The following is a 57,671-nucleotide window of genomic DNA, read 5'->3' on the forward strand; positions in this document are numbered from 1 at the left end:
TTTATTTTACCAAGCGATGATTTATTAAACAAAAAACATAAAATAACTACATTTTGTTGAAATTACGACCTACAAACTATCAAATTCAGTTGCGAATTCGGCTACCTTTTCCCAATTAGTATATTCAACTTCTGTTTTTGGGTCGGTTGGGCCATCTGTCATTTTCATAATTAGGCGGATCATCATTCTATCAAACCATGTATAACGAGGGTAAAACAGTGCTCCGGCAAAAACAGATTTCAATGTTGGCTTCCAAGGGCACGCTTCTAAAAACTTCCGCGTATATGCGTTAGTTTCTACTGTATTCTTACCTTCTTTTCTTGCCGTCAAATTTACAGCAAAAAAACCTGTTTTCATTGAGTTCAATTGATTTTGATGGGAGGTCACAAAACGTTGTAGTTTTTTATTGAAATGCCCATAACGAATGGATGCTCCTACCAATACTTTATCGTAACCTGATAAATTAAGCTGTTGGTCAGTATTTAAATCACGAATATCGCATTCACGACCTGAATTCCTCAGTTGTTCTGCTATTTTTAAAATAATTTTTTTAGTTTGCCCATCCGTACTGGAATGTAAAAGTAAATAGCTCATTATTGTTCCTAGATTATTATCATTTCTATATAGGTAATATTATTTATTAGTTGCGCTCGACTATTCACGCCAAAAAGTGGGAGTCAGTAACACTAATAAAGTGAAAACCTCTAAGCGCCCAAATAACATAGTCACCACTAGAATCCATTTCCCAGCTGGATTCATTGATGTGAAGTTATCTGCGACAGTCCCAAGACCTGGTCCCAAGTTATTGAGTGTGGTCGCTATTGCTGAGAACGCAGAAAACTCATCAACACCTGTTGCGATCAGCAATAATAAGCTAACAACAAAAACAAGTGCATAGGCAGAAAAGAACCCCCAAACGGCTTCAATTATTCTTTCTGGTAATGCTCTTTGCCCCAGTTTGATTGTGTAGACTGCATTAGGATGAACTAAGCGTTTTAACTCACGCGAACCTTGTAAGAAAAGTAACAAGATACGAATAACTTTTAACCCACCACCTGTCGAGCCTGCACACCCCCCAACAAATGCGGCACATAATAGAAGCATTGGTAAGAAAAGAGGCCATCCCGAAAAGCTATCCGTTGTAAAACCAGCCGTCGTTGCCATTGAAACAACTTGGAAGAAGGCTTGGTCAAGCGTTTGACCAAAACTACTATAAACAGAATGAAACATAAGCACTAAAGTACAAATGACCACTAAGACAAATTGGAAACTTATGAACATTCTAAATTCGGGATCGCGCCAATAAATTCCCAAACTACGTCCGGTTAATACAGCAAAGTGCAAACCGAAGTTACAACCAGAGATAATCAGGAAAATACCAATAATAGTGTTAATCGCAGGGCTGTTGAAATAACCAATACTGGCATCATGAGTTGAAAACCCACCGATAGCAATGGTTGAAAAGCTGTGAGAAATGGCATCAAAAACATCCATTCCGGCTATCCATAAAGCCACCGCACAAGCAATTGTGAGTAGTACATAGATAAGCCATAATGTTTTTGCCGTCTCTGCAATACGAGGGCGCATTTTATTGTCTTTCAAAGGACCCGGCATTTCTGCGCGGTATAGCTGCATTCCCCCAACGCCCAAAAGCGGTAAGATTGCAACAGCGAGTACAATTATCCCCATCCCCCCAAGCCATTGAAGCATTTGCCGATAAAACAAAATAGCTTTGGGCAAGGAATCAAGCCCTGTTAGCGTTGTCGCACCAGTTGTAGTCAAGCCTGAAAAAGATTCAAAAAAAGCATCAGTTACCGAAAGATTGGGCCTTTCCGAAAAAATAAACGGCAATGCCCCAACGCTTCCCAGCACAGTCCAAAATAAAACAACAATAAGAAAACCTTCTTTTGCTTTAAGTTCGTGCCGGCTATTACGGGTTGGTAGCCACAAAAAAAGGCCAATTAGCAAAGCCGTGACAAAAGTCTGGCTAAAAGCTCGCCCTGCACCATCACGATAAATTAGCGCAACAATACCAGGAATAACCATGGTAAAAGAAAAGATGATGACAAGCAGCCCGACTATACGGGTTATTGCACGAAAATGCATTCGGCAGGTTCCTTGATAAAACTGTTTACTATTCCGATTCTGGCGTGAGCGTTAAGGCTCCACGACTTACATCGCGTAATTTATCATTGACCTCCTGCTCAAGAGTAGCAGGAATTGCAATTTGTAAAGAGACAGTTTCATTATAATCACTGTGCAAAACCGTGCCATTCACTTGAACAAGCAGTTGTTCAATTGCATTAATCAATGAATAGTCACACTCTAAGTTAAAGATTTTTTGTGGTACTTTTGTCTTTGTGGGTAATATTTTTAATGCTTGCTGGGCACCATTTCCATAGGCTTTAACGAGCCCCCCCGTCCCTAGCTTTATTCCACCAAAATAACGCACGACGACACAGGTAACCTCCCCTAGGTTGCTACCTAATAGTTGCGCCATAATGGGCTTTCCTGCTGTTCCTGTCGGTTCCCCGTCATCAGAGAACCCTAACTTTTGTGAATCATCAGGCCGGCCAGCAACAAATGCCCAGCAATGGTGCCGGGCATCTGGGTATTGAGTTTTAATTGATTGAATATAATCTTTTGCCGCTTCAATACCATCTGTATGAGCTAAATACGTAATAAATTGGCTTTTTTTGATCTCTTCTGTAAAAGAAATAGTTTCAGCCGGTATTAAATAAGGTTTCATTAACGTAAATGTAAGTCTCGAGTCATATTTTCAATACGATTTGCGTGGATCACAATATTATCTTCAATACGAATACCACCGTAAGGTTTGAAGAACTCGATTTTATCCCAATTAAAGTGCTGGCTAAACTCCCCATTTCTCCATTCAGATAATAGAGATTCAATGAAGTAGAGCCCAGGCTCGATAGTTAACACCATTTTAGGTTCTAAAACACGAGTACAACGCAAGAATGGATACATTTTAGGAGCCGCGAGATGTGTACCACTGTCATCTTGCATAAAACCAGCAGCATCATGGACTTGTAAACCAAGCGGATGCCCTAAACCGTGAGGCAAAAATGGCGTTGTTAAACCACTTTCCACCATTGACTCTTCACTAATACCTTTAATAATATCATGTTTAGTCAGTATCTTAGCAATTCTATGATGCATATCTACATGATAGTCTGTGTAGCGTACACCCGCCTTGATTGTATCAATTAAAGCGAGCTGTTCCGTATTGACATCCGCAACTAATTCAGCAAATTCATCTTTCCCTTTTGCAGCATAAGTTCTCGTAATATCAGCAGCATAACCGTTATATTCAGCACCTGCATCAATAAGAAAGCTGCGTAATTCGTTCGGTACCGTTTGCTGTAGTTTAGTGTAATGCAATACAGCTGCATTTTCATTCAGTGCAACAATGTTACCATAAGGGACATTGGTATCTCGATGCCCGGTTGATTGTAAATAACTGATATTAATATCAAACTCACTCATTCCTGCGCGAAATGCTTCAAGAGCAGCGAGGTGCCCATTTACAGCCATTTTTTGCGCTTCACGCATGCAGTAAAGTTCATAATCTGTTTTATAAGAACGATGATAATGATAGTAATCTAAAACAGGTTTGGGATTGATATTATGTAGCGAAATCCCTAATGACTCAGCCCTTGCAGTTGCAGAACCAATATAAGCCACATTTTCTTTCGGTAGACTTGCTAGGAAGGTTTTAATGTCATCTGCATTTTTTAAATGGATTAACTCAATATCTTTGGTCCAAAAACTGTTCGGCAGTGGTTCAACACTATGCCAATAATCAACAGGTGAATAAAACCATAGCTTAGGCTTATTTACGCCATCAACTAATAACCATGAATGTGGAACATCAGTAACAGGCACCCACGCTTTGAAATGAGGATTAACTTTAAAAGGATAGTCGCTATCGTCAAGAAAGATGCGTAGGGGTTCACCCGAATGAATCAATATGGCATCTAATTTGCTGCGCTGTAAAACTTGCTGAGTTCTGTTTTGTAACGTTTTAATGTGTTCAGCGTAGAGTGCAGTCAGTTTTTCCATTTCTTTCAACCTTTCAGCATTAATTAGAAAAATCAAGCTTACCACGTTCTGTTATTAACGGATATGCACTCTGTTGCAAACCATCATTAATCAATTGATATATAATACCTTTATCATTTAAATCATTAATTATTTCGCTTAATTGCTGTGACCAACCTTCCATTTTTGTTATTAAAAGTTTGCAATTAATTAACATTCTAGTCACACTCACCTTATCTGGTCGTACCAGATAACACTACCACGTAGAGGAGAGCAGAATGCTTTATCAAAGTGACACTATCTATATTCAATGGTTGAAACAAGGGATTGCAGAACTGGTTTTTAACTCACCAGGGCCAATTAATAAATTGGATACCCACACCGTTGCTTCACTTGATGAAGCCGTGTCTGTTCTTGAGCAACAAACCGAGCTGCAAGGTGTAATTTTCCGTTCTGATAAACCCGCTTTTATTGTTGGCGCTGATATCAAAGAATTTCTTTCACTCTTTGAAGCGTCAAAAGAAACACTAAGCGATTGGTTGCACTACGCTAATAGTATTTTTAATCGCATTGAAGACCTACCTGTTCCAACGATTTGTGCCATTAATGGCTATGCATTAGGTGGTGGCTGTGAATGCATTTTATCCACTGATTTTCGCATCGCTTCACCTGATGCTCGAATTGGGCTTCCTGAAACAAAACTTGGGATCATGCCTGGCTTTGGTGGGTCCGTTCGGCTTCCTCGATTAATTGGTTTGGATAGCGCATTAGAAATTATTACTGCGGGTAAAGATGTCGATGCCTCGCAAGCTTTAAAACTAGGCCTTGTTGACGCGGTTGTTAATACAGAAGCTCTCGCACAGTCAGCGCTGCAAGTCATTGAATCTGCAATTGCTGGGGCCTTCAATTGGCATAAAAAACGTCAACCTAAGCTTAGCCCTCTACAATTGAAACCTATTGAGCAAACGATGAGTTTCAATGTCGCTAAGGGGATGGTGTACAAGGTTGCAGGCAAACACTATCCAGCGCCTATGACTGCTGTAAATACGATTGAAAAGGCAGCAAATTGCACTCGTGATGAAGCCTTGAAGCATGAAACAGCTGCATTTGTTCCTCTAGCGCATAGTGATGTTGCACGTGCGTTAGTGAATATTTTTCTAAATGACCAACAAGTTAAGTCAAACAGTAAAAAAATCGCACAACATGTTGATATTCCAACGCATGCTACCGTATTAGGTGCAGGGATTATGGGCGGAGGCATTGCATATCAATCTGCCAGTAAAGGCGTACCTGTCTTAATGAAGGATATTAATGTTAAGTCATTAGACTTAGGGATTGAAGAAGCACAAAAGCTATTAAATAATCAATTTGAGCGTGGGAAAATCACCGCAGCGAAAATGGCGGCAACCTTATCATCTATTCATCCCTCATTATCTTACAACGGGGTGGAAAATAGCCAAATCGTCGTTGAAGCCGTTGTTGAGAACCCGAAAGTCAAAGCCGCTGTATTATCTGAAGTTGAGTCCTTAGTAACAAGTGAAACTATACTGGCTTCAAATACATCAACTATTCCAATTTCAACCCTCGCAAAATCACTAAAACGCCCAGAAAATTTCTGCGGTATGCACTTTTTTAACCCAGTGCATCGGATGCCATTAGTTGAAATTATCCGAGGAGAACAAACTTCTGATAACACTGTTGCCAAGGTTGTTGCCTACGCCAATAAAATGGGGAAAACCCCTATTGTTGTCAATGACTGCCCTGGCTTCTTTGTTAACCGGGTACTTTTTCCTTATTTTGCGGGCTTTAACTTACTGCTACAAGATGGAGCTGACTTTAGAGAAATAGACAAAGTCATGGAAAAAGAGTTTGGCTGGCCAATGGGGCCTGCTTATCTTCTTGATGTTGTTGGTATTGATACTGCTTTTCATGCAGAGCAAGTTATGGCTCAAGGTTTTCCTGAACGAATGGGGAAAAAAGGCAAAAATGCCATCGATGTGATGTATGAACAACAACGATTTGGTCAAAAGAATGGCCAAGGGTTTTATCAATATGAAAAAGATAAAAAGGGGAAACCGAAAAAAATTAATGACCCTAGGGCTGATGAATTACTTGCTACTATTTGCCCAACAAAGCGCACTTTCACCAAAGAAGAAATTATTGCTCGAATGATGGCTCCTATGATTAACGAAGTTGTTCGTTGCTTAGAGGAAGGTATTATTCAAAGCCCTTCAGATGCAGATATTGCTTTAGTTTATGGTTTAGGCTTTCCACCATTCAGAGGAGGGGTGTTCTGCTATTTAGATACCTTAGGCAGCCAGTCTTACTTAAAAACGACGGAATCTTTACAGCATTTAAGTCCTCTATATCATGCGCCTAATGGCTTAAAAGAAAAAGCGGCTACCAATGCAAGATATTACCCACAGCCACCTGTAGTGGCGATTGATGTCAAAAAAGTTGCGAGAGGTTAATTTTATGGAAAATGTCGTCATTATTGATGGAATACGTACACCAATGGGCCGTTCAAAAGGTGGGGTATTTCGCCATATTAGAGCTGAAGACCTTTCTGCACACCTCATGAATGCGATTTTTGAACGTAATCCAAACGCAAGTAACAAAGAATTGGATGACATCATCTGGGGTTGTGTTCAGCAAACACTGGAGCAAGGGTTTAATATTGCTAAAAACGCAGCATTACTCACGGATATACCTCATACGGTTCCTGCCGTTACAGTAAATCGCCTTTGTGGTTCATCAATGCAAGCAATACATGATGCGAGCCGGTTAATTATGACGGGTGATGCAAAATCAGTACTCATTGGTGGAGTGGAGCATATGGGTCACGTACCAATGACTCATGGTATAGATTTCAACCCTAAACTGACTTTACGAGTTGCTAAAGCCGCAGGCGCTATGGGACTGACCGCTGAAATGCTGGCCAAAATGTATAAAATTAGCAGGGAAGAGCAAGATGCATTTGCATTAAGGTCTCACCAGCTTGCAGCCCTAGCAACGGAAAAAGGGAAGTTCAATAACGAGATCGTTCCAATTAATGGCCATGATGCCACAGGTAACCTCATTTCAGTAAATTATGATGAAGTGATTCGCTTTGATGCAAGCTTGCAAGGTTTAGCGGCTCTTCGCCCTGCCTTCGACCCTGTTAGTGGGACGGTGACCGCAGGTAATTCATCTGCTCTATCTGACGGTGCGTCCGCGATGCTACTGACCAGCGAAAGTTATGCCACTCAGCAAGGAATTAAACCTCGAGCTAAAATACGCGCAATGGCCGTTGTTGGCTGTGACCCATCAATCATGGGATTTGGGCCTGTGCCAGCAAGTGAGCTCGCTTTAAAGCGAGCAGGACTAACTTTAAATGATATTGATATTATTGAATTAAATGAAGCTTTTGCGGCACAATCTATTGCATGTCTAAAAGGCTTGAAGCTATCAGAAAACCAATTAGATGATAAAGTAAATCTCAGCGGAGGGGCTATTGCACTTGGCCACCCTTTGGGATGCTCAGGAGCAAGAATTTCAACAGCTTTGCTTAATCATTTAGAACAAAACGATAAACAGTTTGGTTTAGCCACCATGTGTATCGGGTTCGGCCAAGGTATAGCCACAATTATCGAACGAGTTTAACAATTTATTTTTAGTTTTCGCAAACATTGTATTTTGTCGATGTTCCCGCCTAGTCAGGGGCGGGTTTTTTTTGCCTCTTTCTAGCCGAATATCCACAACAAGTTTAACCCTCATAGTTCGGGTTGTAGGTAGGTGGCAAATGAATGAGACCCTACGAGCATACAAAAGTATGTGACTAGGGCGAATGAATGAAGCCAACCCCCCGACAATTTGAACTGGCCTGTTTTCACGCAAAAGCCATAACAAGTTTAACCCTCATAGTTCGAATTGTAGGTAGGCGGCAAATGAATGAGACCCTACGAGCATACAAAAGTATGTGACTAGGGCGAATGAATGAAGCCAACCCCCCGACAATTTGAACTGGCCTGTTTTCACGCAAAAGCCATAACAAGTTTAACCCTCATAGTTCGAATTGTAGGTAGGCGGCAAGTGAATGAGCCCCTAGGAGCATACAAAAGTATGTGACTAGGGCGAATGAATGAAGCCAACACCCCTACAATTCAAACTAGGACGGGTTAAATGAATTCATAAGCATCACCGAATAACTGCTCCGGTTTACCTCCGCGCTCATTACAAAACCGTTCTCTAGCTATTTTCGCCATTTCAAAACGGCCTGCAATATAGATATCATGGCCTGATAAGTCACCGAAATCTTCTAGCACTGCACTCAGAACCGTTCCTGTTCTGCCTCGCCATAGTTCATCTGGTTGCTCTACAACTGGTGTGATCTTTAAATTAGGATAGTTTTCACTAAGGGCCTGTAATTCGCCAAGATCGTATAAGTGTTCCAATTGACGCCCCCCCCAATAGAAAGTGATATCACGATTCGGGTTTTCAGCTAAAGCCGCAAGCAATACTGAGTGGGTATAGGAAAAACCTGTCCCACCAGCAATTAAGATCATGGCATTACTGCTATTTTCTCGAAACCAAGCTTTACCATGTGGGATGTCGATATCAATACGTTTTTGATCCAAAATTCTATCCATTACTGCCATTGCATATAGATTGATTTCAGAAGCACCGATATGTAACTCAATAGTTTCTTTATTGTGAGGAGTTGAAGCCATTGAAAATGGTCGTTTGTCACGCTCATCCATCACGACCATTAAATATTGGCCTGCTTTAAAATGAAAAGGACCATCTGGCAACAAAATCACCCGATAAACCGTATCCGTGATAGATTCAACAGATGTTACTTTACAGCTTAAAGTTGCCATGGTTTCCCTCTTATTTTTTGTCAAAAATATTTAATTGTTCCCAAATATCATCAATGCGAGATTTAACGCTCTCTGTCATTACGATAGGACGCCCCCACTCACGATCTGTCTCACCCGGCCATTTATTGGTGGCATCAAGCCCCATTTTTGAACCCAGCCCAGACACAGGGGAAGCGAAGTCGAGATAATCTATTGGTGTGTTTTCCATCATCACGGTGTCACGGGCAGGATCCATCCGAGTTGTAATTGCCCAGATAACATCTTTCCAGTCCCGTGCATTAATATCGTCATCACAAACAATAACAAACTTAGTGTACATGAATTGGCGCAGGTATGACCAGACTCCCATCATGACTCTTTTAGCATGTCCTGCATATTGTTTTTTCATTGTTACGACGGCAAGACGATACGAGCACCCTTCAGGAGGAAGATAAAAATCAACAATTTCAGGAAATTGTTTTTGAAGAATGGGAACAAGGACTTCGTTTAACGCTTCCCCTAATACTGCGGGCTCATCTGGTGGCCTTCCCGTATAAGTTGAATGATAAATTGCATCACGACGCTGAGTCACATGAGTCACAGTAAATACCGGGAAACTGTCTATTTCATTATAATAACCGGTATGGTCACCATAAGGACCTTCGGGAGCCATTTCACCTGGCTCAATATACCCTTCTAAAATAATTTCAGCGCCAGCGGGAACTTCAAGGTCATTCGATATGCATTTAACAACCTCGGTTTTATTACCACGTAATAACCCCGCAAAAGCATATTCTGACAATGTGTCAGGGACTGGTGTTACCGCGCCTAAAATGGTTGCTGGGTCTGCACCCAGGGCGACTGCAACAGGAAATTTTTCACCGGGATGCGCTTGGCACCATTCTTGAAAATCCAGAGCGCCACCGCGATGAGACAACCAACGCATAATAACTTTGTTTTTTCCAAGAACTTGCTGACGATAAATACCTAAGTTTTGCCTTTCTTTATGTGGGCCTTTAGTCACTGTCAGCCCCCATGTAATTAAAGGAGCGGCATCTTCAGGCCAACAATGCATAACTGGGATTTTTGTAAGGTCAACGTCTTCACCGGCCCAAATTTGTTCCTGACAAGGCGCAGAGCTTAGCCGTTTTGCAGGCATATTTAGCACTTGCTTGAATTTTGGTAGTTTATCGAAAAGGTCACGAAAGCCTTTCGGAGGATCAGGCTCTTTTAGGAAAGCAAGTAATTTGCCTACATCATGTAAAGCTTTTATGTCTTCTTGCCCCATCCCCATCGCAACACGTTTAGTTGTTCCAAACAGGTTACACAAGACAGGCATGTTATAGCCTTTGGGATTTTCAAATAATAGGGCCGGCCCCCCTGCTCTTAGTGTGCGATCTGCAATTTCAGTCATTTCCAAATAGGGGTCGACTTCCATTGTAATGCGTTTTAGCTCGCCTTGCTTCTCAAGTTGCGAGATGAAATCTCTAAGGTCACGGTATTTCATTATCTTCTTTTACTGTTACAGGGGGAGTCCCATTATAAGACGTCCGGCCAAGGTTACAAGTTGCTGTCTAAAGCACTTAAAAATCAATCTTTTTCTGGTTTAGTATACCATTTTACTGGCAATCAAAAGGGACTAATTTTTCTAATAGTAATGTATTAAATTGCTCTGAGAATGTTTTATTATGCTGAAATAGTTTAAAACCTTCATCTTTTCCGCTGAAATAATGAAGTTCATTACCTTTAATTTGTAACCCACTTCCTTCCCTGAGCGCAACAACAACTTCATGAGGATTAATCACACAAAATTCTTGTAATCGTTCATCACGAGTTTCGCCCATATGACCAGAAATATGAGCATCAATATAATGAGGGTTAATTTGTAATGGAAATAGCCCCAGAGATGGCATAATTGCAGCATTACTAACAGGCATATCATTCGTAGTACGGATACTTGGAGTTGCTACATTGCATCCTGCACTCCAGCCGATATATGGCACACCACGCTCACGAACCGCACGTTGAATCGCAACTATCAACCCGTTCTCGTGTAGGCATTTATTCAACCACCAAGTGTTACCACCACTCACAAGAATACATTCTGCCTGCTCAATCGCTTCCACAGGACTAGAAAAGTGCTCAATAGACGTAACTTTTATTCCCAACGCATCTGAAAGCTGTTCTGCTCTTTCGTCATGTGAACCGCGAAGAACTGCATACGGAACCAAAACTGCTGACTTTATGTTCTTACGAACAATCATTTCTTTGATTCGAGGTAAGGCGTAGCTGAGCCATACCGGGTTGCCTGGTAGCTTACCGTTACTCAACAAAAAGATATCCATTATGTCTCCTACTGATTTGTTTTTTGCATTACAGTTATCATAAGACTATATTCGGTTAATATAGACCTAAGAATATCAATAATATGGTGCTGCTCTTCATTAGTCACATTGTTATGTCGTAATTTGTTATCATAAACATAGTTTTGTCAGATGGAATTCAAAAAAATGGAAAAATGGTATTTGCTTTATTGCAAACGCGGCCAAATTGAACGGGCTATGGAGCATTTAAACCGACAGAATGTTGTTTGTATGACGCCCATGACTGAAATGGAAAAGGTGGTTAGAGGGAAAAGGGCGACAGTGCAAGAAGCCCTGTTTCCAAACTACTTATTTGTGAAATTTGATCATAATGAAATTCATACGACAACCATCCAATCAACAAGAGGGGTTAGCCATTTTATTCGTTTTGGCCAGTTTCCGACGGAAGTCCCCGAAGAAATTATTGAGCTATTACAACAAACCCCCGTTAGTTATTCCGTCGCACCAGATATACCAAAACATGGCGACCAAGTGACAATTACCGAAGGTATTTTCGCGGGAGTACAAGCTATTTTTGATGAGCCTAATGGAGAGTATCGTTCTATTCTTTTACTGAATATTTTAAATAAAAGTGTACCTAAAGTGGTTGATAATACGCAATTTAAAAAAAATACAGATTGAACGCTTTAAGCAATCAAAAGCCCTTCTTAAAGGGCTTTTGACCTTTTTGCATTGCAAATTAAAGATAATTTAATGCAAATCAAGACTCTTCTTTTTCTTCTTCCTCTACCTCTTCTTGCCGGTTTCTACCTTTACCAACATAGAAATTGGATAGTAAAACTCCGAGCTCGAAAAGCAAATACATTGGAACAGCAAGCAAAGTTTGAGAGAGTACATCTGGCGGCGTTAAAAACATCCCAACGATAAATGCCCCAACTAAAATATAAGGACGTTTACGTTTCAGGGATTCCGGTGTAGTCACGCCTGTCCAACACAGTAAAATAATTGCAATAGGTACTTCAAATGCCGCACCAAAAGCCATGAATAATGTCATGACGAAACTAAGATATTTACTGATATCGGGAATAAAGTTAACGCTATCTGGGGTCGTTTTAACAAAGAAACCAAATGCGAGGGGAAAAACAACGAAGTAGGCAAATGCCATTCCCAAATAAAACAAGAAACTACTTGAAACAAGCAAAGGCAACATGAGTTTGCGTTCATGCTTGTATAAGGCAGGTGCAATAAAAGCCCAAATTTGATAGAGAATAACCGGTATCGATACAAAAACCGAAACCATCATTGTCAATTTAATTGGGGTAAAGAATGTTGACGCCACATCTGTCGCACTCATTTGCGAACCTACTGGTAGCTTATCAATCAAAGGGGCTGCTACCAGCCGATAGATATCATTTGAAAAATAAGCAAGCGCAGCAAAAACAATTAAAACTGTAATTAAACAGTTTAACAGCCGTTTGCGAAGTTCAATGAGGTGGCTAATAAGTGGTTGTGTATCATTTACAGCCATGTGTTATTTTTCACTTTCAGTTTGATTAGAGTTTTTTACTTTAGCATCGAGTGATTCTACTGTTTTCACCGCGACTGAATCTTCTGGCTTTTCATCCTCAACAACAGCCGCCATTTTAGCAGCATGCTCAGGGTTTGGATCAGACTCTTCAGGTGGCTGCTGAGTATTATCTTTCGCTTCCTTTACAGCACTATCGTAACTGTCAGTGATCTCTTTTGCTTTGTTTAACTCTGTTTCAATATCATTGGTTGTCGCTTGGTAATCGCTTTTAAGCGATTGTGCCGCTGTACGCAGTTCTTCCATTGACTGCTTAAGTTCAGGAGAAAGCGCTTCTAAATTAGCTTTTTCTTCCACCTTTTTCAGCGTTTCTTGCAGCTCCTGCAGCTTTAACTCTTGCGATAACTCGTTTTGTACATTTGCAGCCATAGAGCGCATCGCACGGATCCACCCAGCGACAGTTCTCACTGCCACTGGTAACCGCTCAGGGCCTAATACAACGAGACCAATAACTGCAATAAGCAACAGTTCACTAAAACCTATGTCAAACACGGTTTAACCCTGCTCTTTGTTTTTGCTCTCAACTGGGCTTTCTTTCTTTTCAGCAGCCTGTTGTTCAGTAATATTTTTAGGTGCGAAGTCAGCATCTTGCTTTTCTTGTTCTGCTTTTGCTTTTTCGTCATCGTTCATTGCTTTTTTAAAGCCTTTGAGTGACTCACCCAAATCTGAGCCTAAAGAACGCAATTTTTTGGTGCCGAAAATTAAAATAATAAGTAAGGCAATGATAATGAGCTGCCAAGGACTACCGAAAGCAGCCATTGCAATAGTTGATTCCATTGTTAATACCTCTATATAGTTTTGGGATCAATTGTTATTAGATCTATTATATACAACCAACACAAAATACGGAAATGTTCACAGCCTTATAAACTTGTCGCAAAACAAAGTTTACTTAATTTCCGCCGGTTTTACACCAACCAAACAACCAAGACAGTGCACCTGCCACCATAAATACAATTCCAAACGGTGTGAGATTAGAAATGAGGAATAGAGTCCCACAGAGAATAAATGTAGCACCGATACCTAAAAGGTACTGAGATTTACGCTGCTTATTACGCTGACTTTTCAGTTGCTGAGTTAGTTGATCGATATTTGATTGTAAGTACTTATGCTGCCGTAATGCACCATAAATTAAATCCGGTATTTCAGGCATTTTTTCTGCCCAATAAGGTGCTTTTTCTTTTAATGCCTGAGTAATTGCAGGTATCCCTACTTGGCTATGAACCCAGTCCTCTAGAAATGGTTTTGCGGTTTTCCAGAGATCAAGCTGTGGGTAAAGCTGCCGTCCTAGGCCTTCTACATACAATAATGTTTTTTGTAATAATACCAACTGTGGTTGAACTTCCATGTTGAAACGACGTGCTGTATTAAATAAATTCAATAATACTTGCCCAAACGAAATTTCAGCTAATGGTTTTTCAAAAATAGGCTCACATACGGTACGGATAGCAAACTCAAAGTCTTCCACATTTGTGTCTGAAGGAACCCAGCCGGAGTCAACGTGCAGTTCTGCTACCTTACGATAATCACGATTAAAAAAAGCAATGAAGTTTTCTGCCAAATAACGCTTATCTTCTTTGTTTAATGAGCCGACTATCCCACAGTCTATCCCTATGTATTTAGGGTCCTCTGGATGATCGTAACTAACAAAGATATTTCCTGGATGCATGTCAGCATGGAAAAAGCTGTCGCGGAAAACCTGTGTAAAGAAGACTTTAACACCACGCTCTGCCAGCAGTTTCATATTCGTTCCCTGCGCTTTAAGCGCAGTAATATCGGAAACTGGGATCCCGTAGATACGCTCCATCACCATCACGTTTTCACGGCAATAATCTGGATATACCTCTGGTATATACAGCATGGCGCTATTTTCAAAGTTACGACGAAGCTGAATGGCATTTGCCGATTCACGGAGCAAATTCAGCTCATCGATCAAGGTTTTTTCGTATTCACGCACGACTTCTTTGGGTCTTAATCGCCGCCCATCTGGCAGCAAAGGAACCCAATTTGCAATGCGATACATTAACTTAATATCAGCTTTAATAATTGGCAGAATATCAGGGCGAATAACCTTGATGACAACATCTTTACCATTTTCTTTTAACGTTGCGGTATGCACCTGAGCAATAGACGCAGAAGCTAAAGCTTGTTCATCGAAGTCATCAAACCACTGTTCTAAAGGCCCTTCGAGAGATTCCTCAATATAGCCTCGTGCCAGTTTGCCATCAAAACTTGCCACTTTGTCTTGTAATAATGACAATTGATCTGCGATTGCAGGTGGAAAAAGATCTCGGCGAGTCGATAGCATTTGGCCAAATTTGATCCAAACTGGCCCGAGTTCTTGAAGGGCGAGACGAAGCCTTTCGCCCAATGTTTTGTCTTTATGCTTATTTTTAATCCAAAAGAAACCTAAGCGACCTATTCTTAATGGTAACGTTAGTTTAGTTTTGGGGATTAACTCATCTAATCCGTAAGAGAGAAAAACCCGAATAATGAAGTAAAGTCGTTTTATTTCACCGGGTGTCATTCTTCTCCTCCAACTGGCTTAAACGTAGCTCAAGTGCACTCATTGAATTTTCTACTTGCTCAACTTCATCACTAAAATGAGCAAGTTCAAGCTGGCTAGGCGCCATCTTCCATTCTTCAATTATTGCGTCTTTGATATACATTTTTTGCCGTTTTACTAAATGAGATGCAAGACAAGCACCTTTATTCAGGAACTTGCTAAGACCTTCTGCCGCAACATCACCAATGTAAGGTGATAGATAATGAGCAGGATTCCAAATTGCTAAGTCAAGTAAAGAAGACCAGTGCTGTACAATTTGCATATCCCCTTCAATCACGATATCACCACGATTGATAAGTTGAGATAATTGCTGTTTGTCTTTCAATTTAACTAGCGTAAAGATGGATGTTTTAATGGTACAGTCCGCAGGCTCAACCCACTGGCTTAACACATCAACATGATTTTCAGCAAAAACGAGTGTTAACGTTTTATTCAGTTCTTTAAGTTCAATAGCCATAACCTTGCCGGCCAAGCGCATTCTAGCTGGCTGTAGAACTTTTTCTTTAAACAACATGTGGTTAAGAGTGGTTTCCATCAATGCTGTTATCAAAGAATACAAAACTGTATTTTGATTTTCGGTATGTGTTGATGGTGCTTCCATCTTAGAATTTAAACCCTTTATGCAATGCGACAATTCCACCTGTCATATTAGTGTACGTCACCTGTTCAAACCCTGCATTTTCCATCATACCTTTTAGTGTTTCTTGGTTTGGATGCATACGGATTGACTCGGCTAAATAGCGATAGCTATCGGGATCATTAACGATCGCCTGACCAATACGAGGGAGTATATGGAATGAATAGGCATCATAAGCTTTATTCAGTGGCTCAATAATTGGCTTAGAGAACTCTAACACCAATAAGCGCCCACCCGGCTTTAACACTCGGAACATAGAGCGTAGCGCTTTGTCTTTATCGGTGACATTACGCAAACCAAAAGAGATAGTAATGCAATCAAAATAGTTATCAGGGAATGGCAGTTCTTCTGCATTGGCTTGTACATAATTAACATTACCAACAATGCCTAGGTCACGTAATTTCTCACGCCCCATTTTTAGCATTGAATCATTAATATCTGCGAGTATGACCTCACCTTTTTCACCGACTAAACGTGAAAATTTAGCGGTTAAGTCACCCGTTCCACCTGCAAGGTCAAGTACTCGTTGATTACGACGCACCCCACTCGCTTCAATGGTAAAACGCTTCCAAATACGATGGATACCGAATGACATCAAATCATTCATTAAGTCATATTTTGATGCTACTGAGTGAAAAACATTCGCTACTAGGCCAGCTTTATCTTCTTTGCCGACAGTACGGAAACCGAAATCAATGGTTTCTTTAGTTGGTTCAGTCATTTCTCTTATGCCTGCTTATCATTCAAACTTTTGTAGGAAGTGTAACAGTCTTTGGGCCAAAACCCTATCAGAAGTCTAAGATTCCGCACAATTAGACGTATCTGATCGCTCAACCAATTGGGGTTGGATAGGTTGTTTAATTTCGACCCCAAGCTCTTTAAAACTTTCCGCCTGGCTAATTAAATTTCCACGCCCTTCGGCAAGGCGTTTCATTGCCGATAGGTAAGTATTATTTGCTTTATCAAGACTGGTGCCTAAAACCTGCATATCATCCACAAACAAGCGCAGCTTGTCATACATTTTCGCTGCTCTATTTGCTATCTCCTGGGCATTTTGCCCTTGGCGTTCATACCGCCAAATATTATTAATTGTCCTCACCGCCACTAACAATGTCGAAGGACAAACTAACATAATATTCTGTTTAATTCCTTCATCAAGTAACTCAGGAGCTTCTTTCAAAGCCAGTAAATACGCAGGTTCAATAGGGATAAACATTAAAACGTAATCTAATGAACGAATTCCCGGTAACTGATGGTAATCCTTGCGGCTTAGCATACGCATGTGATTGCGGATAGATGCCACATGGTTTTTTAACGCCTGTTGCTGTTCATGTGGCTCTTCGCTATTGAAGTACTGTTCATAGGAAACCAACGACATTTTGGCATCAACAACCACATCTTTCCCTTCAGGAAGATGGATAATCACATCCGGTTGATAACGGCTATTATAACTTGTATTGATGCTAACTTGGGTTTCAAACTCACTTCCTTCACGTAAACCTGAGACTTCGAGGATCCTGGTAAGAATAGTTTCCCCCCAGTTTCCTTGAATTTTATTATCCCCTTTCAGGGCTCGTGTCAGGTTAACCGCTTCTTTGGTCATTTGATTATTGAGCTGCTGTAATTGCCGAATTTCATAGGCTAAAGTGTGGCGTTCTTTCGCTTCTTCACCAAAACTTTGCTGAACTTGCTGACGAAAACCTTCTAATTGCTCACGAAAAGGTGACAACATCGCCAATAGGCTTTTTTGTTGTTGCTCTGATGCACGACGCTCATTTTGTTCAAAAATACGATTTGCTAAGTTTTCGAATTGTGCTGTCAGCCGTTGTTCGCTATTTTGTAAAATTCGCTGTTTTTCTTCGTTTGCTAGCTGGTTCTGTTCAAAACGGGTTATTACCTCACGAAGCTCAGCTTCTTGTTCTCGGTTAATATCCCTTTGAGTGCGCAATTCTTGATCTAGCCTGTCATACTCTTCTTTCCATTGCGCAAGGTGGATGTTTTTTTCGTCACTTGCAGCAAGTTGGCGGTTGAGTTGTTGTAGTTCCTGATCTTTTTGCGCAATTTTTTGGGCAATAGAGAACCAAGAGGCTAAACCACCAACTAAAACGCCACTCAACGCACCAATAACAGCATATAAAAGAGAGGTATCCACGGTTAAATCCTTACTTTACAAAGTCTAGTGTAAGGTAATGGGATACTGTATAAGTGTCCAGAGGTAATTTAGCCATCGAAGAAAATTTTGCGAAGCACTTCGCAAGCTTAGCCTATCCAACTTGCGAACCATTTCAGGCCGAGCGCTCCCGGCGCTAAAATACCAAATGCCCAAATCATCGCAGAAGCAATATTCGCAAGTTGGAAATGCCGTTGTGGCATGGCGCAAATCCCTGCAACCAAGGGAACAATAGCTCGTAACGGCCCGAAGAAGCGCCCAAAGAAAATTCCCCAAATACCCCATCGGTCAAAGAAACGCTGCCCTTTATCAATCACTTGTGGGTTACGAGAAATCGGCCACATATGGCGTACATTTTCTTTGTAATGATAACCAATCCAATAAGAGAGCCAGTCCCCAAAGAAAGCACCGAGAGCTGCTGCTAACCATATTGGCCAGAAAGTAATATTACTTTCACCAATCAAAGCGCCAAGCGCGAGTAAAATAACCGTTGCTGGTAACAGGAGTGACAAAAATGCCAAAGATTCCCCAAACGCCAAAAAGAAAATAATAGGAAGCGCCCATACTTCATGTTCGCGTGTAAAGTCAGTCACTATGGTGACAATTTCATTGAGTGTCACGGTCAGTTCCTTTCATTAGGGAATAATCAGAATACTGTAGCGAAAAAGTGGTAAATCAAGATTAAACAAAGCAGAAACACTTTTAGAAAAACTAAGTTGTGGATACGGAAAAATGGATTATCCACAACTCATCTTACAGTAAGTGAAACTTAGTCCAAAAACTGACTCTGCAGTGCTTCTCGTTGTTGCCTTCCTAAGCCAAAATCTTTTTCTAGCCATTGGTCAACATTGCCATAATGGCTTTCAATACTGTTTAGAGCCGTTCTTAAAAAGTCTTCACGTACCGAATAGACATACTCAAATTTTTTCACAATGCTTTCGTCCATCGTTTTTGCATGTTCTTCGAGTAAATGCTTGCGGTATGGTGCAAGTGTTTCATTAGTCAGTAAGTAATCTTCCATTACAGTGTCTAAATCTGCACCTAAAGCAAATAATACTAATGCGGACCCGACGCCTGTACGGTCTTTTCCTACCGCACAGTGTTGTACGATACCACCTTTTTCTGGCTGTTTGAGTAAATTGACCAATTGGTGATAAGCAGGATTGTTCAGTGGTAATAATTCATATAAACGGAACATAAAAGCTTGCGGGTCAAATTGTTCCAATATTTCTGGCGTAAGTTTATCTAAATTTGCTGTGACCTCTTTTGCTAACGGATTTGCTGGTGCATGCACATAATGCGCGCCTTGCCAAATGACATCAGGCTTATCTAAGATTTCAGCTTCATCACGATAATCAATGATTTGGAAAAGATTTTGTGAACGTAGAACAGCTTCGTCCTCTTGAGTTAATCGGTCTAACGCACCGGAACGAAACAGGACTCCAGGCTTGATCTTCCCACCATTAGCGAGTTTTTTACCACCAAGATCGCGGAAGTTAATACCGCCTTTTAAAGGCAAAACAGAAGGATGAAGATAAGGTGTTGTTGACATAATAATTCCTTTTCGCCCTACAGCTTTCATTCCAGTTAGCAATAAAACAAATGTAACCTGAACAATTTAAGGGCACATAATATTGATAATTGTTTTTATGACAATAACAGATCTAGCGAATAAGAGGATCAGAATATTTCCTGTAAATTGATTAACAATTGTAACATTTATAAAGGAAATAAAGAGAAATAAGAGGTATGTAAAAGGACTAAGCCCGCTTACTTTTTGTCCACAACCGAGTGAAAGTCAAGTAAACGGGCCAGTAAATCACGGACTACAGTAAGCGGCGTGCAGCTTCAACCACAATACTTAATACGTTACCTTCAGTTTTCTTCAGTAACGCTTCATTTGGAATTTCTTGTTGGGTACGATTTACGATAACACCCGCAACCATACCAGCACGTAACCCTTTACTACTAGAACACATAGTCAGCAATGTGGCTGATTCCATTTCGTAGTTCATCACGCCCATGTCTTGCCACTCTTTCATCGAACCTCTGAAATGACGCATCACACGGCCAGTATAGGTATCATAACGCTCTTGACCTGGGTAGAAGGTATCAGATGATGCAGTTACACCAACATGAACGGTTGCACCTGCATCTTTCGCTGCGGCATAAAGCGCATTGGTACAATCAAAATCGGCAACTGCTGGGTATTCTAATGGCGCGAAGTGTTGGCTAGCACCGTCTAAGCGAACTGCTCCAGTTGTCACTAAAACATCACCGACATTGATATCTTCTTGGATTGCACCTGTTGTACCAATACGTAAGAAAGTGCGAATACCAAGCTGCGCAAGTTCTTCGACTGCAATAGACGTTGATGGGCCACCGATACCGGTTGAACAAACAATGACGGCTTTTCCGTCAACCTCACCACGCCAAGAGGTGTATTCACGCAATGACGCAAGGTGTACAGGGTTATCCATCAGACGTGCAATTTTTTCAACACGGTTAGGATCCCCAGGAACAATCGCTACGGTCGCACCCTGTAAGTCACTTTTCTTTAAACCTAAGTGGAAAACGTCAGACATTTCAAACTCCTTTACACAATGGCATCATTAAATCAGTCAATACTGATTAATCGTTATTTATAATATAGCGATAAAGCCATAATTTTTTAGTGATGAATGTCACTTTTAATGAAAACAATAAAAGTTTGATTTCATTATTAAGTGATTTATGTCACATTTATTCATTGATTTTATTTCTCTTTAAAATCCATTGTCATCAGTATAGATGAAAGTTTGATATAACGACAAAAGCGCCCCTGATTGCTGGGCGCTTTGATTATTTGGCAGAACTAAAAATAGTAACGCTATATTAGAGAATTACATCAAGAACGAGGACACCAACTAGACCTATTGCCCACGCAATGGTGGTCGGAATAGACCAAACAATGATTTGCTGTTTAACGTCCTTAATTCCCATCATTCTGTTCACAACCCAATACAGGCTGTCGTTAAAGTAACCGAAGAACAGAGACCCCATGGTTGCCGCTTGCGCTGCGACCAATAAGTTAATATCAGGTATTTGGCTAATGATTGGTGCAGAAATAGATGCTGCGGTAATCATTGCTACTGTACCCGAACCTTGAATCAAACGAACCAACGTCGCGATGATAAACGGAATCAATACAGGTGTAATTGGCAGATTTGCTACATGCTCAGCAAGAATGTTTCCTGTGCCACTATCGCGCAGTACCGCGCCTAATGCACCACCAGCCCCCGTAACAAGCAGAATAATACCGGCTGCTTGTAAGCCTTCTTCCATACGGTCGATGACTTCTTCTTTCGTTGCTTTTGGCATTAATGTGTAAACAGAGATCAACACACTAATTGATAATGCAATAATGGGTGCGCCTAAAAATTCAAATGTTTGGAAATACCAATTGCTTTCCATACCTTGGAAAGATTCTGTTTTAAGAATTAATCCATTAATTGCATTTATGAAAATTAACAAAATAGGCGTAATAATCGGTAAAAGCGATAAGAACAGGCTTGGTAATGGTTTATTCGCTTTTTCTTCCATATAACGAGCGTGAACTTCTTTCAGGTCTTCACTACCCGTTTCATCTGGCATAAATTCAGGGTATTTAGTCCCTAACCATTTTGCGTAAAGAACAATACCGATAACACAAGGAATAGCGAGGCTCATTCCTGCTAGGATCATTGCGCCAACATCGACACCAAAGATCCCTGCCACGCCTAAAGGCCCAGGTGTTGGTGGAACGGTGTGGTGTGTCACCACTAACCCACCAGCGAGTGCAACGCCTAAAGTCAGTATGCTACGTTTACCATTTTTGGCTAATGCTTTTGCCAATGGGTATAAAATCACAAAAGCGGAATCAACGAAGATAGGAATACTGACAATATAACCGGTAATTGCCAACGCCCATTCTTCACGCTTTTTTCCTAACCATTTGATAAAGCTATAAGCGATCTGTTCAGCAGCACCTGAAACTTCCAGCACCCTTCCCATCATTACCCCGAGTCCGATAACAATACCGATGCTACCGAGTGTTGACCCAAAGCCTTTTGTAATGACTGTCACGGTCTCTGCCGCAGTCAAACCACCGGATATACCCGCGATTGCTGCAGCAATTAGCATTGCTAATAACGCATGAACACGCGTTCGTAATACTAAGAAGATCAGGACAAATATGGCCACTGCGAGGCCAATAACAGGAATATAGGACATAGGCTATCTCCTACTTAGACGAACCGTGGTGGGTGATAAACGAACGGATCGCATCACCAAACGAGCCATCTGCACGAAAACCGAGATCCAATGCACGGCTGATATCAAATTTGCCCGGCCAGCTCGCCACAATACGGTTAATGGCTTCATCAGGCTCAAAGCGAATAAGATCCACAGCTTCTTGGCCTGCAACATCACGCAGAGCATCGATCATACCTTGGACGGTAACGGTGATACCTGGCAGGTTCACAGTGCGTGATTTACCAAATTTTTCAGCAGGGATACTGACCGCATGAATAAAGTTGTTAATCACAGTTTCAGGGCTAGATAACCATAACGCGAGATCAGGGGAAACAGGACAAACACTTTCAACCCCATTTAATGGCTCACGAATAATGCCACTTGCGAATGAAGAGGCGGCTTTATTTGGCACCCCCGGACGAATACTAATGGTTGGTAAACGCATCACACGGCCATCAACAAAGCCTTTACGTGAATAGTCATTCACCATCAATTCACACATAGCTTTTTGAGCACCATAGGACGATTGTGGGTTAACGACACACAAGTCTGTGATGACATCAGGTAGCTCACCACCAAACACAGCGAGGGAGCTGGTGAACATAAATTTGATTGCAGGGTTCTTGGCACGAGCGACTTCCAATAATTGACGAGTGGCTTCAAAGTTAACCTTCATACCCAAGTCAAAATCACTTTCAGCGTGGCTACTTACGATAGCTGCAAGGTGGAAAACCACATCGGTTTGTGCATCAATCAGTTTATCAGCCGCCCCTGTTTGCGTTAAATCTAACGCGACGCAACTGACTCTGGCATCTTCAACCGGTGATGTAGGGCATTGAATATCGGCTAAAACAAGGTGGTCAAATTTTAAACCCTGGCTATTTTTAAGCAAAGCAGCGGCTAGCTGCTGGCCCAGAAAGCCTGCGCCACCAGTAATAATAACTTTCATTGTAATTCTCCTTGCTATAGCCTTTTAACTGGCTATGCAGTTTTAGGTAAGATTATTTATGTTTTATGTCTTGATTAAATGAAGTTTTATGTTTTGTTCTGTTATCCGCTGCACCACATCAGTTGGTAATTGGTCATCGCAAATGATGTCGTGCAATTGATTCAATGGGCAAACACGAAACATGCCATATTTGCCGAACTTACTACTGTCTGAAACCAGCACACAACGGCGAGCAACATCCAATAGCGTTTGTTTTATCTGAACCTTTTCCTCATGCGGGGTAGAAACCCCGTGCTGCAAATCCCATGAACTGGTGCTGATAAAAGCAATATCAACATTGAGGGTTTTCAGCATCATCGCAGCCGTATTTCCTACACTAGAATGGTTACGTTTATCCACCAATCCTCCGGTGTGGTATAGGTTTAGCTGCGACTTATTCATTAAGTACTGCATAATCGAAAAATCATTAGTGACAATCGTTAAGTTGAAACGCTCGCCGAGTACGCGTGCTATCTCAAAGGTAGTTGTTCCCGCATCGAGATAAACCACTTGCCCATCTTCAACTAGTGAGCTGGCAAACTGGCCAATTTCACGCTTATGGCGATGATGTAACCGCGCTTTTTCACTCCAAGGTAACTCTTGGCGCAGCACATCATTTAACTTAACGCCACCACTAATACTGAGTACCTTCCCTTCTTCTTCTAACATCCGAATATCACGTCGCACTGTCATATGAGAGACATTCATTAGCTCAACCAAGTCACTGATCGATACGGTTTGATGTTCATGCACGTAACGGTAAATAAAATCACGACGCTCAGAAGGGAGCATAGGTTCTCCTAATTATGAATTTGCTTGTTTAAGCCAGCCTAATCCATCTTCGGTGCGGCCTGCAGGATGGTATTCACATCCTAACCAGCCTTCATACCCCATTTCATCCAACTGCTTAAAAATCCATGGGTAATTGACTTCACCGCTATCCGGTTCATGACGATAAGGAACTGACGCTATCTGAATGTGACTAAATTTACCCCATAAACGTTCAATTGTTTTCAATAAATCACCTTCCATAATTTGGCAGTGATATAAATCCAACTGGATAAATACATTTTCACGAGCAATTTCAGGTAGTAATGCTTCAGCTTGTTTTTGTGTCGTCAAAAAGTATCCGGGCATATCGCGGGTATTGATGGGTTCGATAAGCACACGAATACCGTGCTCAGCCATCACATCCGCCGCATATTGAATATTTTTGATATAGCATGCAGTTTGCTGTTCAAGTGTATAGTTTTCATTCACTTTCCCCGCCATCGCATGAACTTGTTTACAGCCTAAGGCTTTTGCGTATTTCAAGGCCGTTTGTACGCCTTCGGCAAATTCTTTCTCACGACCTGGGATCGAAGCCATACCACGCTCCCCTTGTGCCCAATTTCCCGCTGGCATATTAAACAGAGCTTGTGTTAAATGGTGTTTACTCAGCTCACCCGCAATGACATCGGCATCTTCTTCATAAGGGAAGAGGTATTCGACACCTTTGAACCCCGCATTTGCAGCACGTTCAAAGCGCTGTATAAAAGGCACTTCGGTAAACATCATGCTTAAATTTGCAGCAAATTTAGCCATTTTCGCCTCACTACTTTTGTGGATAACGACTTTCGAGCTGTTCAACTTGCTCTTGCGTTAATGTTGTAAAGCCATGTGGGCGTAATGTGATATATAAGCGAGCTGTATCTTCTAACTCTTCTGCGTTGAAGAAAGCTTGTCTTAACGTTTTGCCACCCACGACCGGACCATGATTTGATAGCAATACCGCATTATGTGTCGGTGCTAATTTTGCAATTTCCTCACCAATTCGGTCATCCCCCGGTGGCAAGTATTCAATCAATGGTAATTTCCCCACTCGCATCACATAATAAGGTGTGATGGGAGGTAAACAATTTGTTGTATCTAACCCCGGTAAGCAAGACAACGCCGTTAACCAAGGTGAGTGAAGGTGAACAACTGCTTGGCAATCAGGGCGTTGCAAATACATCGCCATATGCATAGAAACTTCTTTTGTCGGCTTATCACCCCCAATCCAATTGCCTTGTGCATCGAGTTTACTCAGTTTGTTAGGGTCTAAATCACCAAAACTGGAGTTTGTCGGTGTCACAATAATCGAACCATCAGGTAACCGAGCACTAATATTTCCTGCACCACCGCTACTGTATCCGCGGTTAAACATTGATTTAGCCCAATCGACTAACTCTTGGCGCAGCGCCTTTTCATCACTCATTAAACATCTCCTGTGCAAACTGGAAGAAATTTTCTTGGCCGAAATTACCTGATTTCAGCGCCAACCAGTTACCGCTTGCTAAATCCTGTACCCATGGCACACCAGGGGCAATTGGTGAACCAATACTTAATTGTTCTGTTCCAAGGCTTTGAACCACTTTTCCTGAGGTTTCGCCACCCGCAATAATAAAGGTGTCATACCCTTTCGCTTGCAACAGTGCGACAACTTCACCAAATACCTTCTCGACCGCGAAACTTGATTCCGCTGCGCCATATTTTTCTTGTGTCTGTTTCAATAATTCAGGGGATTGAGTGGCATAAAGCATTGGCGCTAAACCGGTTAGTTGCTGTGCTTGCACCCAATCAGCTAATGTTTTGGCATACTCTGAGTTATTTAAACATTCACCCACATCCAACATTTTTGCAGGAGCAACTTGCTGATAAGCTTGCACTTGTTTGTTGGTCATTACCGAGCAACTCCCCGATAAAACAACCGTTTTTCTGTTTTTACCTGTTGGTTTTTCGCCACGTTGTGTTGTGCCGCCCCATGGGCATTGGCTATCCACATTCGCTAATGCAGCGCCGAGGCCGGAGCCCCCAGTTAACAGTGGCATGGCTTTAACCGCTTGTGCGATAGGAAGCAAATCATCCATCGTTAAGCTATCAACGACCGCGTAACTCACACCTCGTTGAGCTAACTCGGCAAGCTTTTGGCTAACAACGTCACTGCCTTTTTGAATATCTTCAAGTTTGACTAAACCTGCTTTACCTTTTGATTGTTTTTCCATCACACGCAATAAATTTGCGTCGGTCATTGGGGTTACAGGGTGATGCTGCATGCCACTTTCATTAAGTAGCTGGCCATTCACAAATAAATGACCGTGAATAACCGTTCTGCCGTTCACAGGTAACGCTGGGCAAACTAATGCTAAATCTGTTCCCAGTTGGGCCATTAATGCATCTGTAACGGGGCCAATATTGCCTTTTTCGGTTGAATCAAACGTTGAGCAATATTTAAAGAAAATTTGCTGACAATTTGCTTTCTGCTTCAGCCACTTGCACGCATTGGTCGATGCACTAACAGCTTCATCGACAGGACAAGAGCGGCTTTTCAAACTGATCACTATCGCATCAACATCTTCTGGTACTGGTGTATTTTCATCAGGTTCATTCAATAGCTGAACAACCTTCCAACCGTTTTGCACCATAAAGCCTGCAATATCTGTCGCACCGGTAAAATCATCCGCTATTACGCCTAACTTCACTGTCATGCTTTTTTCTCCGGTAAAGTAATACCTTTAAATGTTTTGATCACCGCGCTGTCATCCTGCTGACCAAAGCCTTCATTGCTCGCTGAAATAAACATTTGATGGGCTGTTGAAGCAAGTGGCAGCGGGAAATTTAATGCTTTCCCTGTTTCCATCACTAGCCCTAAATCTTTGACAAAAATATCTACTGAGGATTTTGGCGTATAATCACCGTCTAAGACATGTTGCATACGGTTTTCAAACATCCATGAATTTCCAGCTGCATGGGTAACAATGTCGTACATCACGTCAAGGTCAATACCCGCCTTGGCGGCTAAAGCCATACTTTCTGCGGCAACAGCTATATGCACCCCAGCTAATAACTGGTGAATCGTTTTGACGGTTGAACCTAAGCCGACTTCATCCCCTACGCGATATAAGCGCTCAGAAATAGCGTTAAATACGGGTGAAAGCTGCTCAAATAGAGCTGGTTCACCTGAAGCCATGATGGTCAACTTCCCTTCAGCGGCTTTAATTGAGCCACCTGAAATAGGCGCATCTACAAGCGGTAATTGATATGAGGCAAGGCGCTGAGCGATATTTTTAGTTTGTTCCGCAGCCAAGGTACTGTGCAACACAATAACCGTACCGGGGCGTAGTTGTTCAACTAAAGGCTGTTCACCCGAAAATAAAATGGCTTCAACTTGACGACCATTAACCACCACCAGCAACAAAGCATCAATTTCATGGGCAAATTCCGCTGCATTTTGCCCCACTGCAATTGCGCCTGCGTTAAGTAGGCTTTTGCATGCACCTTGGTTTAAATCAAATCCATAGGTAGGAATGTTATTTTTTATAAGAGATTGTGCGATCCCCATCCCCATAGAACCTAGGCCAATCACGCCAATTTTATTAACGAAATTTCCCATAATGACCCCTGATGTTGTTAATCTTCGTGACTGTTGTGAATTTTCACACAATAAAATTCACAAACACATGACTAATATCACATTTGAGATAATATAAAAAACAAACAATAAAAGCATAACTAATTGAATTAAAACAAAATAAATAGAAACCCACCTTAAACATGCTTTCACAGAATAATGTGATAGAAAATGTGACGCTCGTTATGTTTATTCACGTTTAATTCACAAATGAAAAATCTTTGTTTCTCTACTGGGCTATATTCAATGCATCATTTCTATTGACCTAAAACTCAAATTGCTGAAAATAGCCGACTACAATTTTTTGAATAATGCTCCATACTATGGATGAGAGCATAAATTGGCGGATTGCCTAGGAGATAACATGGGGTTATTTGAGCAAATGATGGGTATGGTTGCAGGCGATAAAATGCAACAATTTCAATCAGTAATAAACTGGGTTGAGGAGCAAGGTGGCCTTCAAGGTGTTATCGAAAAATTTAACGAGCAAGGCTTAGGCGGTGTTATTGCATCGTGGATCAGTGAAGGGAATAATTTACCTATCGATGCCAGCCAATTAATGCAAGTTTTTGGAAATGCAAATATCCAAGAATTAGCTCAACAGGTTGGCTTAGAGCCTCAAGCAACCTCAGAAATGATTGCTAAATATCTTCCTCAGTTGGTTGATAGCGCCACACCAAATGGCGAAGTCCCAGAAAACCTCGATTTGGCTTCTATCGGTATGAACTTACTGAAATCTAAATTATTTGGTTAATACTTTCTAAAAAGGCAGGGAAAACCTGCCTTTTTGACACACTAACTAATCGCCATTTTACTGATCATTTCTGAGCTGTTTCGCTGCTTCAACCATGTTAGCTAATGCTTGGCGAGTTTCTGGCCAGCCACGAGTTTTCAAGCCGCAATCAGGGTTAACCCATAAGCGCTCAACCGGAACACGCTTCGCCGCCTTTCTTAATAGCGCAACAATCCATTCCACATTCGGTACATTTGGTGAGTGAATATCATAAACACCGGGTCCAATTTCATTTGGATAATCAAAATCTTCGAATGCATCTAACAAATCCATATCTGAACGTGATGTTTCAATCGTAATCACGTCGGCATCCAATGCCGCAATGGAATCCATGATGTCATTGAATTCGCAATAGCACATATGGGTGTGAATTTGCGTGTCGTCATCCGCAATCGCAGCACTGAGCTTGAAAGCATCAACCGCCCATTTGAGGTAAGCTGCCCACTCATTTCGGCGCAATGGTAACCCTTCACGCAGTGCAGGCTCATCGATTTGAATAATACCAATACCCGCTTTTTGTAAGTCGTCGACTTCATCACGTAACGCTAGCGCAATTTGTTTAGCAATCGTTTCACGGCTAACATCTTCACGTGGGAATGACCAACACAAAATAGTGACAGGGCCAGTTAACATCCCTTTGACGGGTTTCTCCGTTAAGGACTGAGCATATTTCGCCCACTCCACGGTAATGGCTTCTGGGCGACTAATATCACCAATAATCACTGGCGGTTTAACGCAACGTGAGCCATAGCTTTGAACCCAACCATTTTGGGTAAATACATAGCCATCAAAGTGCTCACCGAAGTATTCCACCATGTCATTACGTTCAGCTTCACCATGCACAAGGACATCGATATCTAAAATTTCTTGTTCTTTAATGGCTTGCTTAATATGTTCACTAATATTGGTGCGATAGTAGGTTTTATCCACATTCCCTTTTTTGAAGTCTAAACGTAATGTTCTGATTTCACTTGTTTGAGGAAATGAGCCAATCGTGGTTGTTGGCCATAATGGTAAGTTAAAGCGTTGACGTTGGCGCGCTGCTCGCTGTGGATAGGGGCTATAACGTTCTGTATCCCCTTCGCTGATTGCCGCCAAACGCTGAGCCACTGATGCATTATTTACACGAGCTGATGTTCTACGCGCTCGAATAGGTGCGCTGTATGTATCTAATTCAGCAATATGGCTGTCTGTTGGCTGATTTAACGCTTTTGTTAACAGAGCAAGTTCTTCGCATTTTTGGATAGCGAAAGCAAACCAGCTTTTCACTTCAGCATCTAAACGTGTCTCATCATTTAAGTCAATTGGGCTGTGCAGTAATGAACATGACGTTCCTACCCATATATCACGCTGACCTAAGAGCGGCTTCACCTGTAAGAATTTTTCCCCTAAGTCAGCCTTCCATACGTTACGACCATTAATAATTCCTAGTGATAATACCCAGTCTGCTGGCAGTATTTGGTGTAGTTTTTCAATATTATCAGCACCTGCAACCACATCAACATGTAGACCTTGCACAGGGAGTTGCTTAATCAAGTCTACATGGTGACTAATACCATCGAAATAGGTGGTTAGCAGTATTTTTATTTGGCCTGATAGCGCTTGGTAAGCCTGCTGATAAGCTTGCTGCCATTGCTCTGGTAAATCTAACACTAATGCGGGCTCATCGATTTGCACCCACTCAAGACCTTTTTCTGCTAAGCGCGACAAGATCTCCTGATAAACAGGTAATAATTCATTCAATAATGATAAGCGGTCAAATGGTTCCCCTTTCACTTTACCTAACCAAAGGTAGGTTATAGGGCCAATGATAACCGGTTTCACATTATGGCCTAATGCTAATGCCTCATCGACTTCATCAAGCAGCTGTGTCCAAGACAGGGAAAATTGTTGCCCTTTTTGAAATTCAGGCACGATGTAGTGGTAGTTAGTATTGAACCACTTCGTCATCTCACCTGCTGGAGCGGGTTTGCCCGTTGGTGCGCGACCGCGGGCTACTCGAAATAAGGTATCTAAATCAATCGAACCATCATCATTTTGATGGCGTGGCGGCACATTGCCTAATAACAAACTGGTTGTCAGCACTTGGTCATACCAAGCGAAATCACCAACGGGTAATAGCTCAACACCTGCCTCTTTTTGTTGCTGCCAATGGCGTACACGTAGTTGATAACCAGTTTCTAATAGAGCGGCTTGGTCAATCTTGCCTGCCCAATAATCTTCTTGTGCACGTTTTAGCTCTCTTTTTAGACCGACACGTGGAAAACCAAGTGTATGATTTATAACAGACATATTGACCCCTTAAAATATTTAGCCGTCTAGATGTTTACACATCCATAATCAACAGGTACTGTATAAAGCACAAGCGCAAATTTTTCATTGTCACCGTGAAGGTTTCTCATGATCGAACTAAAACATTTAAAAACATTGCAAGCGCTCAGCCAATACGGTTCATTAGCGGCAACAGCAACTCACTTGCACCAGACACAATCTGCTTTATCACATCAGTTTAGTGATTTAGAGCATCGGCTAGGTTTCCGGTTATTTGTTCGTAAAAGCCAGCCATTGCGCTTTACGCCACAAGGGGAAGTCTTATTACAATTGGCGCAACAGGTTCTGCCATTGGTGAAAGATGCTATTCGAGTATGTAATGAGCCTGGGGTTTGTGCATTACGCATCGCGATTGAATGCCATAGCTGCATTCAGTGGTTAACCCCTGCATTACAACAATTCAGACAAACTTGGCCACAAGTCAGCGTAGATTTTAAGTCAGGGGTGACGTTCGACCCTCAACCTGAATTACTGTCAAGGGAATTGGATATTGTGATGACCTCTGACATTTTGCCAGATCAAGGCATCCACTATACGCCAATGTTTGATTATGAAGTGAAATTGATTGTAGCGAATGACCACCCGTTAGCCAAAAGGCCGCATATTGAGCCCCATGATTTGGCAGATGAAACACTGCTTATCTACCCTGTACAACGGGATCGCTTCGATGTTTGGCGCCATTTTCTGCAACCTGCGGGCGTGTCTCCTAATGTGAAAAATGTCGATAACACATTAATTTTAATCCAAATGGTTGCAGCCAAAATGGGCATTGCCGCACTACCTCACTGGGCGGTTGATTCATTTGAAAAACAAGGGCTAGTAAAAACCAAAACCTTGGGTAGCGGTTTATGGAGCCGGCTGTATGCAGCTTGCCGTGAAGGAGAACAGCGCCAGCCAGCTATTGAAGCGTTTACTGAGACGACGACGGACCACGCCGTGGAGAATTTGTCTTATGTGAAGGCCGCGAAAGGATCCAACGCTTATGCACCCAAAGAGAAGCAACTATCAGGCTCGATCCTATGGTAAAACTCAGCCAATCCGGATGTTGTTGCCAGATAGCAAAATTCACTAATAACCCCGCTGGAACCATCATGTTATTCATAATAGCAAGGGTTCCGGCATCCACTTTGGTTGCGCCATAGTTCCACATAAAGTAGCCAATGCCTGAAGCTGCAATACCCAACCACAGTAAGACGCCCCACTGGAGAGTCGTTGTCGGCATCATCGATTTATTACCAAATAGCAGCCATCCAAGTAATGCAATTAGCGTTGCACCAAGGTAAAACCATGAGAAAGCCTGATGTTGAGGGATTGGATGCACCTCCATCAGACGTTTATACCCCACCTGCCCAATCGCAAAAAAGATATTTGCTAACTGCACAAAAAGTAAACCTAACCAAAAAGATTCACTCAAGTGGTCATAACGAATAATTGCAGCGCCGATTACCGCTAATAGTGAGCTAAACAAATAGCCTTTACGCAGCTTTTGCCGTTCTAATAAGTCATAAATTAACGTGACATATAGCGGCGTTAATACCGTAAAAAGCAAAAATTCAGCAACAGTAAGGTATTGATAAGCATGGAAGACAAATAGGTACATGATACCTAGTTGGCAAGCGCCCACTAGCATATAGAGCGCAATCACTTTAGCGCTAAATTGGCGCCAACGTAGGAAAGGTAAAAAAACCAGCGAAGCCAGTGCAACCCGTACTAACACTGAAAACCAACTATCTACTTGACCCGCAAGGTATTCGCCGATAAGACTAAACGACGCTGCCCAAAGCAGCGTCGTGATAACAAGTAACCACATAATGCTGTATTTCGCCCCAAACTTAAGAATGTTGGCTAGAATACTCGCTTTTTGGTGTTAATGCTCTTTTTCGATCAAGACGGCTTCTAATAAATCCAAGTCAACCAGTAACGTTTGTAGCGTTTCATTACTGATTTTCTTGGTTGCACGCAAGTGATAAAGCTCACCACGTTCTGCGCGTAATGCCGTTAAACGGAAACGCCGTTCAAGGTCTTCAATCAGCAAATTATGGTCAATTTCATCTTGTCCTGCGGTACGTCGCCTTAAATAACCCGTCACGCGGGAAGCGACTTCACTGATATCTTCTGAATCGAGTTTTTCATCAACGTCAGCAGATAAACGTTCCTGCATTTTATTTAAACTGACAATCGCCACTTCCGCCATCGCGGCTTTTGCCATGCGAATTTCATTGGCATCCGCTTCTTTATCTCCCACTTTAAAATTACGCAGCAGAAGCGGTAAAGCGACCACACCTGCAAAAATGGAAAATAAGATAACTCCCGCGGCAATAAACACGAGCTGGTAACGAGCAGGGAATGGCGAGCCATCCGTTAAAAATAACGGAATAGAGAGCACACCCGCTAAGGTAATAGCCCCACGTACCCCTGCAAAAGAGGCTAGCCAAAGCTCACGTACGGTATAGTTCGCAAATTGTAGTGGCTTTTTCTTTAAGAATAAACGGCTAAACCTTTTCATCAGCCATAGCCAACAAAAACGCAATAACAGTAAAGCAAAATAGATAATTGCCACCGCGGCAAATAGCATCCACGTTTCTACGCTTGGGTCGAGATCTGCTTGGATAACAGACGTTTCCCAGATACCGGGCAATTGAAGCCCTAACATGATGAAAACCAACCCGTTAAAGACAAATTCAAGCATCGACCAAACGCTATCAGCACGTAGCCTCATCGCTAATGGAGCGTTACGGATAACCCCCGATTTTGTGATGGTCATACCCGCCGCTACGGCGGCTAAAATACCTGAAAACCCAATATGTTCCGCAATCATGTATGATGCAAATGGCAGCAATAGCATAAATACAATTTGGGTTGCTGGGTCATCACCACTCCAACGGCTCATTAAACGTAACGATTTGCTGTACAGCCAAGTCACGATAATACCTGCGAGTAGCCCGCCAACCGCAACTTTGAAAAATTCAATGGTAACGCCAGAAGCACTAAACACCATGGTTCCCATGGCAATTGCTACCGCAAATTTTAATGCAACCAGACCAGAGGCATCATTCATCAATGCCTCCCCTTCTAGCACACTCATCATCCGTTTAGGGATACGCCCTTTTCCAACAATTGAAGATAACGCAACGGCATCAGTTGGAGATAGCACAGCCGCTAGAGCAAACGCAGCAATTAATGGAATACCTGGCATCAACCAGTAAATTAAATAACCAATCCCAATCACTGTAACCAGCACGAGAACCAACACTAAAATAAAAATTTCTCGACCATTTTGAAAGAACTCGCGTGTTGGGGTTTTCCACCCATCAACAAACAACAAAGGTGGGATTAACAGAACCATAAAAAGTTCTGGGTCAAAGGTGACATGCAGGCCGAATTGAGGCCAAGCCAACAGCGCACCGATAGCAATTTGAATGAGAGGAAGAGGAATACGAATAGGAAGAATTTTAGCGGCTACCCCTGAAACAGAGACAGCTAAAATCAAAATAAGAATAGTAAAGAAAATTTCCATGTTGCCCTTACTGAATTAACCTAGCGACTAGAACCTAAAATTTTGCCTGCCGCCGCATAGTAAGAGATAGCACCGTCCAGACCATGATAATTAAGACTAAGCCAGTAACCAGTGGAAATCATGCACATCCACTTGATTAACCGCCTTCTCTCTATTTTATCCCTAGCCATCCATTTTCGGGGAAAAAATTGAGACTTTACGATTAATTAATACAATAAGTTAAAAAGGTGGCAACCCTAGCCACCTTTTTGAAATAATCCACTTTAGATTGCCAGACCTGAAGCGTAAAACACCACTAAAAGTACAGCAATAATCACAGTACCAATATTCAATTTGCGCCATTCGCCTGCGCAAATGCGGCCGATAACCAAAGCAGCAAAGCCTAACATGATCCCCGTGACGATATTACAAGTCAGAACAATGAATACGGCACACAATAAGCCAGACATTGAATCCACAAAATCATCGAAATCAAGCTTAGAGACATTACTTAACATTAAAAGCCCAACATACATCAATGCTGGAGCTGTTGCATAGGCAGGCACCAAATAAGATAGCGGCGATAAAAAGAGAATAAGTAAGAACAGTACGCCGACAACCACGGCGGTTAAACCTGTGCGACCACCAGCGGCGGTACCTGCTGCAGATTCAATATATACCGCCGCAGGAGATGCACCAATCGCACCCGCAAAGATACTGCTTACAGAGTCTGCGGTTAACGCTTTACCGCCATCAATAATTTGACCGTCTTTATCCAATAAATTCGCTTGCCCCGCCACCGCACGAATAGTGCCTGTCGCATCAAAAACCGCCGTCATGACTAATGCAAGTAAGCTTGGCAATACCATTGGCTGTAATGCGCCCATGATATCCATATTGAAAACCAATGAAAGCCCGTCATCACCCAATGAAGGCAACTTGAAGAAACCTTGATATTTCACTGCGGGATCAAAAATTAAACCAATAATTGAAATTGCAATAATAACGAGGAGTACACCACCCGGAACACGACGTTTTTCTAAACCAAAAATAACCGCTAAACCAATGAGTGACATCAAAACAGGGAAAGACGTAAATTCACCAAGAGCAACAGGCAGGCCTGCATTTGGGTTTTTGATCACTAAACCCACTCCATTAGCAGCGATTAACAGTAAAAATAAACCGATACCAATACCTGTACCATGTGCAATACCCATTGGCATATTGCGTAATATCCAACTACGAATACCTGTAACAGAAATGATGGTGAACAAACACCCCATTAAAAATACGGCACCTAATGCCACAGGAATACTAATTTGCTGCCCTAATACCAAACTAAATGCGGTAAATGCAGTCAGTGAAATAGCACAGCCAATCGCCATTGGTAGATTGGCCCATAACCCCATCAATAAAGAACCAAAACCAGCCACTAAGCAGGTTGCAATAAAGACCGCAGTTGGAGGGAACCCTGCTTGCCCTAACATGCCAGGTACAACGATGACAGAATAAACCATCGCTAAGAATGTGGTTAATCCTGCAATGATTTCACGGCGAACTGAAGAGCCGCGTGCTGTTATCTTGAAAAATGAATCCAATTTGCAACTGGATGAAGCCTGTTGGCCTGACATGGTATACCTCTGCTGTTAATGGAAAACGAAGATTCTCAAATACTGCTAACAACTAACCTATACGTTGACGTAAACGATTACGTTTTTAAGAAAAAATAAACTAACTGAGAAAAAAACCCCAATAAAAACAGTTGCGCAATCGTTTGGCTTTTAAAATAGAATAAAACGTATCGTGAGGGGGGTAATTATCATTCTAAACAGGGGGAATGATCAAGTATTTTTAGCATTTCTTACCCATTTGCTGTTTTTTAGCACCCAAATATGCAGATTCTTATGCAATAAAGATTATTTTCAAATAATGATTCTTTTTAGTTACATTTACTTTACGTAAAAATAGCTAAATACCTTTCATATAGTGTCTGTTTAAAGAGGGGGATCATTTTTTTGATACAATCCCAGAATATTTGCTTACAAAACCAATAGCTAAAAACTTATTTACTGGTGGTAATATGCGTCTTCTAAAAATAGAGCTAAAAAAACAGTTCCTATTGTTTTTTATTAAAAAATAAATATCACTTGCTGAGTAAATATATATTTAAGTATATAACCTGAATTATTATCAACAGCAGTTATAGTTTCAATTTAATCAAGTAAAAAAACACATAAAACATATTAAAAATGTCAAATAAGAATGCACCATTAATCATATTACAGCGGAGTATTTTACTACTTTTCATTAGTTTTCTTGCTATGTATTTATTACCAGGAATATATAGCCACAGCCCTTGGAAACAAGATGAAAATTATAGTTTTGGTATTATTCAAACTATGTATGAGACTGGTAAATGGTTAGTACCTACAAATGCGGGTGAGCCATTTATGGAAAAACCCCCGCTTTATTATTGGGTTGCAGCTATTACCTCTCATTTATTTTCAAGCTTCATGCCACTTTATGATGCAGCTCGTAGTGCAAGCTTATTTTTTTCGGTGATCAATTTTTCATTTTTTATTCTTTTGGCACGTCGTTTTTTCCAAGCCACAGACTTCACTGATACTCGCATTTGGGTCGCTTTTGCACTGTATGCCTGTGCCCCCGGGATTATCAGGCATAGTCATGATATGTTTACCGATGTTGCACTGATGGCAGGCGCAACCATTGGTCTGTATGGGTTATTGGGGCTGATACAACAACAAAAAATGCGCATGTCTGCACTTTGGTTATCTCTTGGAACCATCGTCACCATGTTGTCAAAAGGCGTTTTCATCCCCGGAGTTCTCTGGATTTGCCTGTTCTTATCTCCCATTTTTCTTGCTCAGTGCCGGACTAAGCAATTTTGGTTGCACAGCTTAACCGCAGGCTTAATCGCCCTTATCACTATTTTACCTTGGCCTATCCAACTCTACCTTCAGCATCCTGATTTATTTATAGTGTGGTTTTGGGAAAATAATATCGGCCGTTTCTTTGGTTTTTCTGTTGAAAAATTAGGCGCAAAAGCTAACCTAACGCGGATCCCTGCAGCGGTTTCCTTATTTGCCTTTCCTTCCGGTTTACTAGCTGTCGCTTATTTTCTAAGGCACCCAATTAAGCGTTTATTTAATTCAAACGAATTTCTGTTAGCACTATTTCCTTTATTAGGCGTTGTTTTCCTACAGATATCAGCTTCTGGTCGCGCACTATATTTATTGCCTTTTATTGCCCCAATGGCCATTTTAGGAACCCAAACACTACTTAGTTTCCCTGAAAAAATCCTTAATGGAATTGCCCGATTTGCGGCTATTTTATGGTCTGTACTCATTCTTTTTTTATGGGCTTGCTATTTCATCGCCTTGACTGGTCATCAACAAGAATGGCTAGCTCCATTTAGCCGCTGGCTCCCCATGAGCTACCAAATGCCATTTTCTTCCATTGCATTTATCTGCGCTCTGTTAATTACATTGGTATGGTTTTTACGCAATAAAATTATTCCAAACCCTATACCACCTGCTTTTCATATGATGAAAAACTGGTTATTAGGCTTATGTGCTGTTTGGGGGGTAATTTTAACCTTGTTTTTGGGGTGGATAGACTACGCAAAAGGTTTCGAAGGGGTTTTTGTCGATTTAAACCAGCATTTATCTGGCCAATTTACAGAAAATGATTGTATGGCTTCTGATAATATTGGCGAATCTGAAGCGCCAATGCTCTACTATTACACTGGCGTATTACACCAACGCCAAGACCGGTTTGAAAAACCTGAACAATGCCGCTGGCTAATTGTACTCTCAAAAACGATTAAACCTGCGCCACAAGGCATGGAGTTATTCTGGCACAATCACCGCCCAGATGAATTCCGAGAAAATCTAGTTGTGTATAAAGTTATTGAGTAATTTATATGCGGTGCTCGCTAATTTGAGTAAAGCACCGCAAATCAGCTTATTGGATAACTTGTTCAACCGTTTGGGCGCTGTATTTTTCTCGTGTGAACCATAAAAATACTGTTACAGACAGAACCAATAACACCGGTAAACCTACAGGTGAGATTGAAGTCGCAACCCCAGCAAGTAATGGCCCTGATAAATTGCCAATTCCCCACAGCATAGCGGCAGCTGCATTAGCGATGATCAACTCATTCCCTTTGAAATATTGGCCGATTTGTACCAAAGCAATGGTATAAATTGCCCCCGCAGTCGCCCCTAAAACAAACAGCAATACCCAAATTAGATAAGGTTGAGTAATAAGGAAGGGCAATAATAGACTGGCTGCAAGTGTGATAATGCCACAAATTCGGTATAGTTTTTCTCTATTCATATGGTCTGCTAGCCAGCCAAAAGGTAACTGCATAATGGCATCCCCAGCAAGAATGGCGCTAATCATTAATGCAGCAACCGCCTCTGTGTGCCCCATTCCCATACCATAAATCGGGAACATCGATAAAATAGTTCCATCAAAGAAGGCAAAAAATAAAATTCCACCACAAATACCCGGTGCGATTTTTACAAATTGAATAATTGAAAAATTAGATTTCGCGGCATTTTCAGCTAAACGGTCACCGACTTTTTGATCCATTAAAATAAATAGCACCACAGAGATTAAATGGATCAACGTACAAATCAATAAAGGTGATTTATCTTCCACACCATAATAAGCAATAAATGAAGGCCCAAGTAGCTGGCTTACTGTGAAGACTGTAGTGTAAATTGCCAAAATACGGCCCCGTTTATTTTCAGGCGATAATTCGTTAATCCACGTTTCCCCCAAGCAAATCATCACACCACTCGCTAAGCCCGTTACTAACCGTAACGGAAATAATAACCAAAGAGGTAACGTACTCAATAATGGTAATAAGCTAATGGCAGAAACAATCGTTGCCAATAGCATTGCTTTTCGCTTACCTGACCAACGCACAATACGTTGAACCACTGGTGCAATTAAAAACATGCCTAATGCAGGTGCCGCCGAAATAATGCCGATATACAACTCATTGAAACCATAGTTATTTAGCCTAAGCGCAACCATTGGAATACTTAGCCCAATAACGATACCAATGACCGCAATACTCATAGTGATAGTAAAAATAGCAAAAGATGGGGAACGACGAAAATTTTGTAAACGCTGATTATCAGAGCTCATGTTGAAATTAACCCGTTTCTTTTTTACAAAAGAACAGATTTTAACTCCATAAAATAGATTATTATGAAAAATAAAAAACCACATCATTACTAGTGAAACTAATAATGTTTGCGGTGATTGTAACACGACTTATATATTCTGCTATTTATCTTTATGAAACTATTTTTGACGTTCTAAATACTTAAAGGACGAAAAAATACCGATAAAGCAGCACAACACCTGATAATAAAATGATGACATTAATAACTTTTAAAAAGCTTTCACGTGAAATTCTTAATGTTATATGCCGTCCAGCCCACGTACCAATTAACATGGCGGGAGAAAACGCTAAAGCAATCAATAAAATATCTAGATTGAGATACACCCCCATCACTAAAAATATCACTACTCGAGTTAGTGTGCTAAACCCAATTAATGTCATTTGAGTGATACGAAAACGCTGTTTATCTTCAATTCGGCTAGATAAATACATGGCATAAATAAAGCCACCACTACCAAATAAAGCACTAAAAACACCACCCACTAAACTAAATGGAACAACTAATGCTTTTGAAAAGGGTGATTTTGCTTTTTTAGAAAAGAAAGCGTGGAGTACATAACCTACAACGAATAACCCAAGTAATAATACGAGTATATCGGGGCGGGTTTTTAATAAAATCGCAGCACCGACTAAACTCCCCACTATCATTAGTGGAATTATCCATTTAATTTCCTGATAATCCGCATTTTTACCATCTTTAAATAAATTTAAAATCGCGGCGGTTAAATCAATTAACGCCAAAATTGGAACAATCATATTTAACGGCAAATACATGGCTAATACTGGTGTTGCAATCAGGGCTGAACCAAAGCCCGCCATGCCAAAAACCAAATAAGCAAAAAGCAGTGTTGAGAAACAAATCGCCATTTCTGGTGATAATAATTCAAACGGCATGACCTAAACTCCAGACGTTTTTTAACATCCTCACTATAGTTTCTTTCAAATACAGAAAATAGTTTTATTTTTGTAGGGTTTTAAATTTCAAATCTATATCAAAAAACAAAATAGCCGCTTTAAATACAATATACAATTAAGCGTGTATAATTTGCTTCTCTGAGTAATACAGAATTAGCACAATAAATTAAAATTCAGGTAAAGACACATTGTGGATAAAAAAATTAATATAAAAATCGGGCAAAAAATTCGCTTACTGAGGCAAGCAAGAGACCTTTCGCTAAACGAACTATCGCGTATATCAGGAATATCGAAAGCGGCTTTATCCAAGCTGGAGTCCGGTGACTCAAACCCACGTATTGATACATTAGAGTCGATTGCTATTGCCCTACGCTTTCCACTTAGCGACCTGTTTACTCGGCAACATGAGGCTTATCCCTATTTCCTCAAAGCTACTCCCAGCGAAAAAGAGTATTCACAACAGTTTAAATTTCGCATTAGCATGGGAAATATCTCTGAAATTTGGCAATTAACCATGAAGAGAGGCGCTATCATCAATAGCCCCGCCCATATGAGTGGAACCCATGAACACATTATGGTGAATTCTGGCTCCCTCATGTTACGACTGCATAACGACCAAAATATCGTCTTAGAGGCGGGGGACTTTTATGCTTTCAGTGGTGATTTCCCACATAGTTATCTCTGTATGGAAGGAGAACTTCAAGCAACTGTTGTTATGACCTACTCCCATCTTAATGATAGCGTTTAAATTACGGCATGTTGTGCATCATAACTAATGCGCAGTGTCCCCTTTTTAAATTTCATCGACTTAATTGAAAAATGCTGAATATTATCTAGCGAAGAAACATGTGTTCCACCACAAGGCATTTCTTCAGTTTGGTCGATATAACTGATCCGTAAATCATCCTTTTGCTTTATTGCAACGGAGCGTCCACTACGAATGCTTTGGTTAACAATATCTTCAATATATTGGCTATCGAGTTCATCAAAAGGAGTAACATCCCCTTCCATCATGCTAAATTCCACTCTAGATTCATCAGGAAAATGATGGCCTTTTTGTGCAAGCCAGCCAAAACGACGCAATTCCCAATTCAACAAATGACCGGCGGTATGAAGAGCAGCGTAGCGCTGACGTTTTTCTTTGTCCACCCTTGCAACCACATTATTTTCTTGGCTAAAAGTAACACCTTCAGGTATGTATCCTACAATTAGCCCACCCGATTGTTTCTTAATACGAACAGGCATATCATTCACCCATGCTGTATCCATGGGTTGTCCGCCGCCTTGTGGGTGAAAAATGTTATCTTTTAAAGCTATCCAATGCCCCTCATCATCATGCCCTTGTGCCAGTAAGGAGGTTTCAATTTCGTACTGATAAGTGTCCGACAAATAAATATTGTTTTGCATAATTTTATACCTGTTTACTATTCATATTGCCAAATACAAACCTGCAATACATTCGGTGAATCATTATCCGGTAGCTGATTTTATATCATCTTTGTTCGCTTTAAGAAACCCTAAATTATCACTATAATTAAATATAAAAGAAAATAGCCCATGCAATTGAATGGGCTATTTCAGTCATAAAATTTAATATCAGAATTACTGCAAATAATTTTCCATTGTTTCGAAAAGACGCAAATCATCACTAAAGCGTACTTCCCGAACATCTTCTAATTTTTCAACTTGGTTAATCATTTGCGACAAGCGCTCATCTTTTTGTACTAATAGCCATATACGGCTCTCATCTTTATCTTTAATCGGCATACATAGAATGCCATCAACGTTAAATGCTCTACGGGCAAATAAACCACAAATATGTGACATAACACCTGGGTGGTTACGAACAATTAGCTCTAAAGCAATCGGATGATGTTCAAATACCATAATTACGCTCCAATCATATCAATGTTAGCTGCACCCGGCGGAACCATTGGATATACCTTTTGATTAACATCAATCAAGGCATGGATCAAACATGGACCTTTGGTATTCATTATCGCTTCTAATGCCATTTCTGGGTCTGCTTCATTATTTAAATCGCAAGTTTGCAGACCAAACCCTTCCGCAATCTTGATAAAATCCGTTTGATACGGATAAGCTGCAGCAAATATACGGTTTTCAAAAAATAAATCTTGCTGTTGATGTACCATTCCTAACGCTTGGTTATTCATTAAGATGATTTTGATATTCAGTTGATGCTCCGCTGCGGTTGCCAACTCTTGAATATTCATCATCAAACTGCCATCACCGGAAAAACACACAATGGTTTTTTCGGGCTTTGCCAGCGCAGCACCAATGGCGGCAGGCAGACCAAAACCCATGGTACCTAACCCACCTGATGTCAGCCATTGACGTGGGCGAGACAGAGGATAAGCTTGGGCTGCCCACATTTGGTGCTGACCAACATCCGTTGTCACAATCGCATCTTCGCCTGCTGCACGTGCCGTAGACAGAACTAAACCATAATGGTTTAACGGGTTATCAGCCTCGCTAAAATTCAATGGATATTTCTCTTTTAATTGATTAACTTGCGCCATCCATTCTGTGCGCTCATTACGTTCAACTAAAGGCAATAACAATTCCAATATTTGACCCGCATCAGCATGAATGGCGATATCTGGGCGCTTAATTTTGCTAATTTCTGCTTTATCGATATCCACATGGATAATTTTTGCGTTAGGGCAAAATTTCTCAGCTTTCCCTATCGCTCTATCATCAAAACGCGCGCCAATCACAATTAACAAATCCGATTCTTCCATAATCATGTTAGTACTTGCGGCAGCATGCATACCTAACATCCCTAAATATAAGGGGTTTCGCATCGGGATAGTACCAAGTGCCATTAATGTCATGGTTGTCGGTAACGTTGCTTTTTCCGCAAATGCAATCGCCGTTTCTGTGGAATCGGAGCTAATTACCCCACCACCAAAATACAGTACTGGACGTTTCGCGTTATTAATCATTTCAGCCGTTTGTAGCACTTTTTCCATGTCAAATGCAGGGGCTTTATCTTTCGGTAATACTTCTGGTATTTCAGTTAGTTCAATTGTGGCTGTTTGAACATCTTTTGGAATATCAATCCAAACAGGTCCAGGGCGGCCTGACTCTGCAATACGAAAAGCATCACAAATCACTTGTGGCAATTCATTGATATTACGAACCAAATAGTTATGTTTCGTTACTGGAATCGAAATACCATAGGTATCAACTTCTTGGAAAGCATCTGTACCAATCATTGATGAAGAAACTTGAGCAGTAATACAAACCAGCGGGATAGAGTCCAGCTTTGCATCTGCGATAGCGGTCACTAAGTTTGTCGCACCAGGGCCACTTGAAGAGATACAAACCGCGGCTTTTCCCGTGGTACGAGCAATTCCCTGAGCTATAAAACCTGCACCTTGCTCATGACGTGCCAGTATGTGGCGGATTTTCTGGCTTTGACCTAATGCGTCATAAAAAGGTAAAGCCGCTCCACCTGGAATGCCTGAAACGATAGTAATACCGTGCTTTTCCAGTAAATATACGATTAATTCCGCACCCGTAAAGCGGGTTTTATGTGGTGTTGTGGTGCCCGATTCGCTCATCATAATTATCCTTTGCTAGCCTGCGGATCCGAGCGAGAGGTGATAAAAAACCCCGCTCGGTTTGCGCCGGCGGGGTTTCTAAATCTGCGTTGATTTGTACCCGTTACGGCGCTAAGCCCACGACCACCACCACACGCACGACCACCGCGGCACATGGCGCGGTTAGTAGTAGGTTTGAGTGATTAGTAATCATGTTCACGGGATTTTCCTGTTTAGTCTGTCTAATTTATTGATTGTTGTTTTTCAGTTTCTTTTCTTAAGAAAACATAAATTTCTCAGGATGACAATCATTTTTTCTTGTTTTATTCCAAAGGAATGGTAATTGCGACATTCATCACACACCACTCTAATGGAGATATTATCTACAAAAATAAAAAAATACAGCATTAATCGCTATTTTAAATCACCCAAAAAACCTTGACTTAAAGTCAACTTCAAGTTGTATCCTTTGCTCCAATCAAGGGGATTGCGCCCTTGATGGAAATATTAACTAATTGATTTTTAATTAATAAACAGAGGGATATATGCCAAAATCCGTTTGGTGGTTAGCCATCACACTTGCATTATTTATCACAGGAAATGCTATTGTCCTTTCTGTAGCAGTGGTTATTGGCGAAAAACTGGCTACCAACCCAACTTATGCAACAATTCCACTGGTAAGCCAGTACGTTGGCTTAATCCTAGCAACTATTCCGATCGCGTTTTTAATGCAAAAGTATTCGAGAAGAGTAGGCTTTATTATTGGTAACATCGGTGGGTTAATCGGCGCAGGCTTTTCTATTCTGGGCGTGATAGAAAGCCATTTAATTTATTTTTCTATTGGACTGTTTTTTACTGGGATTGCTATTGGTACTGCACAACAATTCCGTTTTGCCGCAATTGAAGAAGCCCCCATTTCTTTACGAGTAAAAGCCATTGGCCTAGTTATGAGTGGAGGCATTGCCGCAGCCTTAATCGGCCCAACATTAGCTATTACCACCCAACGATTTTTTACAGAATACCCGTTTGCAGGGCCGTTCATCACGTTAGCCGCCATTTATGTAATCGCATTTATTCTATTATTAATTGTGCCATTAAAGAAAATAGTGAAAACGCCATCGGATGAAGTGTTAGTCAAACGCGACTACAGTGCATTGTATTCACAACCTATTTTAAAATTAATCGCCATTGTTAGCGCGGTTGGATATGCCATTGTGGTCTTCACCTTTGCCTCGATACCGTTATCTATGAAACAACATGATTTCGCCTTTTCCTCTATTGCAATTGTATTTCAATTCCATGTATTAGGTATGTTTGCACCGTCATTTTTCACTGGAACATTAATTCATCATTTAGGGACAAAACGCATTATTTTCTGCGGTATCATATTGTTAATTTTATCAGCGACTATGAACCTGCTAGGTAACCATTTTTACAATTATTTGTTGGCGGGTATTTTTGTCGGTGTCGCCTGGAATTTAATTTTAATCAGCACTACTAACCTATTACCACATACCTATGAAGCTCATGAACGCGCTAAAGTGCAGGGAATGACCGATTTTCTTATCTATTTCTTCGGTGGAATAGGTAGCTTAGGAGCAGGGGTTCTTTTCTTCACATTCGGTTGGCAGACGATGAATACCCTATCTGTCGTCATCTCAGCCATAATTTTAATTAGTTTCTGGAAGCTAAAGAAATATATCCCCAGCAACCAATGAAGAGCTTTACCATAGTACCGTGTTTTTATATTCAAAGGGCGTAATAGTTTCATCTGTTGCTAATCGATATCATTATGAATATATCTCCTTAAGATAAACTCTACTGGCTATAAACTAATTAAAAATCGGTGTTTTGTCTATTTTACAAATTAACAAACTGTATTCGGTTTTGTTTACCATTTATTTATTGGCTATTGACTTAATGACGGATAAGATTAAAAAGTAACTAATAGGAAGATATTATGTATAAAGAAATCCCTGTTCCCTGTAATGGGAAATACACAGAATTTCAATCTACAGTTGTTAATGAAATATTAGTTTGGATTGAAATGAACTTAACCAGTCGTTTATTACTCGATGATATCGCACTCAGATCAGGATATACAAAATGGCATTTACAAAGAGTATTTAGAAAAGTCGTAGGTATGCCTTTAGGTGAATATATTCGCCGAAGGAGAATTTGTGAAGCTGCTAAAGACCTATGTTCCACCGAGCTTCAAGTTATTGATATTGCATTAAAATACCAATTCGACTCCCAACAATCTTTTGCAAAGCGATTTAGAGCTTATTTAGGTACGTCACCGTCAATCTATCGCCTATCGGGTGAAAGTCAAAATGACCCATTACTACTGGAACCTAAAGTAGCTTGATACGCTAATATGAAAATAAAATTTATATTTCCTTTTTTAATAACACTACCAATACAAAGCCCCATGTAAGTTAACTACTGGGGCTTTATTATTTCCCATTTAGTTAAGAAAACCTTAATTTAAAATTAATAAAACCTTAAGGTTTCAGTTTTATATTTACTTTACTATCTTAATAAAAAAATAATAATTTTTGGGGTATATAATTTTATACATTTATCTTTATTAAAAAATAAAGGCTTCACAAGGAAGCCTTTATTTTTTGTGCATTCTAATCAGCAAATAAATTAGAACGGAATATCGTCATCGAAATCCATTGGTGGTTCATTAGTTTGTGGAGCAGGTGCTGATGAGCGTGCGGCTGGAGCTCCGCCACCACTAAATTGCTGTGCTGCTTGTGGCTGTTGAGGTTGGCCCCAACCGCCTTGGCCGCCTTGACCTTGTGATGCTGCATCACCGCCACGGCCACCTAGCATTTGCATTGAGCCGCCGATATTCACAACAACTTCTGTCGTGTAACGGTCTTGACCACTTTGGTCTTGCCATTTACGTGTTTGCAGAGAACCTTCGATATAGACTTGTGAACCTTTTTTCAGGTATTCACCTGCCACTTCCGCTAATTTGCCGAAAATAACCACGCGGTGCCATTCGGTTTTTTCACGCATCTCACCGGTTTGCTTGTCACGCCAACTTTCAGAAGTTGCCAGAGTCAGGTTTGCCACAGCTCCGCCGTTAGGCATATAACGGATTTCTGGATCTTGTCCTAGGTTACCGATAAGAATTACTTTATTTACGCCTCTGCTGGCCATTTATCACTCCTGATGCATTGAATTTTAATCTCTGGATTAGCCGTGAAGTTTACCACGACCTCGCTTTTTTGCACCACGAAATTGAAACTACTGAGCGTTATTGCGAAACGCTTTCCAACTTTTGGTGAAATTCTACCGTGCCAATTTTCAGTATAGACACAAAATAATTCGCACAGCATCTATCTTTTCGATAAATGCAGATCGCTGTTTTTCTGTTTTTCTGTTTTTCTGTTTTTCTGTTTTTCTGTTTCACCATTAAAATCTTACTCTAAATAGTTCAAGCTGTGGCTAGGCGGCAAGCGAAGGTATCGCGGGGAGCATACAAAAGTATGTGACCTGCGTAGCTGAGAGCAGCCAACAACGCCACGGTTTGAAATATGACGAATAGGAAATACTGTATATCCATTCAGCCATAAATATGTGATAATAGTCTCTTGCGATTGTTCAATATCAAATCATCCGGGAAGTGGTAAATGGATAATATCGAAGTCCGCGGCGCACGCACGCATAATCTGAAAAACATCAATCTCATCATCCCTCGCGACAAACTCATTGTTATTACTGGGTTATCTGGTTCAGGGAAATCATCTTTAGCTTTTGATACCCTGTATGCAGAGGGTCAGCGCCGTTATGTTGAATCTTTATCTGCTTATGCTCGCCAGTTTCTTTCTTTAATGGAGAAACCGGATGTCGATCATATTGAAGGGTTATCCCCTGCAATTTCGATTGAACAAAAATCCACTTCACATAACCCACGTTCGACGGTCGGAACCATCACAGAAATTCATGACTATCTGCGGCTATTATTTGCACGTGTTGGTGAACCTCGCTGCCCTGATCACGACATACCGCTTGCGGCTCAAACTGTTAGCCAGATGGTCGATAATGTTCTGGCTCAACCCACCGATCGCCGAATGATGCTACTTGCTCCTGTCGTTAAAGAACGTAAAGGGGAGCACGTTAAGTTACTCGATAACTTAGCCAGCCAAGGCTATATCCGTGCCCGAATTGATGGGGAAGTTTGCGATCTATCCGATCCACCAAAGCTCGAATTACAGAAAAAACATACGATTGAAGTCATTGTCGATCGTTTTAAAATTCGTGATGACATCGCTCAGCGTTTAGCCGAATCCTTTGAAACTGCACTAGAACTCTCTGGCGGTACCGCAATTGTCGCGGATATGGATGATGCGAATGCAGAAGAACTGGTTTTTTCTGCCAATTTTGCCTGCTCTGTTTGCGGCTACAGTATGGTGGAACTTGAGCCTCGCCTATTTTCTTTTAACAACCCTGCAGGGGCCTGTCCAAGCTGTGATGGCTTAGGTGTTCAGCAGTTTTTTGATCCCGAAAGAGTCATTCAAAATACTGAAATCTCACTCGCAGGTGGTGCAATTCGGGGTTGGGATCGCCGTAATTTTTACTATTTCCAAATGCTGATGTCATTAGCTGAGCATTATAAATTTGATGTGGAAGCGCCTTATGACACTCTGAGTCCTGCCATTCAAAAAATTATTTTATATGGTTCAGGCAAAGAAACGATTGAGTTTAAATACCGTAATGACCGTGGCGACATCACTGTGCGCCGGCACCCTTTTGAAGGCGTGCTCAATAATATGGAACGCCGTTATAAAGAAACAGAATCAACGGCTGTCCGTGAAGAATTAGCGAAATATATTAGCAACCGTCCATGTGTCTCTTGCCATGGGACGCGCTTACGTAAAGAGGCGCGCTTTGTATTTGTTGAAAATACGACATTGCCTGAAATCGCAGATTACAGCATTGGCCACGCAATGGAGTTTTTCCAAAATCTAAAACTCACAGGCCAGCGCGCTCAAATCGCAGAAAAAGTTTTAAAAGAAATTGGCGATCGCCTGAAATTTCTCGTCAATGTTGGGCTTAATTATCTGACACTTTCACGCTCTGCTGACACCTTGTCTGGTGGTGAAGCACAACGCATTCGTTTAGCAAGCCAAATTGGAGCAGGTTTAGTCGGTGTGATGTATGTCCTTGATGAACCATCAATTGGCTTACACCAACGTGATAATGACCGCTTACTTGAAACCTTGATCCACCTGCGTGATCTAGGAAATACCGTGATCGTCGTTGAACATGACGAAGACGCGATCCGCGCCGCAGACCATGTGATTGATATCGGCCCGGGTGCTGGGGTGCATGGTGGGCAAATTGTTGCCCAAGGAACACTGGAAGATATTGTCGCAAACCCTGATTCACTCACTGGTAAATTTTTAAGTGGTGAGCGCAGAATTGATATCCCGCAGAAACGCGTTCCAATTAATAAAGATAAAATGCTGACAGTGTTTGGGGCAAAGGGTAATAACCTGAAAAATGTGACGTTAAAAGTCCCTGTTGGGTTATTTACCTGCATCACTGGCGTGTCTGGTTCAGGCAAATCAACACTGATAAACGATACGCTATTCCCTATTGCTCAACGCCAATTAAATGGGGCGACTACCATCACCCCTGCCCCTTATTTAGATGTAGAAGGTTTAGAGCACTTTGATAAGGTCATTGATATTGACCAGAGCCCAATAGGCCGTACACCACGTTCGAACCCTGCCACCTATACTGGTGTGTTTACACCTGTGCGTGAACTATTTGCCGGTGTGCCTGAGTCTCGGACTCGTGGTTATAACCCAGGACGTTTTAGCTTTAACGTTAAAGGCGGTCGTTGTGAAGCTTGCCAAGGTGATGGGGTTATCAAGGTTGAAATGCACTTCTTACCTGATGTGTATGTCCCTTGTGACCAATGTAAAGGCAAACGCTATAACCGCGAAACGCTAGAAATTAAATATAAAGGTAAAAATATCCATGAAGTGCTGGATATGACCATCGAAGAGTCTCGTGAATTTTTTGATGCCGTACCTGCCCTTGCCCGCAAGTTACAAACGCTGATGGACGTTGGTTTATCCTATATCCGCCTAGGTCAATCAGCGACGACGCTCTCTGGTGGTGAAGCACAGCGTGTGAAATTAGCTAAAGAGTTATCTAAACGCGGTACAGGGCAAACTATCTATATTTTGGATGAACCAACAACTGGCCTGCACTTTGCTGATATTCAACAGCTCTTAGTCGTTTTACATCAGCTTCGTGACCAAGGAAACACCATTGTGGTGATTGAGCACAACCTTGATGTCATTAAGACAGCGGACTGGATTGTCGATTTAGGCCCTGAAGGGGGTAGTGGCGGCGGTGAAATCTTAATTGCAGGCACACCAGAAGAAGTGGCTGAGTGTGAAAAATCTCACACCGCACGGTTCTTAAAAACGATTTTAGAACGCGGCTACTAAGTAGAAAGGCCATTAAAAAATAAGTAAGAAGATTATCAGGGAGCATTTTGTTCCCTGATAATTATTACGATAGCTAAGAATTATTGGCTAACGGCAGCAAATGCTTCAACAATGCGTTTAACATTATGGCGATTGACACCTGCCATACAAACACGGCCAGTTCCAACCAAATAAACCGCAAATTCGTCTTTCAGGCGAGCCACTTGCTCTTTAGAAAAACCAGTGTAGCTGAACATACCGCGCTGCTTTAATAAGTGATCGAAATTTTGGTTTGGTAATGCTTTTTTTAGCTCATCCACCAATACCGTACGCATGTCTAAAATACGTAAGCGCATCTCTTCCACTTCCGCTAACCATTTGGCTTTTTCTGCGCTGTTGGTTAATACCGCAGCAACAATTTTTGCACCATTAGATGGCGGGCTAGAATATAAACGGCGAACACCCGCTTTTAACTGGCCTAACACACGGTCACGTTCATCTTGGTTTTCACAGATCACAGAAAGGCCACCTGCACGTTCACCGTAGATACCAAAGATTTTAGAAAATGAGTTACTGACAAACACGGGTAAGCCAGCTTTAACCATCGCTCGGATAGCATAAGCATCTTCATTAATGCCTTCTGCAAAACCTTGATAAGCAATATCTAAAAATGGGATCAATTTGCGTTCTAATGCTACCTTAGTGACTTCATCCCATTGTGCAGGAGTCAGGTCGGAGCCTGTTGGGTTATGACAGCACGGGTGCATTAGGATGATGCTATTAGCAGGCAATTGTTTGAATGTCGCTAGCATCTCATCAAATTTAACGCCTTTGGTTTTTTCATCAAAGTACGGGTAGTAATGCACTTTTGTTCCCGCACCTGAAAAAATAGAGGCATGGTTTTCCCAAGTTGGGTCACTGCACCACACTTCGGAATCGGGATAATATTGATGTAAAAAATCAGCACCAATTTTTAACGCACCAGAACCACCAATCGTTTGGACGGTAGCGATACGTTCCTGTGCAATTAGCGGGCAATCCTCACCAAATACTAATTTTTGTAATTCAGTACGGTAATCTTTCAAACCTTCCATAGGCAAATACAGTGATGCGCTTGCTGGCAGTTTATTTAACGCCGCTTTTGCCGTACCGACTGTCGCCAGTTCAGGGGTTTTCCCGTCACCATCATAGTAAAGACCGATACTCAAATTAATTTTATTTTCACGAGAGTCTTTATTAAATTCATCCATTAACGACAGAATTGGGTCGCCCGGATAAGCATCAACATGTTCGAACACAGGACATCTCCTAATCATTATTTTACGCTAAATAAACCAAGCGATGATTTGCCATATTTAGCGCCATTTTTACGTTGTTATCTGAAAATAACCCTTTGCTGGCTATTCGTCTACATATTCCATTGCAACTCTAGAGGTTAACTTCGTCAGTAACTCATAGTTGATAATGCCTGTTTGTGTGGCAATTTCTTCAACCGGTAGTTGATTTCCCCACAAAATAACGTCATCCCCCACTTTATCATCGGCATTTAGTCCCAAATCCACCACTGTCATATCCATGGAAATTCGCCCAACAATAGGCACTTTTCGCCCATTAATTAACACCGGCGTGCCTGAAGGTACGTTACGTGGATAACCATCACCATAGCCGATTGCAACAACACCAAGCAGTGTGTCTTTGTCACTACACCATGTTTCACCATAACCTACACATTGTCCTGCCGCATGTTCCCTAACCGCAATTAATGTTGATTTTAGTGTCATCACAGGAAGCAAACCGAAGTCTTCTGCACTTTTCCCTTCTTGTGGCGAAGCGCCATACATCATGATCCCTGGACGAACCCAGTCATAGTGAGCTTCTGGCCAAAGTAAAATTCCTGCGGAGGCGGCAATGGATTTCTCACCCTCTTTACCGTCAATAAACTGTTTAAAGCAGGCAATTTGTTTTTCAGTCGTCGGTAAATGGGGGGCATCCGCTTGGCAAAAATGACTAACAATATTGATAGGGAGCTGAACTTGCTGGCAGCGTTGTAAACGTTGATAAAAGCCTTCGGCATCTTTAGGAAGTATGCCAAGGCGGTGCATACCTGTATCCAGTTTCATCCAAACTTTAAGAGGATAGGGTAATTTGGTAGCTTCTAGCATTTCAAGCTGTTCTATACAGTGGATCACGGTGTCAATCTGGTGTTCTGCCATTAACAACAAGTCAGATTGTTCAAAAAAACCCTCCAGTAAAACAATCGGTTTTATCACACCGTGCTGCCGTAATAGTAGCGCCTCATTGAGTCTTGCCACACCAAAGCCATCCACCAGCTCTTCTACTGCCTGACCAACCCCTACTAACCCATGACCATAAGCGTTTGCTTTGACAACTGCAATCATCTGGCTATTTGGTGCAATTTCTTTCACCCGTTGCAAGTTGTGTCGCAGAGCGCGGCGGTTTATCAATGCGGTTGCCGCTTTCATTGTTTCCTCGTTCTTTTTCTCTAAACCCGCTAAAAATTAAGCTGCCCTTTGGCAGCCCAATATATTCTCTATTTGTTATACGCTAAAAAATATCAATTTCCATTCGATCTTGTTTCTGTATAAAGAAAAAATTATTCAAACTAGTTTAACTTTAATACTCTAAATAGTTTGCATTGTCGCTAGGCGGCGATTGAGCTAATCCAAGAAGCATACATAAGTATATGATTCGCGTAGCCGAGTGCAGCCAACACCGTGACAGCGCAAAATATGACGAGTATTTATGATGAGGATTTAGTCCTCATCATTATAAGCTGGCCCTGCATAATTATCGAAGCGCGACCACTGCCCATTAAACGTCAACCGCACCGTACCAATCGGCCCGTTACGCTGTTTACCGAGAATGATTTCCGCAACCCCTTTGAGCTCACTATTATCGTGATAAACCTCATCACGATAGATAAACATGATTAAGTCCGCATCCTGCTCGATAGACCCTGATTCACGTAAATCCGAGTTAACAGGGCGCTTATCGGCACGTTGCTCAAGACTACGGTTTAACTGCGACAGAGCCACCACAGGTACATTTAATTCTTTCGCTAGCGCCTTAAGTGAACGTGAAATTTCGGCAATTTCTAACGTACGGTTGTCAGAAAGAGCAGGAACTCGCATCAATTGGAGGTAGTCAATCATGATCAAACTTAAACCACCATGTTCACGATAAATACGCCTCGCACGTGAACGAACCTCTGTGGGAGTCAGGCCCGAAGAGTCATCGATGTACATATTGCGCTTTTCCATCAAAATACCCATCGTGCTTGAAATTCGCGCCCAATCCTCATCATCAAGTTGCCCAGTACGAATACGGGTTTGGTCAACACGGGATAATGATGCCAACATACGCATCATGATTTGGTTTCCTGGCATCTCTAAACTGAAGATTAAAACAGGTTTTTCTTCCGTCATCGCCGCGTTTTCGCACAAGTTCATTGCAAAAGTGGTTTTCCCCATCGATGGACGCGCGGCCACAATAATTAAATCAGAACCTTGTAAACCTGCGGTTTTTTTATCGAGGTCTTGGTAACCTGTTGAAACCCCAGTAACACCGTCGTGCGGTTGTTGGTAAAGTTGCTCAATTTTTTCAACAGTTTCAGACAAAATGGCTTCAATACCTTTTGGTCCCTCGTCTTTATTCGCTCTTGACTCGGCGATTTGGAATACTTTGGTTTCGGCTAAATCGAGGAGATCTTCACTGCTTCGCCCTTGTGGATCATAACCTGCATCTGCAATTTCATTAGCGACTGAAATCATATCCCGAACAATCGCACGTTCGCGGACGATGTCTGCATAAGCATTAATATTCGCCGCACTTGGCGTATTTTTAGATAGCTCAGCCAAATAAGCAAAACCACCGACGCTATCCAACTCACCCTGCTGTTCTAGTGATTCTGATAAGGTGATAAGGTCAATAGGTTTGCCTTGCTCAAGCAAAAATTGCATCTGTGAGAAAATGGTACGGTGGGGGCGGCTAAAGAAATCAGCGTGGGTCACACGTTCAGAAACGGTATCCCAACGCTCGTTATCTAACATTAACCCCCCTAAAACAGACTGCTCCGCTTCGAGAGAATGTGGTGGAAGTTTTAACCCTTCCATTTGGTGGTCTCGTGGGGCATCCGTTTTAAAATTTGATGAGGGTTTTTTAGCCATACATTAATATCCAAGTCTATAATTAACGATCTGCGCTTAGTATACGCCAATCTTATTTTTTTGTGGTTTTCTTTGCGTCTTTGCGCAAAGTAATCACAAGATAAAATACATCACTGAAAGCACAAACCTATAATTCTTCTGATTGAAACATGGCGTTATGATAAAACGATTGTTATTGTAATTAAAATGAATAGTCCTTATTGGAGATTGTCATGGCAAAACGTATTGAATTCGCGCAACATGGCGGCGCTGATGTACTTAACTTAGTAGATTATTCCCCAGCAAACCCAGCAGATAATGAAATTCAAATAGAAAACCGTGCTATCGGGATTAACTTTATCGACACCTATGTTCGCAGCGGTTTATACCCTGTTGCTAAGCTACCAAGTGGCCTTGGTACAGAGGCGGCAGGTGTTGTTGTGAAAACTGGTGCCCATGTCACAGGTTTCAAGCCCGGTGACCGTGTCGTTTATGCGCAAGGCCCTCTAGGTGCTTATAGCGAAGTCCATAATGTCCCTGAAAGGGCCGTGGCACACCTTCCTGATGGTATTACCTTTGAACAAGCCGCTGCCAGCTCATTAAAAGGCATGACGGTTTATTATTTATTCCATCAGACATATCAACTGAAACGTGACGAAGTCTTTCTGTTCCACGCCGCTGCAGGTGGCGTTGGGTTGATAGCTTGCCAATGGGCAAACGCGCTAGGCGCTAAGATGATAGGCACGGTGGGTTCTGCAGATAAAGCGTTAAGAGCCAAAGATGCCGGGGCATGGGAAGTCATCAATTACCAAACAGAAGACATTGCAGCTCGCGTGAAAGAAATCACTAATGGCGAGAAAGTGAATGTGGCGTATGACTCTGTCGGTCAATCTACATGGATTGCTTCTTTAGACTCGCTCAAGCGTCGCGGCTTAATGGTGAGTTTTGGTAACGCTTCTGGTCCTGTTACCGGTGTAAACTTAGGAATTTTAAACCAAAAAGGCGGATTATACGTCACTCGCCCATCACTTGGTGTCTATGTGACTAACCGTGCTGAGCTAGACCAAGCTAGTAATGCCTTATTTGATATGATTTTAAGCGGAAAAGTGAATGTAGATGTGCCGCAATCACAAATTTTTGCTTTAAAAGATGCACAAAAAGCTCACCTCACTATCGAATCAAGAAAAACCCAAGGTTCGAGTTTGCTTATTCCGTGATAAATAGCCCCCTTAATTAGCCAGTCATTTTTGCTAGTTAAGGGGCTTTATCTATTTTTAAGATTTAATTCTAGAGCTTAAACAGAGGAAGCTATGTGCCGATAAACATAGACGCCAGATATAAAAGAAATCATTACTGCTACTGACATAAAATAATAAATAACAGTTGTTGAATCGCCAAAAAAGTATATAACCATTCCAATAAAAGGGAGCACAGACTGATTAAGCAATACAATAATAGATGAGACTCCAGCAAAATAATTTGACGGAATACATTCTATACGTACCATTCGACAAATATTTCCTGTAAAGACTTTACCAATAATAGAAATTGCGTAGAAACAAACGAATATTATAAATGATGAAGGATATGATATTAAAAAAATCGAACTCCCCGTAATAATCAGAACCGCGCTAAGTAGAAGTTTTTTCCGCTGAATAAAGTGAGTTAATGAACTATAGAGATAGGTTCCAGTGACACCACAAAGGCCAGCCGCAACATCAATAAAACCGAAATACTTCGCAGGAAGCCCCATTTCTTTGTCAATCAATGCCGTACCACTCGATTCAATAATGCTATCAAACATATTATTACCAATGGCGAGTAATACGGTTAAAAACAATATTGGTATAGAAAAAATATAGATAAAATGGTGTTTGAACAGCCCATTTTCCTGACCTGAAACATTCTGATTATCTTCATGCTTCATATTGCTCAATTCTTTTTTCTTTAAAATAAAAAAAAGAGCATTAATAATATAAAGTAAAAGTGGAATGATAAGTACTGTACGAATCCCATAGTCGATAATTATCATGCCAATCAATGGACCTACTATCATTCCAGAAAAGTCCATTCTTGATATTAAATTAACATGATATTCCTTTTTGTAACTTATTAATGAGATAATTTTCTCATAAGAAATAATAGTTTGAGAGTTTCCTATTGATATTAGGCTACCCACAATACCAAATGCGACTGCAATTATTAGGTCTGAAGAAAAATCATTGAAAGCTAAAAATAGACATCCTATTGATTTGATAACATCAGATAAAATAGAAAGTGGGCGTACTCCAAGTCTATCAATGTATTTACCAATAAGTGGAATAATTAATATTCTTGGTAACCACCATAGAGCATAGGATAAACCTGAATATTCAATACTACCTGTTAACTGGTAAACTAGAACTGGCGTGAGAAAGACCATAAGGCCATCCGCAGTAAGTACGCAAAAAAGCATTAAAAAGAATAGGTTGCTCATAACTTATATTTTTATACCTTCTCCTTCAATAACACTTTAACATATCGACCTAACTTATCATCAAATACCACTACTGATTTAGGTGTGTTGTGCGTGGGTGCCTCTCTGACTATTTCCTTCTGCTTCTCAATCAGAAACTCATAGTATTTTTTATCTGCTTTGATATTATTTGTCTTATAACTCATATAATTTAGATTTTTTATTGGCCAGTCTATTACATCATGACCAGGAATATATTCTTTATCCTCACTGATATAAATAATCGGCCTATTAACAGTAACCACGCCAGCCATATTCATCAGGGCATGCGCTACACCACATGGAATAACTAATTCCACATTAGGCAAAGGAGTGAATGTTATTTCATCTTCAACG

At 41.3% G+C, this 57,671-nt stretch carries 52 protein-coding genes (1 of these 52 running past the window's edge); 11 read left to right on the forward strand and 41 right to left on the reverse strand.

Annotated features, from left to right (window positions below; translation table 11 throughout):
* Positions 1 to 69 precede the first annotated feature (69 nt).
* Genes hemG through PR834_RS13790 form a run of 5 tightly spaced genes read right to left on the reverse strand, consistent with a single transcriptional unit; the run spans position 70 to position 4,288 of the window.
* A complete protein-coding gene (gene hemG / locus PR834_RS13770; RefSeq protein WP_004260786.1) occupies positions 70 to 594 on the reverse strand; it encodes a menaquinone-dependent protoporphyrinogen IX dehydrogenase in 525 nt (174 codons plus the stop codon).
* A 60-nt stretch (positions 595 to 654) separates the two neighbouring features.
* On the reverse strand, positions 655 to 2,106 hold the full coding sequence (gene trkH, locus PR834_RS13775) for a Trk system potassium transporter TrkH (RefSeq protein WP_096865118.1): 1,452 nt from the start codon (positions 2,104 to 2,106) through the stop codon (positions 655 to 657).
* A 28-nt stretch (positions 2,107 to 2,134) separates the two neighbouring features.
* Positions 2,135 to 2,749 (reverse strand): IMPACT family protein, encoded by a 615-nt coding sequence (locus PR834_RS13780; protein ID WP_094961383.1) that lies wholly within the window; start codon positions 2,747 to 2,749, stop codon positions 2,135 to 2,137.
* Positions 2,749 to 4,083, reverse strand: coding sequence for a Xaa-Pro dipeptidase (gene pepQ / locus PR834_RS13785; RefSeq protein WP_096865120.1), 1,335 nt, complete (start codon positions 4,081 to 4,083; stop codon positions 2,749 to 2,751). The genes PR834_RS13780 and pepQ overlap by 1 nt, the downstream gene beginning before the upstream one ends.
* 19 nt (positions 4,084 to 4,102) lie before the next feature.
* On the reverse strand, positions 4,103 to 4,288 hold the full coding sequence (locus PR834_RS13790) for a hypothetical protein (RefSeq protein WP_141240669.1): 186 nt from the start codon (positions 4,286 to 4,288) through the stop codon (positions 4,103 to 4,105).
* A gap of 52 nt (positions 4,289 to 4,340) precedes the next feature.
* Here PR834_RS13790 and fadB point away from each other — a divergent pair, with 52 nt between their 5' ends.
* Complete coding sequence (gene fadB, locus PR834_RS13795; RefSeq protein WP_094961385.1) at positions 4,341 to 6,533, forward strand: fatty acid oxidation complex subunit alpha FadB; 2,193 nt, start codon at positions 4,341 to 4,343, stop codon at positions 6,531 to 6,533.
* Positions 6,534 to 6,537: 4 nt separating this feature from the next.
* Positions 6,538 to 7,704 (forward strand): acetyl-CoA C-acyltransferase FadA, encoded by a 1,167-nt coding sequence (gene fadA, locus PR834_RS13800; RefSeq protein WP_196732267.1) that lies wholly within the window; start codon positions 6,538 to 6,540, stop codon positions 7,702 to 7,704.
* A gap of 515 nt (positions 7,705 to 8,219) precedes the next feature.
* Here the strand turns inward: fadA and fre are convergent.
* From fre to pepE, 3 genes are all read right to left on the reverse strand, one after another.
* Positions 8,220 to 8,921 carry an NAD(P)H-flavin reductase gene (gene fre / locus PR834_RS13805; protein ID WP_036958308.1) on the reverse strand — a complete coding sequence of 234 codons (702 nt, stop codon included), beginning with the start codon at positions 8,919 to 8,921 and terminating at the stop codon, positions 8,220 to 8,222.
* A gap of 10 nt (positions 8,922 to 8,931) precedes the next feature.
* Entirely contained in the window at positions 8,932 to 10,407 is a 1,476-nt protein-coding gene (gene ubiD, locus PR834_RS13810; RefSeq protein WP_004260801.1) for a 4-hydroxy-3-polyprenylbenzoate decarboxylase, read from the reverse strand.
* Positions 10,408 to 10,519: 112 nt separating this feature from the next.
* Positions 10,520 to 11,245 carry a dipeptidase PepE gene (pepE, locus tag PR834_RS13815; protein ID WP_096865123.1) on the reverse strand — a complete coding sequence of 242 codons (726 nt, stop codon included), beginning with the start codon at positions 11,243 to 11,245 and terminating at the stop codon, positions 10,520 to 10,522.
* Positions 11,246 to 11,410: 165 nt separating this feature from the next.
* On the opposite strand from pepE, the gene rfaH reads away from it, so the two are divergent.
* Positions 11,411 to 11,905: a transcription/translation regulatory transformer protein RfaH gene (rfaH, locus tag PR834_RS13820; protein WP_094961389.1), complete on the forward strand. Its 495-nt coding sequence runs from the start codon at positions 11,411 to 11,413 to the stop codon at positions 11,903 to 11,905.
* Between the two features lie 79 nt (positions 11,906 to 11,984).
* Here the strand turns inward: rfaH and tatC are convergent, their stop codons facing one another.
* The 17 genes from tatC to ltnD all read right to left on the reverse strand — a co-directional run bounded on the left by tatC (position 11,985) and on the right by ltnD (position 27,853).
* Positions 11,985 to 12,752 (reverse strand): Sec-independent protein translocase subunit TatC, encoded by a 768-nt coding sequence (gene tatC, locus PR834_RS13825; protein ID WP_272536716.1) that lies wholly within the window; start codon positions 12,750 to 12,752, stop codon positions 11,985 to 11,987.
* 3 nt (positions 12,753 to 12,755) lie between these two features.
* Entirely contained in the window at positions 12,756 to 13,301 is a 546-nt protein-coding gene (gene tatB, locus PR834_RS13830) for a Sec-independent protein translocase protein TatB (RefSeq protein ID WP_004260808.1), read from the reverse strand.
* Positions 13,302 to 13,304: 3 nt separating this feature from the next.
* Positions 13,305 to 13,586, reverse strand: coding sequence for a twin-arginine translocase TatA/TatE family subunit (gene tatA / locus PR834_RS13835; protein WP_004260812.1), 282 nt, complete (start codon positions 13,584 to 13,586; stop codon positions 13,305 to 13,307).
* A 115-nt stretch (positions 13,587 to 13,701) separates the two neighbouring features.
* Positions 13,702 to 15,336, reverse strand: coding sequence for a ubiquinone biosynthesis regulatory protein kinase UbiB (gene ubiB / locus PR834_RS13840; protein ID WP_004260814.1), 1,635 nt, complete (start codon positions 15,334 to 15,336; stop codon positions 13,702 to 13,704).
* Entirely contained in the window at positions 15,323 to 15,976 is a 654-nt protein-coding gene (locus PR834_RS13845; RefSeq protein ID WP_262960788.1) for a ubiquinone biosynthesis accessory factor UbiJ, read from the reverse strand. Before PR834_RS13845 ends, ubiB begins: the two co-directional genes overlap by 14 nt.
* A 1-nt stretch (position 15,977) precedes the next feature.
* A complete protein-coding gene (gene ubiE, locus PR834_RS13850) occupies positions 15,978 to 16,733 on the reverse strand; it encodes a bifunctional demethylmenaquinone methyltransferase/2-methoxy-6-polyprenyl-1,4-benzoquinol methylase UbiE (protein WP_004260818.1) in 756 nt (251 codons plus the stop codon).
* 75 nt (positions 16,734 to 16,808) lie between these two features.
* Positions 16,809 to 18,164 (reverse strand): DNA recombination protein RmuC, encoded by a 1,356-nt coding sequence (rmuC, locus tag PR834_RS13855; protein ID WP_112307700.1) that lies wholly within the window; start codon positions 18,162 to 18,164, stop codon positions 16,809 to 16,811.
* Between the two features lie 107 nt (positions 18,165 to 18,271).
* A complete protein-coding gene (locus PR834_RS13860; protein WP_262960789.1) occupies positions 18,272 to 18,802 on the reverse strand; it encodes a DedA family protein in 531 nt (176 codons plus the stop codon).
* A gap of 149 nt (positions 18,803 to 18,951) precedes the next feature.
* Positions 18,952 to 19,734: a tyrosine-protein phosphatase gene (locus PR834_RS13865; protein ID WP_096865127.1), complete on the reverse strand. Its 783-nt coding sequence runs from the start codon at positions 19,732 to 19,734 to the stop codon at positions 18,952 to 18,954.
* Positions 19,735 to 20,008: 274 nt separating this feature from the next.
* Positions 20,009 to 20,767 carry a uridine phosphorylase gene (gene udp, locus PR834_RS13870; RefSeq protein WP_004260826.1) on the reverse strand — a complete coding sequence of 253 codons (759 nt, stop codon included), beginning with the start codon at positions 20,765 to 20,767 and terminating at the stop codon, positions 20,009 to 20,011.
* Positions 20,768 to 21,056: 289 nt separating this feature from the next.
* The gene (locus tag PR834_RS13875; protein WP_004260831.1) at positions 21,057 to 22,433 is read right to left on the reverse strand and encodes a GntP family permease; all 1,377 of its coding nucleotides are present in this window, start codon (positions 22,431 to 22,433) and stop codon (positions 21,057 to 21,059) included.
* Between the two features lie 10 nt (positions 22,434 to 22,443).
* Positions 22,444 to 23,403, reverse strand: coding sequence for a D-erythronate dehydrogenase (denD, locus tag PR834_RS13880; RefSeq protein WP_262960791.1), 960 nt, complete (start codon positions 23,401 to 23,403; stop codon positions 22,444 to 22,446).
* 63 nt (positions 23,404 to 23,466) lie between these two features.
* Positions 23,467 to 24,234, reverse strand: a complete 768-nt coding sequence (locus PR834_RS13885) for a DeoR/GlpR family DNA-binding transcription regulator (RefSeq protein ID WP_004260836.1) — start codon at positions 24,232 to 24,234, stop codon at positions 23,467 to 23,469.
* Positions 24,235 to 24,246: 12 nt separating this feature from the next.
* Positions 24,247 to 25,026, reverse strand: coding sequence for a 2-oxo-tetronate isomerase (otnI, locus tag PR834_RS13890; protein ID WP_004260839.1), 780 nt, complete (start codon positions 25,024 to 25,026; stop codon positions 24,247 to 24,249).
* 10 nt (positions 25,027 to 25,036) lie between these two features.
* Positions 25,037 to 25,678 (reverse strand): 3-oxo-tetronate 4-phosphate decarboxylase, encoded by a 642-nt coding sequence (gene otnC, locus PR834_RS13895; RefSeq protein ID WP_110592465.1) that lies wholly within the window; start codon positions 25,676 to 25,678, stop codon positions 25,037 to 25,039.
* Complete coding sequence (gene otnK, locus PR834_RS13900; RefSeq protein ID WP_096865129.1) at positions 25,671 to 26,948, reverse strand: 3-oxo-tetronate kinase; 1,278 nt, start codon at positions 26,946 to 26,948, stop codon at positions 25,671 to 25,673. Before otnK ends, otnC begins: the two co-directional genes overlap by 8 nt.
* The gene (ltnD, locus tag PR834_RS13905) at positions 26,945 to 27,853 is read right to left on the reverse strand and encodes an L-threonate dehydrogenase (protein ID WP_096865130.1); all 909 of its coding nucleotides are present in this window, start codon (positions 27,851 to 27,853) and stop codon (positions 26,945 to 26,947) included. Before ltnD ends, otnK begins: the two co-directional genes overlap by 4 nt.
* Before the next feature lie 382 nt (positions 27,854 to 28,235).
* Between ltnD and PR834_RS13910 the strand changes: the two genes are divergently transcribed.
* Positions 28,236 to 28,625 carry a YidB family protein gene (locus tag PR834_RS13910; protein WP_004260854.1) on the forward strand — a complete coding sequence of 130 codons (390 nt, stop codon included), beginning with the start codon at positions 28,236 to 28,238 and terminating at the stop codon, positions 28,623 to 28,625.
* Positions 28,626 to 28,682: 57 nt separating this feature from the next.
* Here PR834_RS13910 and metE read toward each other — a convergent pair whose 3' ends face one another.
* Complete coding sequence (metE, locus tag PR834_RS13915; protein ID WP_262960792.1) at positions 28,683 to 30,956, reverse strand: 5-methyltetrahydropteroyltriglutamate--homocysteine S-methyltransferase; 2,274 nt, start codon at positions 30,954 to 30,956, stop codon at positions 28,683 to 28,685.
* Positions 30,957 to 31,064: 108 nt separating this feature from the next.
* On the opposite strand from metE, the gene metR reads away from it, so the two are divergent.
* The gene (gene metR, locus PR834_RS13920) at positions 31,065 to 32,021 is read left to right on the forward strand and encodes an HTH-type transcriptional regulator MetR (protein WP_004260859.1); all 957 of its coding nucleotides are present in this window, start codon (positions 31,065 to 31,067) and stop codon (positions 32,019 to 32,021) included.
* Here metR and PR834_RS13925 read toward each other — a convergent pair.
* The 3 genes from PR834_RS13925 to PR834_RS13935 all read right to left on the reverse strand — a co-directional run bounded on the left by PR834_RS13925 (position 31,906) and on the right by PR834_RS13935 (position 36,122).
* Positions 31,906 to 32,805 (reverse strand): carboxylate/amino acid/amine transporter, encoded by a 900-nt coding sequence (locus PR834_RS13925; protein ID WP_140172646.1) that lies wholly within the window; start codon positions 32,803 to 32,805, stop codon positions 31,906 to 31,908. The two genes, metR and PR834_RS13925, sit on opposite strands and share 116 nt — an antisense overlap.
* Positions 32,806 to 32,862: 57 nt before the next feature.
* The gene (locus tag PR834_RS13930) at positions 32,863 to 34,512 is read right to left on the reverse strand and encodes a Na+/H+ antiporter (RefSeq protein WP_262960793.1); all 1,650 of its coding nucleotides are present in this window, start codon (positions 34,510 to 34,512) and stop codon (positions 32,863 to 32,865) included.
* Positions 34,513 to 34,775: 263 nt separating this feature from the next.
* On the reverse strand, positions 34,776 to 36,122 hold the full coding sequence (locus PR834_RS13935) for an NCS2 family permease (RefSeq protein WP_004260863.1): 1,347 nt from the start codon (positions 36,120 to 36,122) through the stop codon (positions 34,776 to 34,778).
* Between the two features lie 618 nt (positions 36,123 to 36,740).
* On the opposite strand from PR834_RS13935, the gene PR834_RS13940 reads away from it, so the two are divergent.
* Positions 36,741 to 38,429, forward strand: coding sequence for an ArnT family glycosyltransferase (locus PR834_RS13940; RefSeq protein ID WP_136134419.1), 1,689 nt, complete (start codon positions 36,741 to 36,743; stop codon positions 38,427 to 38,429).
* Between the two features lie 46 nt (positions 38,430 to 38,475).
* Here PR834_RS13940 and PR834_RS13945 read toward each other — a convergent pair whose 3' ends face one another.
* Entirely contained in the window at positions 38,476 to 39,759 is a 1,284-nt protein-coding gene (locus tag PR834_RS13945; protein ID WP_110592626.1) for an MFS transporter, read from the reverse strand.
* Between the two features lie 94 nt (positions 39,760 to 39,853).
* A complete protein-coding gene (locus tag PR834_RS13950; protein WP_094961400.1) occupies positions 39,854 to 40,606 on the reverse strand; it encodes a sulfite exporter TauE/SafE family protein in 753 nt (250 codons plus the stop codon).
* Between the two features lie 211 nt (positions 40,607 to 40,817).
* Here PR834_RS13950 and PR834_RS13955 point away from each other — a divergent pair, with 211 nt between their 5' ends.
* A complete protein-coding gene (locus PR834_RS13955) occupies positions 40,818 to 41,375 on the forward strand; it encodes a helix-turn-helix domain-containing protein (protein WP_196725071.1) in 558 nt (185 codons plus the stop codon).
* Here the strand turns inward: PR834_RS13955 and PR834_RS13960 are convergent.
* The 4 genes from PR834_RS13960 to ivbL all read right to left on the reverse strand — a co-directional run bounded on the left by PR834_RS13960 (position 41,372) and on the right by ivbL (position 44,407).
* A complete protein-coding gene (locus tag PR834_RS13960) occupies positions 41,372 to 42,034 on the reverse strand; it encodes a hypothetical protein (protein WP_181489183.1) in 663 nt (220 codons plus the stop codon). The two genes, PR834_RS13955 and PR834_RS13960, sit on opposite strands and share 4 nt — an antisense overlap.
* Before the next feature lie 195 nt (positions 42,035 to 42,229).
* Complete coding sequence (ilvN, locus tag PR834_RS13965) at positions 42,230 to 42,514, reverse strand: acetolactate synthase small subunit (RefSeq protein ID WP_004260877.1); 285 nt, start codon at positions 42,512 to 42,514, stop codon at positions 42,230 to 42,232.
* 2 nt (positions 42,515 to 42,516) lie between these two features.
* Complete coding sequence (gene ilvB, locus PR834_RS13970) at positions 42,517 to 44,214, reverse strand: acetolactate synthase large subunit (RefSeq protein WP_272536739.1); 1,698 nt, start codon at positions 44,212 to 44,214, stop codon at positions 42,517 to 42,519.
* A gap of 103 nt (positions 44,215 to 44,317) precedes the next feature.
* Positions 44,318 to 44,407, reverse strand: a complete 90-nt coding sequence (ivbL, locus tag PR834_RS13975; RefSeq protein WP_099975407.1) for an ilvB operon leader peptide IvbL — start codon at positions 44,405 to 44,407, stop codon at positions 44,318 to 44,320.
* A gap of 331 nt (positions 44,408 to 44,738) precedes the next feature.
* Between ivbL and PR834_RS13980 the strand changes: the two genes are divergently transcribed.
* Together PR834_RS13980 and PR834_RS13985 are read left to right on the forward strand one after the other, a co-directional pair.
* Complete coding sequence (locus PR834_RS13980; RefSeq protein WP_272536717.1) at positions 44,739 to 45,911, forward strand: MFS transporter; 1,173 nt, start codon at positions 44,739 to 44,741, stop codon at positions 45,909 to 45,911.
* Between the two features lie 242 nt (positions 45,912 to 46,153).
* A complete protein-coding gene (locus PR834_RS13985; protein ID WP_004260890.1) occupies positions 46,154 to 46,561 on the forward strand; it encodes a helix-turn-helix domain-containing protein in 408 nt (135 codons plus the stop codon).
* A gap of 284 nt (positions 46,562 to 46,845) precedes the next feature.
* Here PR834_RS13985 and PR834_RS13990 read toward each other — a convergent pair whose 3' ends face one another.
* Complete coding sequence (locus PR834_RS13990) at positions 46,846 to 47,367, reverse strand: single-stranded DNA-binding protein (RefSeq protein ID WP_094961402.1); 522 nt, start codon at positions 47,365 to 47,367, stop codon at positions 46,846 to 46,848.
* A 473-nt stretch (positions 47,368 to 47,840) separates the two neighbouring features.
* On the opposite strand from PR834_RS13990, the gene uvrA reads away from it, so the two are divergent.
* Positions 47,841 to 50,675: an excinuclease ABC subunit UvrA gene (gene uvrA, locus PR834_RS13995; protein WP_004260897.1), complete on the forward strand. Its 2,835-nt coding sequence runs from the start codon at positions 47,841 to 47,843 to the stop codon at positions 50,673 to 50,675.
* Between the two features lie 80 nt (positions 50,676 to 50,755).
* On the opposite strand, the gene PR834_RS14000 is transcribed toward uvrA, so the two are convergent.
* The 3 genes from PR834_RS14000 to dnaB form a co-directional block, all read right to left on the reverse strand.
* Entirely contained in the window at positions 50,756 to 51,952 is a 1,197-nt protein-coding gene (locus PR834_RS14000; protein ID WP_036958319.1) for an amino acid aminotransferase, read from the reverse strand.
* Positions 51,953 to 52,054: 102 nt separating this feature from the next.
* Complete coding sequence (alr, locus tag PR834_RS14005) at positions 52,055 to 53,137, reverse strand: alanine racemase (RefSeq protein WP_004260901.1); 1,083 nt, start codon at positions 53,135 to 53,137, stop codon at positions 52,055 to 52,057.
* Positions 53,138 to 53,428: 291 nt separating this feature from the next.
* Positions 53,429 to 54,841, reverse strand: a complete 1,413-nt coding sequence (gene dnaB / locus PR834_RS14010) for a replicative DNA helicase (protein WP_004260904.1) — start codon at positions 54,839 to 54,841, stop codon at positions 53,429 to 53,431.
* A 212-nt stretch (positions 54,842 to 55,053) separates the two neighbouring features.
* Between dnaB and PR834_RS14015 the strand changes: the two genes are divergently transcribed.
* Positions 55,054 to 56,037 carry a quinone oxidoreductase gene (locus PR834_RS14015; RefSeq protein ID WP_272536718.1) on the forward strand — a complete coding sequence of 328 codons (984 nt, stop codon included), beginning with the start codon at positions 55,054 to 55,056 and terminating at the stop codon, positions 56,035 to 56,037.
* Between the two features lie 77 nt (positions 56,038 to 56,114).
* Here the strand turns inward: PR834_RS14015 and PR834_RS14020 are convergent, their stop codons facing one another.
* Positions 56,115 to 57,296, reverse strand: coding sequence for an MFS transporter (locus tag PR834_RS14020; protein ID WP_036958321.1), 1,182 nt, complete (start codon positions 57,294 to 57,296; stop codon positions 56,115 to 56,117).
* 11 nt (positions 57,297 to 57,307) lie between these two features.
* Positions 57,308 to 57,671 carry the 3' portion of a dTDP-4-dehydrorhamnose 3,5-epimerase family protein gene (locus PR834_RS14025; protein ID WP_262960794.1) on the reverse strand. It continues 929 nt past the right edge of the window, so only the last 364 of its 1,293 coding nucleotides appear in the window; its start codon lies off the right edge, out of view; it ends in the stop codon at positions 57,308 to 57,310.

Source organism: Providencia sp. PROV182 (genome assembly GCF_028480325.1).
GTDB classification, from domain to species: Bacteria; Pseudomonadota; Gammaproteobacteria; order Enterobacterales; family Enterobacteriaceae; genus Providencia; species Providencia hangzhouensis.

Bases quoted from the DNA above. Each gene is read 5' to 3' on its own strand.
- hemG (WP_004260786.1), bottom strand. From the start codon at position 594: ATGAGCTATTTACTTTTACATTCCAGTACGGATGGGCAAACTAAAAAA.
- trkH (WP_096865118.1), bottom strand. From the start codon at position 2,106: ATGCATTTTCGTGCAATAACCCGTATAGTCGGGCTGCTTGTCATCATC.
- PR834_RS13780 (WP_094961383.1), bottom strand. From the start codon at position 2,749: ATGAAACCTTATTTAATACCGGCTGAAACTATTTCTTTTACAGAAGAG.
- pepQ (WP_096865120.1), bottom strand. From the start codon at position 4,083: ATGGAAAAACTGACTGCACTCTACGCTGAACACATTAAAACGTTACAA.
- fadB (WP_094961385.1), top strand. From the start codon at position 4,341: ATGCTTTATCAAAGTGACACTATCTATATTCAATGGTTGAAACAAGGG.
- fadA (WP_196732267.1), top strand. From the start codon at position 6,538: ATGGAAAATGTCGTCATTATTGATGGAATACGTACACCAATGGGCCGT.
- fre (WP_036958308.1), bottom strand. From the start codon at position 8,921: ATGGCAACTTTAAGCTGTAAAGTAACATCTGTTGAATCTATCACGGAT.
- ubiD (WP_004260801.1), bottom strand. From the start codon at position 10,407: ATGAAATACCGTGACCTTAGAGATTTCATCTCGCAACTTGAGAAGCAA.
- pepE (WP_096865123.1), bottom strand. From the start codon at position 11,245: ATGGATATCTTTTTGTTGAGTAACGGTAAGCTACCAGGCAACCCGGTA.
- rfaH (WP_094961389.1), top strand. From the start codon at position 11,411: ATGGAAAAATGGTATTTGCTTTATTGCAAACGCGGCCAAATTGAACGG.
- tatC (WP_272536716.1), bottom strand. From the start codon at position 12,752: ATGGCTGTAAATGATACACAACCACTTATTAGCCACCTCATTGAACTT.
- tatA (WP_004260812.1), bottom strand. From the start codon at position 13,586: ATGGAATCAACTATTGCAATGGCTGCTTTCGGTAGTCCTTGGCAGCTC.
- ubiB (WP_004260814.1), bottom strand. From the start codon at position 15,336: ATGACACCCGGTGAAATAAAACGACTTTACTTCATTATTCGGGTTTTT.
- PR834_RS13845 (WP_262960788.1), bottom strand. From the start codon at position 15,976: ATGGAAGCACCATCAACACATACCGAAAATCAAAATACAGTTTTGTAT.
- ubiE (WP_004260818.1), bottom strand. From the start codon at position 16,733: ATGACTGAACCAACTAAAGAAACCATTGATTTCGGTTTCCGTACTGTC.
- PR834_RS13865 (WP_096865127.1), bottom strand. From the start codon at position 19,734: ATGTCAACAACACCTTATCTTCATCCTTCTGTTTTGCCTTTAAAAGGC.
- udp (WP_004260826.1), bottom strand. From the start codon at position 20,767: ATGTCTGACGTTTTCCACTTAGGTTTAAAGAAAAGTGACTTACAGGGT.
- PR834_RS13875 (WP_004260831.1), bottom strand. From the start codon at position 22,433: ATGTCCTATATTCCTGTTATTGGCCTCGCAGTGGCCATATTTGTCCTG.
- denD (WP_262960791.1), bottom strand. From the start codon at position 23,403: ATGAAAGTTATTATTACTGGTGGCGCAGGCTTTCTGGGCCAGCAGCTA.
- PR834_RS13885 (WP_004260836.1), bottom strand. From the start codon at position 24,234: ATGCTCCCTTCTGAGCGTCGTGATTTTATTTACCGTTACGTGCATGAA.
- otnI (WP_004260839.1), bottom strand. From the start codon at position 25,026: ATGGCTAAATTTGCTGCAAATTTAAGCATGATGTTTACCGAAGTGCCT.
- otnC (WP_110592465.1), bottom strand. From the start codon at position 25,678: ATGAGTGATGAAAAGGCGCTGCGCCAAGAGTTAGTCGATTGGGCTAAA.
- otnK (WP_096865129.1), bottom strand. From the start codon at position 26,948: ATGACAGTGAAGTTAGGCGTAATAGCGGATGATTTTACCGGTGCGACA.
- ltnD (WP_096865130.1), bottom strand. From the start codon at position 27,853: ATGGGAAATTTCGTTAATAAAATTGGCGTGATTGGCCTAGGTTCTATG.
- PR834_RS13910 (WP_004260854.1), top strand. From the start codon at position 28,236: ATGGGGTTATTTGAGCAAATGATGGGTATGGTTGCAGGCGATAAAATG.
- metE (WP_262960792.1), bottom strand. From the start codon at position 30,956: ATGTCTGTTATAAATCATACACTTGGTTTTCCACGTGTCGGTCTAAAA.
- metR (WP_004260859.1), top strand. From the start codon at position 31,065: ATGATCGAACTAAAACATTTAAAAACATTGCAAGCGCTCAGCCAATAC.
- PR834_RS13925 (WP_140172646.1), bottom strand. From the start codon at position 32,805: ATGTGGTTACTTGTTATCACGACGCTGCTTTGGGCAGCGTCGTTTAGT.
- PR834_RS13930 (WP_262960793.1), bottom strand. From the start codon at position 34,512: ATGGAAATTTTCTTTACTATTCTTATTTTGATTTTAGCTGTCTCTGTT.
- PR834_RS13935 (WP_004260863.1), bottom strand. From the start codon at position 36,122: ATGTCAGGCCAACAGGCTTCATCCAGTTGCAAATTGGATTCATTTTTC.
- PR834_RS13940 (WP_136134419.1), top strand. From the start codon at position 36,741: ATGTCAAATAAGAATGCACCATTAATCATATTACAGCGGAGTATTTTA.
- PR834_RS13945 (WP_110592626.1), bottom strand. From the start codon at position 39,759: ATGATGTGGTTTTTTATTTTTCATAATAATCTATTTTATGGAGTTAAA.
- PR834_RS13950 (WP_094961400.1), bottom strand. From the start codon at position 40,606: ATGCCGTTTGAATTATTATCACCAGAAATGGCGATTTGTTTCTCAACA.
- PR834_RS13960 (WP_181489183.1), bottom strand. From the start codon at position 42,034: ATGCAAAACAATATTTATTTGTCGGACACTTATCAGTACGAAATTGAA.
- ilvN (WP_004260877.1), bottom strand. From the start codon at position 42,514: ATGGTATTTGAACATCATCCGATTGCTTTAGAGCTAATTGTTCGTAAC.
- ilvB (WP_272536739.1), bottom strand. From the start codon at position 44,214: ATGAGCGAATCGGGCACCACAACACCACATAAAACCCGCTTTACGGGT.
- ivbL (WP_099975407.1), bottom strand. From the start codon at position 44,407: ATGATTACTAATCACTCAAACCTACTACTAACCGCGCCATGTGCCGCG.
- PR834_RS13980 (WP_272536717.1), top strand. From the start codon at position 44,739: ATGCCAAAATCCGTTTGGTGGTTAGCCATCACACTTGCATTATTTATC.
- PR834_RS13985 (WP_004260890.1), top strand. From the start codon at position 46,154: ATGTATAAAGAAATCCCTGTTCCCTGTAATGGGAAATACACAGAATTT.
- PR834_RS13990 (WP_094961402.1), bottom strand. From the start codon at position 47,367: ATGGCCAGCAGAGGCGTAAATAAAGTAATTCTTATCGGTAACCTAGGA.
- uvrA (WP_004260897.1), top strand. From the start codon at position 47,841: ATGGATAATATCGAAGTCCGCGGCGCACGCACGCATAATCTGAAAAAC.
- alr (WP_004260901.1), bottom strand. From the start codon at position 53,137: ATGAAAGCGGCAACCGCATTGATAAACCGCCGCGCTCTGCGACACAAC.
- dnaB (WP_004260904.1), bottom strand. From the start codon at position 54,841: ATGGCTAAAAAACCCTCATCAAATTTTAAAACGGATGCCCCACGAGAC.
- PR834_RS14015 (WP_272536718.1), top strand. From the start codon at position 55,054: ATGGCAAAACGTATTGAATTCGCGCAACATGGCGGCGCTGATGTACTT.
- PR834_RS14020 (WP_036958321.1), bottom strand. From the start codon at position 57,296: ATGAGCAACCTATTCTTTTTAATGCTTTTTTGCGTACTTACTGCGGAT.